The sequence below is a fragment of the Roseovarius bejariae genome (assembly GCF_009669325.1).
In the GTDB taxonomy this organism is placed as follows: Bacteria; Pseudomonadota; Alphaproteobacteria; order Rhodobacterales; family Rhodobacteraceae; genus Roseovarius; species Roseovarius bejariae.
Genome location: NZ_SZWE01000001.1, coordinates 1,617,501 through 1,674,053 on the forward strand (window position 1 = coordinate 1,617,501; position 56,553 = coordinate 1,674,053).

Here is a 56,553-nt window from a genome sequence, read left to right on the forward strand (position 1 = left end):
CCCCGCGCGGACGTGACGAAATCGGCCCCTGCGCAAAGTGCCCATGCCACATCCGAGGGATTCACCAGCTTGCCGCTGGCGACGATGCGGATGCGATCCTTGAGGTCATGGCGGTCGCGCAGGTCCACCATGCGCGGAAGGGCTTCGCGGATCGGCATCCCGACAAGGTCGATCAGGGGCATCGGTGCGGCCCCGGTGCCCCCTTCTCCTCCATCGATCGTGATGAAATCGGGTGCGCAGTCCGGCCCGCGTTCATTGATAAGCTCGAAGAACGCGGCCCAAGCATCCGATGAGCCGATGACCGTCTTGAAGCCGCAGGGCTTGCCGGTGACCTCGCGGATATGGGCCACCACGTCCAGAAGGTCGGCATAACTGTCGATCTCGCGATGCCGGTTGGGCGAGATGCTGTCCTGTCCTTCGGCGATACCCCGGATCGCGGCAATCTCGGCACTGACCTTTTCACCGGGCAGGATACCGCCCTTGCCGGGCTTGGCCCCTTGGGCGAGCTTCAGTTCGAACATCTTGACGTGCGGGTTTGCGCCCACCTCACGCAGCTTAGAGTCATCAAGATTGCCATTCTCATCGCGCACCCCGTATTTCGCGGTGCCGATCTGATAGACGATGTCGCAGCCGCCCTTGAGGTGGAAGGGCGACAGCCCCCCTTCCCCGGTATTCAGCCAGATGCCAGCCTTGGCAGCGCCCCGGCTGAGCGCCTCGACGGCGGGGCGGGAAATGGCGCCGTAACTCATGCCGGAAATATTGTAGATCGACTTGGCCCGGTAAGGCACGGCCGCCGTCGGCCCGATCTCCAGCGGTGCGGTTGCGGCGAATTGATCATCCAGCGGCGGAAAACAGGCATTGACGAAAATCGGGGTGCCGGCAATCGACAGGTTCCGGGTAGACCCGAAGGCCACCGTGTTCCCCTTACCCTTGCCCGCGTGGTAGACCCAATCGCGCTGTGCGCGATTGAAGGGCATTTCCTCGCGGTCCATTGCGAAGAAATACTGCCGGAAAAATTCGCCCAGTTTTGTGAAAAGCCCACGAAAGCGCCCGATGACAGGATAGTTACGGCGGATGGCGTCGCCGGTTTGGGTTTTGTCGAGGATGAACAGGATCAAGACCGCCAAGGCAACGAGGCCGAGGGCGATCACGAAAATCAGGGCGAGCAGTTCAAGGGCATTCACGGCATAGGTCATAGGGGAACTCTGGTGTTGATGTGCATCAAGGGCGGGTGCATCCTTGGGTCGTAGACTGCGCCTTTGAACAACCGGCGACAACCGAAAACCAGAGCTTAGGGAGAGGCTTTTGATGAAACATTGGATACTGGCCACCGCATTGGGGCTGGCCGCCCAAAGCGTCACGGCACAGGAGATGGTGACCTATACCACCGACCAGAGCTTTGGCGATGTGGCCTTCGGGCTGGAAAGTGCCATTCTGGACAAGGGGTTGGTCATTGATCACGTGAGCCATGTGGGCGAGATGCTGGAGCGGACACGGGCCGATGTGGGATCGGACGTGGTGCTGTTCACGCAGGCCGATACCTACAGCTTTTGTTCGGCGTCCCTGTCGCGGGAGGTGATGGAGGCGGACCCGATGAACATCGCCTTTTGCCCCTATGACATCTTCATCGCCGAGCGGGCGGATAATCCCGGCGAGGTGACTGTGGGATACCGGGCCTTCCCCGAGGGCGAGATGCAGAAGATCCAGGAACTTCTGGACGGCATCGCGCGGGCGGCCATCGGCATAGAGTGACGCCCCCCGTCTCACGCTGAGAGAAACGTACGACTTGTACGTTTTACCCCCGGTTTTCGTACGAAAATCGGGGGTTTCGTTTTGGCAATCGTACGAGTCGTACGAAAATCATTTCCCTGCGCCGGATCCACTCAGAACCCTGCGCGCGGCTGGCGACGAAATCTTCAAAAGATTTCGGAGCGATTTCTTTTCAAGAAATCGTCTTGGCACCCGGATCAGATCACGCGGCGGTGAGCGACAATCACAAGGGTTTGAGTGGAAATTCCAAAACCCGGTGGCTTAGGCCGCGCGCTGCATCGGTCAAGTGGCATCGGCGGAAAGCCCCGGTGAACCGGAACAGCACAAGCCGCGTAGATCGGACAATGCCAATGACGGCATTTACACGTCTGACAAAGAAGGAGACGATCTTATGTTTCGCCGTACCTATCTTGCTATGACTGCCGCCGCCGCGTTGATGGCGGGCCCTGCCCTTGCCGACGGGCATGGGAAAATGGACATCGTGGATACCGCCGTGGATGCGGGTAGCTTCGAAACCCTGGTGGCCGCCGTGCAAGCCGCCGGGCTGGTGGAGACCTTGAAGGGTGAAGGGCCCTTCACCGTGTTCGCCCCCACCGATGAAGCCTTTGCCGCGCTGCCGGATGGCACGGTCGAAGACCTGCTCAAGCCCGAGAACAAGGACAAGCTGACCTCGATCCTGACGTACCATGTGGTGCCGGGCAAGGTGATGTCGGGTGACCTGTCGAACAACATGATGGCCGCGACCGTCGAAGGCAGCGAAGTGACCATCATGACCGAAGGTGGCGTGACCGTGGATGGCGCGAATGTCGTGAGTGCCGACATCGAGGCCAGCAATGGTGTCATTCACGTCATCGACGGTGTGATCATGCCCAAGTAAGGCCACGCGCCTACATCACTCATGGGCAAGGATTGGCCCCGGCGGTTTGCCGGGGCCTTTTCGTTTGGAACGGTGCGCAAGGTGAAGAGCCGCGCCGTTCGATTCCCCTAATGCTGTGTCTCGCCTTTCTCGACGGTAAAGAAGAAATCTTCTTCCGGGTCGCGGGCCAGCACGTCGTCGGGCACGCATTCCGGCCCCGACAGGAAGACGTTGGACCCGAAGTGCGCGTGCATATGCGCCAGCTTGCGCATCCGGTCGCCGTTCAACTCGGCAAAGAAGTTCGAGTAGTTCTCGGTCGCGCGCAACTCATCGATCTTGGCGCGGTGCATTTTCACGCAATGGGCGTGCATCGCGGCGATCTCGGGGTCGGCCATGAATTTCGCGAGTTCCGCTTCGACCCGTGGAATCATCCGCTGCACCGAGGTGTCTTGCTCGGCGTTGTTGTTCATGCGGAACCAGTAGGCGAGGCCCTGATCGCGGTCGACGTGGTTCACCCGGCCCCGGTCACGCTTCACGAGGAAGCTTTCGGCGGAGCGCACGGCGTAATGATTGAGCTGTACGAGGTCATAGCCATAGGTCGTGACCGTCGAGCGCCAGCCGTTGCGATACATCGATTCCGGCAGCGGCACGCCGGACCCGTTGACCCAACAGATGTCATCCACCAGTTGCGGATTGAGGCCCTTGGGCCGGTGCACCCCCAGTTTCTTGAAGATGCCCGCGTTCTGGAACAGCGTCTTGAACCCCCATGCCTGATGCGGCTTGCGGGCGAATTCGGGGGCGCATCGGGTGAATTGCCGGATGATCAGGTCATCGTGGAAATCGGCAATGTCGGCATTGCCGAACAACCGCCATGTCATGGCGATCATGTTGGCATCGGGCACGGCCTTGAACAGGTCATCCAACGTGCCATCACCCACCTTGATGTTGATGAATTCATCCACGTCGATGCAGGTGGCCCATTTGGCATCTTTGATGATCGGCTCCTCCCCCGCCGCGGCCAGCGCCGCGTGCTGGGGTTTGAGGTTCATCTCGCGGAAGGGATTATCGCGGTGCTGAAGGTATCCCTTGGCCTGTAGCAGGTCGAACATATCGTCGGTGCCATCGGCGCAATCATTGGTGTAGATCAGGAAATCATCGAACCCGATGGCGCGGTGATAGGCCAGCCATTCAAGGATAAAGGGGCCTTCGTTTTTCATGGTGGTGACGATGGCGCGGCGGCCCCGGCCCTTTTGCACCTTTTTGGGCGAGACATCCGGCACGCGCACGGGTTTGTGGCCGAAGGTCTTTTTCGACAGCTCCAGCAGGCGGTCGTCTTCGATCAGCGCGGTTTTCGGCACGATGAGCGAGACCGCCTCGGCCGGGTGGCGCAGGTTCATGAAGCGGTAGAAGCGGCCCGGTGTTTTCAGGTCCGGGTCGGCGTTGCCGATACGGGTAAGGCGCCAGATGGCCTTTTCGGGGGCCTTGGCGGGGGCAATGCACCAGCGCGATTTCGGCTTGGCGGCGTCGAACTGTACGCAGATGTGATCGGCAAAGCGGATCGGGTCGTTGTTGCGCACGCGCCATGGGTAACAGGTTTGCCCCAGAAGCTGGATCACCCCGCCATTGGCGGCAACGGCGCGGTCGAAGACGCTGTCCTCGCCGTCATCGACGATCAGGTCGTGAACCTCGACATTGGCCACCGCGCGGGCCTCGCCCAGGAACCGATCGCGCATGATCTCGTAACAATGCAGCGCGCCGATGGGCGAGGACCATGGCGCGGGGGGTGGAATCTCCATGCGGTCCTTGCCGGGGGCGGCGGGGGCGCAGAAGGGGTGGCCCTCGGCGGGCAGGTCCTGTTTGCCCAAGGGGTGGTGAGACCGCAGGACGGTGACCTGCATGGGGCGATCCATGGCGGCGACGCCTTGGGTCAGGGCCGCGTCGAACTCGGGGCGCTCACCGGGGCGGGTCCGGTCGAGGATGACGGCGGCGTTCATGCCCTGATGTTCGGCGTTGAACGCCAGCCATTGCAGGATGGTGTCGGCGCCCTCGCCATTGGACAGGGCGGCGGCGGCATCGAGACCCTCGAAGGCGCGACATTCGGGGGCCGCGGGCGTCACCTCGACCCGGGCGCCGGCGAAGGAGAGGGCGAACGCCCCCTTGCGCGGCAATGACAGGCGCACCACCGGCGCCCCGCCGATGGTGAACAGCGAGAGGACCTCGGCCCGTTTCGGGAAACCCAGGTGCTTGGGATCGGTGCCGGGTTGGAAATAGAGGGTGGCCACCTGCCCGCCGTCGGCGTTATGCGCCACGGCCTCTAAAAGGGTGATGCCATTGGCCGTGGTCCCGGCCATTTCGCGAAAGTGTACCTGCCCTGCCATCTGCCCGGTCAGCCCTTGTTGCCCCGTGCCGCCGCCATGGTGCGCAGGTAACTGCGCAATGCCTCGGGGCTGGGTGGGGTGCTGTTTGTTGTCAGGCCCAATTGCCAGTGAAAGCGGGTTTCTTCAACATCCTGCATGATCTCGGCCAAGCGGCGTTGATGCGCGGCCACGGTGGCATCGTGGCAGGCGCGGACATCCGGCAGGGTCATCAGGTCTTCCAGCAAGGCGCGGGTGGCGGGAAGCATGGAGTCGATGCGCGGCTCCTCGACGGTGTTCCAGTTGCGTTCGACCCAATAGCCCACGTCGATGGGTTTTTTCATGTGATTGGGCAACCCGCGGTGGCGTTTGAGCATGAATTCGTCGCGTGACCGCAGGGAATAGTGGTTCAACTCGGCCAAGGGGGCGTGGGCCTTGGCGTGGTTGTAAAGCGTGATCATCTCGTCGTTTTGCACGAAGCCATCTGGCAGGCGTTCGCCCCACGCGCTGAGCCAGACCGCATCGCGGCGCGGTTTGCGGCGGGGGCGGTGGACGCCGAGTTTCTGAAATGCCTTGGGGCGCACCAGCGATTTGAAAAGATGCGCCATGGGGAATTGCAGATCGCGGGGGGCGGCGCGGCGGAAGCGATCGGGCGTGAGGGCGGGGTCATGGCCCGCCTGCCCATCCGAGCCGAACAACCGCCACGGGATGGCGACGGCATCGGCCTTGCCGCCCTGCCCTTGTACATGATCCATGAACCCCGAGAGGTCGGCGCAGCCGGGATCGAGTGACAGGAATTCATCGCAGTCGAACACCAGAACCCAATCAGCCCCGGTGACACGCGGATGTTCCCCCGCCAGCTTGAGGGCCTGCCATTGCACGGATTTGCGCCCCTGTGGCGCGAACGGCAGGTGCGTCACCCGGCCTGAGGCCTGCAAGGCATCCAAGAGAGCATCGCTGCCATCGGTGCAATCGTGGCTGAGCACGAGGATATGATCCACCCCCGCCGCCAGATGATGCGCCACCCATTCCACCACATAGGGGCCGTCATCGCGTAAACATGTGACACCCAGAACCGTCATACCCTGCTCGTTTTCGCCCTTTTTATGTGTGCCTGAATTATCACGACTTTCTTGATCTGACCATAAACACACAAGAACTGGTCAAAGTTCTGCCATTCCTAAGGTTTACTAAGGAAAAAGACCATGAAAGAGCAGGTTTATACGAGGAACAGGCCGATGAATGCCGCGACACAGGCACGTTTTGTACCGATACAACTGACTCAAGCCACAAAAACCCCACTTCGCAGATTGCGCCAAGTGGGTAAAAGCAGCCTATGGATCAAGGATGAAACCCAACAGATCAGTGGCGCGTTCAAATTTCGCGGATCAATGTCTTTTCTTTCGCGGCAGGCCGTGCCGACGGGTGTGGTAACCACCGCATCCACGGGCAACCACGCCACCGGGCTTTCGCTGGCAGCACGCGAGTTCGGCTATGAGGCGCGGATTTTTGTCCCCGAAGCCACACCTGAGGCCAAGCAATCACGCATCCGCGAGGCGGGCGGCAAGATCACCTTGGTCAAAGGCGATTATGAAATGGCCTTGGCGCAGGCCACTCAACTGGCAGGATCAGGCGCCGCGACTTTGGTGCCAAGCTATGACCACCCTGATATTGTGGCGGGCAACCGTGGGATTTTCTCGGAAATCCAAAGCACACTTCGGCAAGCACCCACACGCATCTATGCCCCGATCGGTGGCGGCGGGGTTATCTCGGGTGCCATTCTTGAGATGGCCGGAACCAATGCGCAGATCATCGGCGTCGAATTTGACGAATTTGCACGCACCCATGCCATCGTGAGCAAAAAGATTGGTGAGATCGCACCGCCTGCGCGCCCTGCGCCCGCTTCGGTTGAAGGGATCGCCATCCGGTCTCTGGGGGGGCACACCTCCAGCATCATCGGTGCGGCACAAAACCTGAAACTGGCGGCAGTGTCGGCCGAGCAGATGGCCAAGGCATGCCGTCTGATTTGGCAACAAATGGGCATCAAAGCCGAGCTGGGAGCCTGCGCCACGGTTGCGGCAGCCTTGGCGGATGGCGATCAGCCGGGTACAACTGTTTGTGTAGTCACAGGCGGCAACATCGGGGGCGACGTGTTCAATGCCATCCAAAACAACGACAATATCTAAGAGCAGTACAAGTAAACCCAAATCGACCCAAACAGCGGCCAAGACCACCATGGCCAAGGATGTGGTGACGACAACCGCCACGACGGTCACGGAGGAAGCATCGAACCCGGCGGGCTTCTATGCCTTTGACCGGGCCGAGGAACTGGGGCTGAATTTCTCAAAGACCTTTTCGCAGCAGTTCGTGATGCGCCGCGACCCGGATTTCGCACTGACCAACTTTCGCCGCGCGCGTCTGGGCGATTGGACCCTTCTGACAGGCAGCCGTATGCCCGTGGCGCAGGCGCATCTTGAGGATGCGGGCCTGCATGTGGCTTTCATGGGCAAGGGCGTGGATGCCGAGGGGGCCTTGATCGACCATCGGGTTCTGCAATCCAAGCTGGAGCGGCTGCGCGACCCTCAGGCCCTTGCCGATGATCTGAACGAGTGTGGCGGGCGGTTTGTTTTCATCATCACCGGCCCTGATTTTGAGCGGCTTTATATTGATCCCTCGGGGATCATGGGCGCGGTTTACAATCAAAAGGCGGGGTTTGTCGCGGCCACGGTGCATCTGGCCATTGATCGCCCTGTTGAGCCGACAACCGAGTACCCGGCGGCGCAGATCGCCTTGGACGGGTCAGGCGGGCGCTTTGCCTTTGGCTTTACCCCGGACCGCGATGTAAAGCGGGTACTGGCCAATCATTATCTTGACCTCAATGACTTTAGCCTGACCCGGCATTGGCCCCGGCCCGAGGATGATTTCACCTGCCCGATGCGCGAGGATGTGATCCGCGCACGGCTGTATGATGTGATCGCGCGGCACAAGGTGATCATGAATGCCCTGATCCGGGGGAACAGCCCAGCGATCCTGCCGATTACGGGGGGCGCGGATTCGAGGCTGCTTTTGGCCTTTGCCAAGGATGCCTTGGATGATGTGGACTTGTTTTTCACCCACAAGACCAATTTCAACACCGGGCGCGACATGGAACTGGCCGGACTATTGGCCAAGCGGGTCGGTGTGAAGCTGACCAAGTTCGACTTGATGGAAAACCCCGATCTGGTGCGGCCCCAACGAATGTGCCAGCGGATGCACCGGCAAGAGAAACTGGCCGAGGGGCTGTTTGACGACGGCCCCACGCCAGACCGCAAGAAGATTTCCGAGCGAATGATCCTGCCACCGGGTGGTGTTTTGCTGCGCGGGCATGTCACCGATATCTCCAAGGCCGTGCTGTGGCAGAAGATCGGCGTGCGCGAATTTGAGCGGAAGAACGGGGCGCATCACGATCCAGACGTGGGCCTTCGGCTGTTAAAAACGGGCGAGGATGCCTTCGAGAATCCTTGGTATCATGAGAAATACAACGCCTGGATGGACACTTTGCCCGACAACGCCCGCCGCCGGGCTGTGGATTTCATGGCGCTTGAGCAGTTCCGCTGTCATGGGTTGGGGGCGCAGTTTTATGCTTTCACGCATAATTTCTACATGGCGCCGGGCAGCGACCGCCGGATCATTCAGGCCCTTGTCAGCATTCCGCCGCATCTGCGGTCGGAGTATCACATCAACGACATGCTTCTTGAGCAATGCGCGCCGGAACTTCTGGATGTGCCGTATACCCGGCACCAGGACAATGACCTGCGCCAGACCCGGCGCAAGTTCAATAAGTTGCTTGCGCAGGGGCCCGAGGTGATGTGAACCTTGGGCTCAGGCCTTTGAGATGGCACCGATCAGGCCCTTCAACAGGCTGATTTGTTCCGGGGTGAAGGTTGTCTCGGGCCGGGTATCGGGGGTCGGTCCGGTCATGTCAAAAAGGCTGTCTTCATCGGGGAAAAAGGCGGCGCGCAGGGCCTCGTTTCCCTTGGCATAGTGGTTGAGCAAGGTCGTTCGCGTGGCATCCTCCACGAAGCTTTTGCGCGCGCCCGTGTCGGGAAGACCCTGCCGCTCCATCAAGCGATAGATCCGGGTGGTATTGAAGCGCCCCGTATCGGCAAGCATGTCCATCAGGGCAATGACATCGCGGTTGGGTGACGGATTAAGGCTTTGGGGTCGTTCACAGGTATCTTCGAGACCGGGATGCCCGATAGCTTGCATGAAATCGCTGACCAGATCACCGTTTGGAAAGCGCGGACGCTCGAACCGGCGCAGGTGAACGACGGCCTGCGGAAAAGCGGCGCGCCACATTTGCACGATCGCGGCATAATTCAGTTCACGGCTGGCAAGGCTTAGGATGAAGTCGCGCAGGCTTCCGCGGAAGCGCCCGGTTTTTCGGCGTTGCGAATAAAAGGAATCGACGAACAGATCCTGCCTTCGGAGGTACAGGACGATATGCACCTGCGCGTCATGCGCTGTGGCATGGGGCGCAAGGATTTCGGCGACCTTGACCGGGTCTTCAAGATAGAACTCTTCGCTCGACAGGATCAGATCAGTCAAAGCGGCCTGCCCTGCGCGCGCAAAGCAGGCGTCGGCAACCTTGACCGGGTCGTGTTTGTTGCGTCCACCGATGGCTGCGGCCAGACGGTTGGCCGAGGCCTGTTGCGGTCCGGGGGTGAGATAACCGAGGCCGGATTTCGACAGGGTTTTGCGATTGGCGAACAGCAAGTCCTGGATCGAGGATGACCCGGTTTTAGGCGATCCGATATGTAGCCAAAGGTTCATGATCACTCTGCCGCCAGAGCACAGGTTGCGGCGGCGGCCGCCACAAGGGTGTGGGCCTCATGTTCGGCTGTCGTTCGCTGCTCCGTGTCGCCGATATGATTGTCGTGACGGGCCGGATCGAAGGCAGCGAAGCCCGACACATTTCCATCGCCATAGCGGCGGAACAGTTCACGGTTTTCCTTGGCGTAAAGGTCAATGATCTGCTCTCGCATGTCTGGCGGCATGACATCGCGCGAGCGGAAATAATCCCCCTTATCCTGTTTCATGATCTCACGCAGAGTTGCCCGGCGGTGGACGTTGCCATCAAAGGGATAGTTGCGCACCGCTTCGACCACTTGCAGCGATGGGGTGCGGTTGGCCTCGTTGTAGCGGTTTTCAGGGCGGTCCTCGGTGGCAAGCCCGGCGAAGGCGCAAAAATCCTGCACCACGTCGCCGTCTTCCAATTGACTGCGGTCAAAGGCGCGAAAGTGAATGCGCACCTCGGGAAACCGCTTGGCGATCTGGTTGGCAAAGGCCAAATAGGAGGCCTTTTTTTGCTGCTTTGGATGGGCGCAGAAGGCTTGAAGCGAGCCATCGAAAAGTGCGTTCTTGGCTTTTTGTTTGGCCATGGCCTCAAGAAACAGATCCTGCCGCCGAGCATAACAGAGGATTTGCACGCGTTCGCGCATATCAGGCTTGAGCGCTGCGAGCACCTTGGACGTTCCGAATACGCCATAAGCGGTTTCGGTAGAGATAACGGCCGTCTCTCCACTTGATTGCTGCAACTCTTGGTTCAGCTTGCGCTGAATGAAGTCCTCTTTATCGGGCTGACGGAGGAGCCGCATCAGGTAATTGTGCGATGGGCCGCGCCGAAAGCTCTTGACGTAGTGGACCCCTTTTTCGGCCAATACGTCGCTCGTCTCGCTGAGGTATTGTTGCAGGCCGGTGGTTCCGGTTTTTGGTGTACCCAAGTGAAGAATGATACGATCAAACATGGCGTTCTACTTTCGGATCAGAGGTCTTTCAGCCCGAGGCGGACCTTGCGGTTATCATTACGGGCGAGGATGTATTCGCCCAGCCGTTTGGCGAGTTGGGTATGATCCTTGTCCACGGCGCGGGTGAACAGCTCGCGTTGGTAGCGCGGGAAGGTCTTGCGGGTGCGCAGCATCTGGTAATAGTCCTGCGAGGTGAGCGTGCCCGACAGCGCCCCGAGGATGATGGGCGAGAGAATTCCCATCTGGTTGAGCGACGAGCCGAGGCGGTGCCCCAGAAGCGGGGCGCGAAGGCGTTCGACGTTATCGTTCTCGAAACGGGCGACATGGCCGGAATCCAGCGGCTCGTAGGGATCGTAGAGGATATAGACCTTGTTGGCCGCGCCCGAGACCTGCGCCGCATCGCCGTAGGGGCCGGAAAAGTCGCGGTCCCATGCCACTTTGTAGCGGGTTTCCCAGGGCACGATGGATTTATCCAGCGTGCTTTGCGGGCTGATGGCCACCACGTCCGCACCGGGGGCGGCGGCGGAAAAGGCGCAGGCGGCATAACCGCCCATGGAGGCGCCGTAAAACACCACCCGTTTGAAGCGGTTGAAAAAGCCGCTGTCGCGCAACTCGTCGAATTGGTCGGAGACCCAGGGGTTGCGGTACCACGTCCAGCCCCCGGCCAGCACGCCCAGCATCGACCAGCCCTGTTCCTTGATGAAGGAATAGCCCCATGGCCGCCTGTCATCGCGTTTGTTCATGGTGATGTCGAGGTTGTCGAAGGTCACCACCAGCGTGTCATCGCTGCGCGGCATGAAAAGGAAGGAATGCCCCTCGGGACCGGGGCGGTAGAAGCCATCGTCACCGGCAAGGCGCGTGGCGATCTCATCCCATGCGGCATCGTCGCCGCCTTCGGGGGGCTTGGGCGTGACGACAACACGAATGACGGGTTTGCCGCCGTCCTCGCGCGTGGAAAGCTGTTCGTTGGTGCCGTAATCCTTGAGGAAGGGAAAGGCGCCCGAGCCTTTCTTGATGTCCATGAACACGCGGCTGTCGGAGTGCAGGCAGCGGTCGAAAATCCGGTTCAGGTGGCGGATGCGGTAGGCGCTGCCGAAGCCATCGAGATTGCACAGCACATCCACCGGGCGCAGGTCTTTTTCGCGACGGATGACGCGGATGCGGTTGGAGTCCACCCCGTTCTCTTGCAGGAAGGCGCAATAGTCGGCGATCCATGGCTGCGGGTCATTGCCGAACTGGCCGGAGGGATCGACGTCGATCAACTGGATGTCGCAATCGTGCTGGTGATGCAGCGAGAGAACGAAACTGCGCGCGGCGCCGGTGAGGTCGGCGACGGTGGCGACCTCCTCAAGGTCGAGGTGATCGACCAAGGCGCCATCGAAGGTGGCCACACCCCGGCCCTTGATCGGCGCGAGGGCGGGTTCGATACCGTGCTCTTTCACCAGTTTTTCGAGGTAGGAGCCTTTGGGCGCAAGACCGTGGTGCTGATTGCCAAGTTGCCTCTTGTTCGAGGCCCAGAGGTGCAGCGCGGTGGTGTCTTCGGTGATCAACCCCTCGGCAATCGCGGCACGGCGGAGGAATTTCGTCCGGTCGCGGAAGGTGATGGGATAGAAGGCATCCAGCGGCTGAACCTTATCCTCAAGCCCCAGTTCATGGACATAATGGGTGACCATCATCGGCCCCCAGACACCCCATGGCTGTTGGGTGATATGCACGGGCTTGCCCGCCTTGGCCTTCTTCACGAAGTCCTTCTGTTTTCCTTTTGGCAGGAAGGGCGCAATGGAATAGCGATCCGAGGTGAAATCCAGCATCTGCGCCAGAATCTCGCTGTCATGCGGCAGGCCGAGGATGGCGTTGTTGACCCGGTGTTCGCCGGGCAGTTCGTAGCCCATGACATAATCGCTGTCGTAGTCCATGGGCCGGTGGCAATAGACATCGGTATCAATCCAGATCATGCCGGGGCATTGGTGGATCATGTGCAGGCGGAACCAATCGGCGAACAGCGCGAAACTGTTCTTGTGCTCGTACTTGATGAAATCGTCGGTATCTATGATCTCGCGCCCGTCGCGGCGGATCACACCTTCGGGGACATTGGGGATGTCCTCATAGCTGAACAGGGTGATTTTCTGGCCCTTGTCGACAAAGGACTTCAGGCAAAGCTGTTCCAGCCAACTTAGCGGCCCACCGATCCAAAGGGTACCTACCTCACGCTCTCGCGCCATACTCGATCCTCAAAGCTTGCCACCCGCACCCGAAAGGGAACGTGCAACAGGTACTGCAAAGGACGATGGCCCCCTGACCTGAATGTCTCATGGATGCCTGCCCACGTCTTGCCCGTCGGGTTTGGTGACCCGTTTTTCATTACCGGCATACTGGCAAAGTCTTACCGTGCCGTCACCCTATATTGTGACGACACCGGCAAAGCGTGGGTTTCAGGACACGCGCGGTTAGCCCGCGCGGCTGCGCTCCAACTCACCGCGCAGCATTTCGGCCTCGTGGCGGGCCTCGCGCAGGCCGTCCATGGTGGCCGAAAGCTCGGCCTCGGTCTGCGAAATCTGGTTGGTCAGCTCGGCCTCGCGCTGTTGCAGGTAGGTGATGGCCTGATCGCGGGTTTCCTCGGCCTCGTGCAATTCCTGCGCCATTTTCTCAAGCTCTTCCACGTCCGAGCCCGACACGCGGATAAAGCGATGCACAAGCCAATTGGCGAACCACCCCATGCAGAAGGCCACGAACAGAACGATGGCCGTGGCGATAATAAATTCAGTTCTGTTCATCTTCGGTGCCTTCCTGATCCCCGTCTGCGCCAGCCTCGTCTATATTTTCAATAGGTTTCTCAAGGCTTTCAAGGGTTGTTTCCTGTGGCTCGATCGGCTCGGGGCGGATCAGCTTGAATTCGATCCGGCGGTTGGCCTCGCGGCCTTCCTCGGTGCCGTTATCGGCAATCGGGTCACTTTCGCCATAGCCCTTGGCGGTAAACGACGAGGTCAGGACCCGGCGCAGGCGCAATTCGTTAAGAACCGCACGTGCCCGCGATTGGCTGAGTTGCTGGTTCATGACCTCGCGGCCCTGACTATCGGTGTGACCTTGAATTTCCATGCGAATCTCGCCGCATTCCTTCAGGATCTCGGCGATCTCATCCATGATCGCCGCGCCGTTGGGGTCGATGTTGGCCGAGCCCGGCTCAAAGTTGATCTTGTTGTCGGCCTGCACCTCGGCGATGCGGGCCTCGCATTCGTCGGGGGTGGGGATACTGGCCACCGGATCGAGTTCTTCCTTGTAGGTCACGTCGATGGAAAACTGGTTCCGCTCGCCCAGTTTGTCCGACAGGAACCCGGAAATCATGGCGCTGGCGTCTTCCTGCCCGGTCTGGCCCGACACGGACAGTTCCTCGGGTTTCACGATCACGGCACCGTTCGAGAGGTACGATAGGGTTTCCAGCCCGGTCAGCACGCGCAGCGACCAATCCTTCGGCAGGTCTTCGGCCACGCGGGCCGTGCTGTGAACCGCATCCGAGGCAAACCGCGCCTTGGCGAAACTGTTGACGGTTTCGCGGGTCACGTCACTATCCACCCGGCCCCGGATCTGCACCAGGCCTTCGGGTGAGAGCGTCGCCACGAATTCCGGCGCTACCTGTGAATCGTCTTCGGGCTGGGGCAAAACGGCATGAAGGGCGAAAACCTCGGGCAGCGAGGTTTCAAGCTGCCCCACGACGTCGTCAAAGGCCGCCTGCGGTGTGCCTTCGGCAGCGACCAGCGAAATATCCGCATCCGAAAACGTCACGCTGCCCCCGCCCAGCTTGCCCAGTGCGGCGATGGATTGTTCGACCGCCCACGCCCATTTCGGCGAGGGCACGCCAAGGCCGATGGTGCAGGCCGCCTTGTCGGTCAGGCCGACCTCGCTTGCGGCGCGCAGGATACGGTCGCGTGCCTCTTCGGTATCGGCCGAACAGGCATCGAAGCGCGGCGTGCCGCCCTCAATCAGAAAGCGCAGGGTAAAGGGCGTGATGACAGGCCGGGGTGAGGAAATATCAAGCGCAAGGCGCACGTCATCCGGCACTTGGCGGGCCAGATCGGTTTCGATCCGGCGTTTGTCTTTTTCACTGTCGGCCATCGCGGTGATCATCACGCGCTCAGCATCCACCGAGATTTTGGCGCGGGGCAGTTGCGACAGGGAGCCAACGGCATAGTCCACCGCGTCCTGCCAAGTGTCGGGCTGCGGGTAATCGGCCAATTCCAGAAGGTCGATCACCTCGTCCTCGTCGGTCTGCTCGGCGATCTCGTCCACAAGGTCGCCGCGGTCGGTACTGGCGGGCACGAGGCCGATGAGGGAAATACCGCTGTCATTGCGAAGGATTTCGATCGAGAAACGGGGCGGCGCGATCTTGCTGCTGTCTTCGACGAGCATCTGGTCGATCACCCGCGCGGCATCCACGATCTTGCCCGCCGCCGTCAGCGCCTTGAAGCGCATGGCCTCATTCGGGGCCGTTCCGGCAAGAAAAACCTGAAGTCCGTTGGCGTCCACCTCGGCCCAGGTCAGGCTTTCGCGGTCCAATTCCTCCAACACGGCCGTGCGCGAGCCGTCCTCGATCGCTGTCACGGCGAATCGTGCGGCCAGCAAAGACAGGACAGCCGCGACGAAGAACACAGCAACAATGGAAAAAAGCGATGACAGGCGCATGAGTTAAAGGCCATTCGGTAAGTGGTTGGCCAGTATCTATGCCCTGTGCGGGGCAAGTGCAATCACAGCAAAAGCGCTACGGCGAAAAACGGCAAAGGCAACAAGCCTGCATCCCGGTTCGACCGGAAGAGGGCCAGCAGGCCATCGTTGTCGTCAAGATCGAGCCTGTGCATTTGCCAGAACATGTGCCAGCCCATGGCCCATGGCCCAAGAAGCCCCACCAGAAGCGCCGGGATGCTGCCCTTGATCGCGGCGAGGATCACCGCCATGGCCATCAGGGACACGGTGAGTATCAGGAACCCCGACAGCCATTTGGGTGTGGCATCGCCGAACAGGCGGGCGGTGGATTTCACGCCGATCAGCGCGTCATCCTCTTTGTCCTGGTGGGCATAGATCGTGTCGTAAAACAGGGTCCAAGCCATACCGGCCATGTAAAGCACCACCGCCGGCCACTCCAGCCGCCCGGTATGTGCCGTCCAGGCCAGTAATGCGCCCCAGTTGAAGGCCAGCCCCAGAAAGACCTGTGGCCACCACGTAAAGCGCTTGGCGAAAGGGTAAATCGCGACCGGCAGAAGCGACAGAACCCCAAGGCCGATGGCCGCGATGTTGAAGGTCAGCAGGATGCAGAAGGCCACCAGCGCCTGCGCCACAAGCCACGCCAGCGCGCCCTTGACCGTGACCCGCCCCGAAGGGATGGGCCGCGAGGCGGTGCGCGCGACGCTGCCGTCGATATGCCGGTCGGTGATGTCATTCCACGTGCAGCCCGCCCCGCGCATCAGGAAGGCCCCGATGCCGCAACCCGCGAAAATCCAAAGGTCGTGCCATGTGGCCCGGCCATCGTGCAGCATGGCCAGCAACAGGCCCCACCAGCAGGGCAACAAGAGGAGCCACGTGCCAATCGGCCGGTCCGCCCGCGACAGCCGCAGGTAGGGGCGCGTGGCTTCGGGCGCCAGCCTGTCCACCCAATTGCCGCGATAAGCGTCGGCGACTTGGCCCTTGTCCTCTGGCGTCTCGTTTGTGCCGGTCATATGGTGCCCCCATGGCGGATACGAAGATCAGGCTTTATGTAGAGCAGCCCTTGGGGGAAGGGCAAACCATTCCTCTGACCCGTGAACAGGCGCATTACCTGTTTGGGGTGATGCGGCGCGGGGTGGGCGATACCCTGGCGGTATTCAACGGGCGCGACGGCGAGTGGCGGGCCGAGGTGCGCGAGGCGGGCAAGCGCGGTGGCACACTGGACGCGGTGGAGCAGACCGCGCCACAGTGCGATCCGCCCGACCTGTGGCTGTTGTTCGCGCCGATCAAGAAAGCGCGCACCGATTTCATCGTCGAGAAAGCCACCGAGATGGGGGCCGCGCGGATCATGCCGGTGCAGACCGAGTTCACCAATTCCGAGCGCATCCGGCAGGACCGATTGCAGGCCCACGCCGTAGAGGCCGCCGAGCAATGCGGCGGAACCTTCGTGCCCGACGTCAGCGATTTGCAGAAGCTGGACCGGCTTTTGGCCGATTGGCCCGAGGACCGGCAATTGATGTTCTGCGACGAGGCACTGGCCGGGCCGGGCGAAACACTGGGGCAGGCCGGAGGCGGCAAATGGGCCATTCTCATCGGTCCCGAAGGCGGGTTTTCCGAGGCCGAACGCGCGCGACTGCACGCCCTGCCCTTTGCCCATGCGGTCAGCCTCGGGCCGCGAATCCTGCGGGCCGATACGGCGGCGGTGGCGGCGCTGACCGTCTGGCAGCAGGCGTTGGGGGACTGGGCATGAGCTTTGTCCGGCCCGAAGCGATGCAAAGCCTTGCCCGCTGGCGCGAGGCGCTGTTCGGGACCGGCGCCGTGGCCCTTGGCGCGTGGTGGATTCTTGGGATGGGGGGCCTGTTGTACTGGATCGGCTACGCGGTTGTCCTTGCGGGTCTGGCGCTGACCGCCGCGGGGATACAACGCGCAAGGTTTCGCGGGGCAAATGGTGGCGCAGGGGTGGTCCAAGTAGATGAAGGGCAGATTTCCTATTTCGGCCCCTTGACCGGTGGCGCCGTGGCGCGCAGCGAGATGAGCGCCCTGATGCTCGACCGGTCTGGCAAGCCCGCGCATTGGGTCTTGCGCCAACCCGGCCAGCCCGATCTGCATATCCCTATCAACGCCGAAGGGTCCGACGACCTCTTTGATGCCTTCGCCGCCCTGCCGGGCCTGCGCACCGAATACATGTTGTCGCAGATGTCCGCATCCGGTGATCAAGCCGTCGTTATCTGGCAAAAACGCACAGTGATGTTGCATTGACACCCCGGACGATTGGGGCCACTTCTGAACGTCATACCCGCGCGGCAAGGCAGGAGAGGTGCGCATGTCCATACCCCAATCCGGTGGCGACCCGATCGAACGGCACGAACAACTGGCCGAGTACCTCGAAAGCGGGTGCAAACCGCGCGAAGACTGGCGCATCGGCACCGAGCACGAGAAATTCGGCTATTGCAAGGATACGCTCAAGCCCATCCCCTATGAGGGTGAGCGCAGCGTTCTGGCCGTGCTGGAAGGGTTGCGCGATGGCCATGGCTGGGCCCCGCTGGAAGAAGGCGGCAAGCTGATTGGCTTGGAAAAGGACGGCGCGAACGTCAGCCTTGAACCGGGTGGGCAGTTGGAGCTTTCGGGCGCGCCTTTGGAAAACATCCACCAGACCTGTGACGAGGTGAACCAGCACCTTGCCGACGTCAAAGACATCGCCGACAAGGTCGGCGTGGGGTTCATCGGGCTGGGGGCCGCGCCGATCTGGACGCATGAGCAAATGCCGCAGATGCCCAAGGGGCGATACAAGCTGATGACCGATTACATGGATCGCGTCGGCACCATGGGCAAATCCATGATGTACCGGACCTGCACCGTGCAGGTGAACCTTGATTTCGGCTCCGAGGCGGACATGGTGCAAAAGCTGCGCGTGGCACTGGCCTTGCAACCCGTGGCCACGGCGCTGTTCGCCAATTCGCCGTTCTTCGAGGGCCAGCCCAACGGCCATAAGTCATGGCGGTCCCGCGTCTGGCGCGATCTGGATGCCGACCGCACGGGCATGTTGCCTTTCGTTTTCGACGAGGGGTTCGGGTTCGAGGCATGGGTGCAATACGCCCTCGATGTGCCGATGTATTTCGTCTATCGCGACGGGGTTTATCACGACGCCTTGGGGCAATCGTTCCGGGACTTCCTGAAGGGCGAATTGCCCGCCCTGCCCGGTGAGAAGCCGCTGATGTCGGATTGGGCCGATCACCTGACCACCATCTTCCCCGAGGCGCGGATCAAGAAATTCATCGAGATGCGCGGCGCCGATGGCGGCCCCTGGCGCAGGCTGTGCGCGCTGCCCGCCTTCTGGGTGGGGCTGATGTATGACCAAAGCGCGCTGGATGCGGCCTGGGATCTGGTCAAGGATTGGGATGCCCCCACCCGCGAGGCCCTGCGTGTGGCAGCGAGCGAAGACGCCTTGGACACGACGGTCAACGGCATGTCCATGCACGAGATCGCCCGCGAGGCCGTGGCGATTTCCGAGGCAGGCCTCAAGGCGCGAGCCCGGCCCGGGGCGGGCGGTTTGATCGGGGACGAGACCCATTTCCTGAATGCCCTGAAGGAAAGCATCGAGACCGGAAAGGTGCCTGCCGATGAATTGCTGGAGCATTACAACGGCGATTGGAACGGCGACCTGACCCGGATTTATGCGGAGTATTCGTATTAAGCGTGGCGCAACCGGGGGCCAGCCCCCGGCCCCCCGGGATATTTTTTAAAAGAAGAAAGAGGGGATCGGGCCTGTGCGGTGCGAAGAAATCCCGGCCCAAAAGCCGTGGTTTTTAGGTATGAGCCTCTGGCGGGTGCCGGTTCAAGGCCCGTTAGACAGGCGTCATTCACTTCTGACCGATCTTCGGTTCGGTTCCGTCGCGCAAACGGGCGATGTTTTCCCGGTGCCGCCAGAAGACCAGCAGGGTCAGGATGGCGCTTAGCAGGAAGATCGCTCCCGGCCCAATAAAGACCACCCAGAAGGTCGAAGTGGCCGCCGCGACGATGGCCGAGAGCGAGGAAATCCGCGTAATGACGGCTGTCACCAGCCATGCCAAACAGCACAGCGCCCCCACCGGAAAGGCCAGCGCCAGCATCAGGCCAAGGAAGGTGGCCACGCCCTTGCCGCCCTTGAAGCCCAGCCAGACAGGATAGCAATGCCCGACAAAGGCCATGAGCCCGGCCAGTTGCGCGGCATCCTCACCGGCCAGAAGCCGCGCCAGCAAGACCGCTACCGCCCCCTTGCCACCATCGAGGACCAGCGTCCCGAAGGCCGCCAGCTTATTGCCGGTGCGCAAGACGTTGGTCGCCCCGATGTTGCCCGAGCCGATCTCGCGCAGGTTGCCGAGGTTCATCAGCCTGGCCAGCACCATGCCGAAGGGGATCGACCCCATCACATAGCCGATCACCGCCCAGAGGATCAGGATGGTGGAAGTGGACTCGATCACTGGCATTTACGCGGCCTCGTAGACTTGGGCACCGGCAACATAGGTGGCCAGCACGCGGCCCTGCATCCGCTGGCCGTCAAAGGGGGTGTTCTTGGATTTTGACCGCAGGGTGCTGCGGTCCATGATAAAGGGCTTGTCCGGGTCGAAGAGCACCAGATCGGCGGGTGCGCCTTCGGCCAGTCGCCCGGAGGGCAGGCCAAGCCGTTTCGCCGGGTTCAATGCCATGGCACGGAACAGCGTCGGCAGGTCCAGGTCCCCCGCATGGTAAAGCCGCATCGCGGCGGGCAGCAGGGTTTCGAGGGCCACCGCACCGCTGGCCGCTTCCTCGAACGGCAGGCGTTTGCTTTCTTCGTCCTGCGGGGTGTGCATGGAGCTGAGCGTGTCGATCAACCCAGTGCGCAGGGCCTCGACCACGGCCTGCCGGTCGTCTTCCGAACGCAGGGGCGGCTTGACCTTGAAGAAGGTCCGGTAATCGGCCACGTCCAGTTCATTGAGCGTCAGGTGGTGAATGCTTGTGCCGGCGGTGATGTCCAGCCCGTTGCGCTTGGCGCGCTCCAAGGCGGGCAAGGCGCGGGCGGTGGTGATCTGATCGGCGTGATAGCGCGCGCCGGTCATTTCCAGCAGGGCGATGTCACGGTCGATGCCCATCCGCTCGGCCATGGGGGAAACCGCCGGTATCCCGCGCAGCGAGGCGAACTTGCCACTGGTCGCCGCCGCCCCCGCCGACAGGCCCGGCTCCTGCGGGTGGGCGATGACCAAGGCGCCCATGCCCCGCGCATAGGTCAGCGCCCGCTGGAACACCTTGGTGTTGGTGATCACGTTGTCGCAATCGGTGAAAGCCACGGCACCGGCATCCATGAGAAACCCGATTTCGGTCATCTCGCGGCCCTCGCGGCCCTTCGTCAGGGCCGCCATGGGGCGCACGTTCACCGGCCCGGCGGAGTTGGCGCGCCGCGCCACGAATTCCAGCGCTTCGGGATTGTCGATGGCGGGGGCGGTATCGGGGCGGGTGACCATGGTTGTGACACCCCCCGCCGCCGCCGCCAGCCCGGCGGAGCGATAGCTTTCCTTGTGCCGCTCGCCCGGTTCGCAGACCTTCACGCCGATATCGACGATGCCGGGGGCAAGGCACTTGCCGCCGCAATCCACTATTGCATCGGCATTGGGCGCCTCACCGGGGCCGGTCGCCGTGATTGCGCCGCCTTCGATCAAAAGCCAACCGGGCGCGTCGGTGCCTGCCTCGGGGTCGATCAACCGGGCATTGGTGAAAAGGGTCGTGGTCATGAGACGAGTCCTGCCATTTCGGGGTCAATTCCTCGAATACGGGGCGCAAATACTTTGTGAAAGGCAATCAAGTGTTCTGTCAGCCACTGATGCTCTTCTGCCCAGCTTTGCTTTTGATCAAGGGCAGCCGCGTTCCTTGTCACACAAATTCTCGCATCGCGCTTTTCATCCAATCTTTGCCAATCAAGGTCACGGCCCAATTCCTGTTCAATTTGGTCTTTCTGGTCGGCAAGCATATCGAAATTGCCTTTTGCCGCCGGTCCGGAAAGGTAAAGTTCGACTCGGATCCAATTCTCGCGTGTGTTCATGCTCATGTTCAAACTGAAATGAGTACGCCCAATGCTATGGCCCACCCAAGACGCAGCTTGTGGCTTCACCGGCCTTATTGGTCCTGACCCAGTTTCCAACAACCCTTCGACGGTTTCCCAATACTCGCGTTGCAACTGTCGTGTTGGAGAAAGTTCACCTTCAGCCACGGCCTTAGAAGCAGCAGTCGTACTGCGCGACCAGTCATTGGGTTTGCTAACCACATTGAACTTCGGCGCAGCCGGACTTTCTCCGATCCGCCACAACTCCACCTCAAGCGCAAAGAACCTCACCTCGGTATCGGTGATCTCGTTAAGCCAATCCATCGCTGCGCGGTGTTCGTCGGCAACGCGCGACGCAATCCAGACAATCGTCACGGCATCCAGACCCGCCGCGTAGGTCATCAACTGCCCTAGATGTGTGTGGTCGGTACGTTCAAGCTGGTTTTCCACCAGAACCCAGCGATCACTGAGCGTATCCTTGCAGAGAATATCCGCGCGGAACGGGCCGACGTTCTGTTCAACCGCCTCCAGTTCCAGATCAATCCCGAGCGTATCACTAAGCAAGGCAAGATTGTCCTCTCCAGCAAGCCATGGGGTGAAATCCTGCGCCTCGGTCTTCCAGATGTCGCGAAGTTCTACCTTCTCCAGTCGTCCAAGAACACTCATCCCGTCGCTCTCCCCATCTGGGCCTCGATCCGGGCCTTGGTGGAGGCCGGGTCGGATTGGAATTTAAGAAGGTGCTTGTCGCCACCTGTGGTGATGATCTGCACCGCCGACCCCAGCGTGCGGACCTTGTCGATCTCGCGCAGCATGGCCGCGCGGGTCTGCGGGCCAAGCACCCGTCGGTTGGTCAGGTCCCAGCGCACGTTCAGCTCGTCCGAGGCGACGTACCACGCGCGCAGGCCCACGGCGGCCAGACCGCCCACACCGCCCGTCCAGACATACGGGTTGCCGATGCCCCAGAGGATCACCATCCCCGCCCCCATGGCCACAACGGCCAGCCAGACATGCGCCCAGAGATAGGCCTGTTTGTCGGGGTGGAAGCTTTCGATCACGGTCTCCCCCTCCGCCAGCGGCGTCGTGGGCACCAGCGAATGGACCGTGCTTTCCATCATGACGCCACCCAGACCACCACGGCCACCAGCGCGAACAGCACCAGAAGCGCGATGCTGGCCACGCGGCCCGACATGGCCGCGTCACTGGGCGGAGCCTTGTCGCCCGTGGCGCCCTTGGCCCCTTCCGAGGGTAGCGGTTTGAAACTCACCGGCGCGCGGTCTTCGGTATAGGTGCCGATCCAGCGCAACGGCGATTTCGGCGTCAGGGTTCCGGCAAATCCACCAAAAGCACTGGAGACCACCACCAGAATCTTGCCACTGATCGCCTCAAGGCGGGCGCGGTCTTCCTCCACATCGGCCTCGGACACGCCCAGCCCGTCGATCATGTATTGCGGCAAGCCCACGCCTTCCAAATCGGCCACATCGAACAGCTCGATGAAATCGGAATCGAGATATGTGACGCCCAGCGCATCACGCAGGGGCCAAGGCGGATCATCGGTATCGGCGCCCCAGTCCGGTTCGGTCGACATCGCCGGGCCGTCCGCATCGGTATCCAGGGTGAACAACCGTACGATGCCGTGCTCATGCGCCTTGATCTCGAAGCGCTCGCTCATGCCAGAACCTCGCGCGGCTTGGCGCGCAGGTTACGCGCAAGAAGGTCCATCGCCGCCATGCGCACGGCCACGCCCATCTCCACCTGTTCCTGAATGACGCTGCGGTTGATGTCGTCGGCGATCTCGCCGTCGATTTCGACGCCGCGGTTCATCGGGCCGGGGTGCATGACGATGGCGTCTTCCTTGGCGAACCCCAGCTTCTCGGCATCCAGACCATAGCGGAAGTAATATTCGCGTTCCGACGGGATAAACCCACCATCCATGCGCTCTTTCTGAAGGCGCAGCATCATCACCACGTCGACATCGCGCAGGCCCTCTTCCATATCGTCATACACTTCGACGCCGAAATCGGCGATCCCCGAAGGCATCAGGGTGGGCGGCCCGATCAGGCGGATGCGGTTTTCCATCTTGCCCAGCAAAAGGATGTTCGACCGCGCCACGCGGCTGTGCGCGATGTCCCCACAGATCGCGATATTCAGGCGATGCAGCCGCCCCTTGGCTCGCCGAATGGTCAGCGCATCCAGAAGCGCCTGCGTGGGATGTTCGTGTCGCCCGTCGCCCGCGTTCAGAACCGCGCAATTCACCTTTTGCGACAGGAGGTCGACCGCGCCCGAATGCGGGTGCCGCACCACCAGCAGATCGGGGTGCATGGCATTGAGGGTCATGGCCGTGTCAATCAGGGTTTCGCCCTTCTTGATGCTGCTGGCCTGCATCGCCATGTTCATCACATCCGCGCCCAGACGCTTGCCCGCGATCTCGAAACTGGCCTGCGTGCGGGTGGAGTTTTCAAAGAACATGTTGATCTGTGTGAGACCCGCCAAGGCATCGGAATGCTTCACGTCGCGGCGGTTCAGATCGACGTATTGATCGGCCAAATCCAGAATGGTGGTGATCTCGGGGGGGCTGAGGGGTTCGATCCCCAGAAGATGGGACTGTGAAAAGGTCATCCGCCGCTCCGTTCCGTGATCCTTCCCGCTTATAGGAAGGGTGGCGGCGCGGGGCAAGCAGCGCGTCAGCCTTGGCTGACCTCTGACTGATGGCGCAGGCCCTTCATCCCCCAAATCACCACCCCTGCGACCACGCCCCAGAAGGCGCCGCTTATGCCGAGCAACGTCATGCCACTGGCGGTAATCAGGAAGGTCAGCGCCGGGGCCTCCATTTGCTTGGCATGGGTGAACGCCCCCGAAAGCGCGCCCACGAGCGCCGGAATCAGGGCAAGGCCGGCCACCCCGGTGATCAACTCCGCCGGAGCGACACTCGCCAAGGCGGTGACCGGGGCCGCGACGAAGGCCAGGATCACGTAAGCCACCCCGGAAACGATGGCCGCCCAATAGCGATGCGCCGGATCGCGGCCCGCATCCTCACCCGCCATCATCGCGGCGGTGATCGCAGACATGTTGACCGGCACTGCCCCAAAGGGCGCAATCAACAGGCTGGCCAGCCCGGTGTTGCGGATCATCGGTTGCCGCTCCACCGTGTACCCGTTGAGTTCCAGCACCGCGAAACCGGGAATGTTCTGCCCCGCCATGGTCACAAGGTAAAGCGGCAGGGCGATCGAGACCGCGCCTTGCAGGCTGAAGATCGGGGCAAAGGGCACTACATCGGGGTGCCATTGCCCTTCCAGTGAAAGCCCCCCCGAGGGCAGGTCGACACCCGAGAACAAGACCGCGACGAAGGCCAGCATCGCCAGCGGCATCGCCGCCAGCTTGTGCCACATCAGCCCCGCCAGCCACGCCACCAACACCGGCAGGAACAAAAGCGGGATCGCGCCAAGTGCCTGCGCCGGGGCAAGGCAGAGGTTGAACAAGACCCCCGCCAAGAGCGCATTGGCCACAGGTTTGGGGATTGCCGCCACCAGACGACCCAGCGCGGGAACGAACCCGGTAAAGACGATCAAACCCGCACAGACAATCATCGCGCCCACGGCCTCGGCGAAGCCCCCCGGCAAGGCGGCAGTCGAGGCGAGAAAGGCCGCGCCGGGCGTGGACCACGCGACAGCCGCCGGGATACGGGTCACCGCCGGAAGCCAGATGCTGCACACCCCCATGCCAAGCGTGGCAAAGAACAACCCCGTTGCGGCCTGTGCCTCGCTTGCGCCCATGCTTCTCAGACCCGCCAAGACGATGGCGAATGAGGCTGTGTAGCCGACGAAGGCGGCAAGCGCGCCCATGTAGACGGCCGAGGGTCTGATCTCTTTGAACATGCGCGCGCTGTCCTGTGTTGGTCCTGCGGGATCAAAACATCCGATTTCGCGGCAGGCTACAAGGCGAAAGGACCGGCATAGCTTCACCGACGCGATACCGACAAAATACCGACGTTTCACAGACAGCTGTTTTCGGCAGGACGAGGTAGCTCTTTTCCCTCCCCGCTCCGGGGGCTACCTTATGCGTGATATGGAATCGGCTTTGGACTTTCACACGGCAAAGGCGCTGCTGGATTGGCAGATCGAACTCGGCGCGACCGAGGCGATTTGTGATGCCCCGGTGAACCGCTACGAGGTGCCGGAAAAACAGGCCAAGCCCACCCCCGCAGCGCCCCCTGCCCCGGTGCCCGAGGAAAAAGTGGATGCCGTTTCCGAGGCCAAGGCGGCGGCAAAATCCTGCAATGATCTCAATGCCTTGAAATCAGCCATGGCGGCGTTTGAGCATTGCGATTTGAAACGCGGCGCACGCAATCTGGTGTTTGCGGATGGCAACCCGCAGGCCCGTGTCATGATCATCGGTGAGGCCCCGGGCCGCGACGAAGACCGCGAGGGGCGGCCCTTCGTGGGCCGTGCCGGGCACTTGCTGGACCGGATGTTGGCGGCCATTGATCTGGGGCGCGATGCGCAAGGCACTGAAAACGCTGCATATATCACCAACGTCCTGCCGTGGCGCCCACCCCAGAATCGCGACCCCAAACCCGAAGAAATCGCCATGCTGCTGCCCTTCCTGCAACGGCACGTGGAGTTGGTTGACCCGCAAGTGATTGTTTTGATGGGCAATATTAGTTGTCAGGCGGGGCTTGGCCGACGCGGCATCACCCGGTTGCGCGGCAACTGGGCCGAGGCTTATGGCCGCCCGGCCCTGCCGATGTTCCACCCCGCCTACCTTCTGCGCAACCCGCATGCCAAGCGCGAGGCATGGGCCGACCTGTTGGAACTGAAGGCGAGGCTTGGGGCAAACCAATGAAAATACTGGCGTTTTCCGATCTGCATCATTCCGCGTCCCGCGCCGAAGCACTGGTTGAGGCCGCGCAAGAGGCCGACCTTGTGATCGGCGCCGGGGATTTCTGCAATGCCCGCCGGGGCCTGCCGGATGCCATGGCCCTGCTGGAGGGGATCACTACGCCGATGGTGGTGGTTCCGGGCAATGCCGAAAGTGCGGCGGAGCTGAAGGCCGCCGCGCGGGACGGCATGCATGTGCTGCACGGCGAAGGACTCGAGATTGCCGGTGTGCGCCTCTTTGGGCTGGGGTATGGCGTGCCGCTCACGCCCTTTGGCGCGTGGTCTTGCGACCTGACGGAGGATCAGGCCGAGGACCTTCTAAATCACTGTGAAAGCGCGGATATCCTGATCACCCATTCGCCGCCCAAGGGCGTTGCGGATGTAACCTCGCAGGGGATCTCGGTGGGCTCCACGGCCATCCGCGCCGCTATCAAGCGCCTGCAACCGCAACTGGCCCTGTGTGGCCATATCCATGACAGTTGGGGCCAGACCGGCCAGATCGGGGCGACCCATGTGGTCAACCTTGGCCCAACGCCCAACTGGTTCGACATCGACGTATAAAGGGACACAACAGGCATGAGCCGAATCGACGAGAGCAAAGACTTCATCCCCGTGCGTATCGCCGTTCTGACGGTCAGCGACAGCCGCGATATTTCCGAGGATCGCTCGGGCGAGGTTCTGGTGAGCCGGATCGAAGAGGCGGGACACACCCTTGCCGACCGGATGATCGTGCGCGACGAACGCGACCAGATCGCCGACCAGCTGCGGGAATGGATCGCCTCGGATCAGGTGGATGTGGTGATCTCCACCGGCGGTACGGGCCTGACCGGGCGGGATGTCACGGTCGAGGCGCATCGTGATGTTTATGAAAAGGAGATCGACGCCTTCGGGACGGTCTTTACCATGGTCTCGTTGCAGAAGATCGGCACGAGCGCGGTGCAATCGCGTGCCACGGGTGGCGTGGCCGGGGGCACGTACCTGTTCGCCCTGCCCGGAAGCCCGGGGGCCTGCAAGGATGCATGGGACGAAATCCTCAAGTGGCAGCTGGATTACCGGCACCGCCCCTGCAACTTTGTTGAGATCATGCCCCGTCTGGACGAACACCAGCGACGGAAATAGCGCGCTGCGGCGTATTACCTGCTGCGCTTGGCTTTTCATGCCGGGCCCTTACATTGAACGGGTGGCCGAATTGGCCCTGTAAAGGACACGTTGCGCATGCGGTTTCTGCGTCACAGCCTGACCGGCTTGTTTCTGCTTTCGCTTACGGTGGCCCTGCTGATTTATGCGGGCCAATTGATTTTCAGTGCCGTGCAGGAACGCATGGGAAGCGAACCGACGGTTCCCGAACGGCGCGAACGTGTCTTTGCCGTCAATCTCGTGCGCGCCGAGGCCCGCACGATCACGCCGGTTCTGACCGCCTATGGCGAGGTGCAAAGCCTGCGCACGCTGGAAATCCGCGCCAAGACCAGCGGCACGTTGACCCAACTCTCGGAGGATTTCGAGGAAGGTGGCGTTGTTGAGAAAGGCCAGCTTCTTGTACAGGTCGATCCTTCGGATGCGCAATCGGCCCTGAACCTTGCGGAAAGCGACCTGATGGATGCACAGGCCGAGGTGCGCGATGCCGAGCGGGCGCTCGGGATTGCCCGGGATGAGCTTGAGGCCGCGCGCGAACAGGCCGCGTTGCGTGAGCGCGCCTATCAACGGCAGCTTGATTTGGAAGACCGCGGGGTTGGCACAGCCGCAGCCGTAGAGACAGCCGAATTATCGGCATCGCAGGCCCGGCAGGCCGAACTGGCCAGCCGCCAGGCCCTTGCCAATGCCGAGGCGCGGGTCGATCAGGCCCGCACCCGTTTGTCCCGGTCAAAAATCGCCCGGGACGATGCGAAACGGCGATTGGATGATACGACCATCCGGGCGGAGTTTGGCGGGACGCTGGATACCGTCAATGCGGTGGCCGGTGGCGTCGTATCACAGAACGAGCGTTTGGCGAACCTGATCGACACCGGCGCGCTTGAGGTCGCCTTTCGGGTTTCGACCGCGCAATATGTGCGGCTTCTGGATGACGCGGGAAAATTGCTGACGGCGCCGGTGTCGGTCAGCCTTGCGACGCAGGGTCTGGATTTACAGGCCACGGGCCGCATCACCCGCGACAGTGGCGCCGTGGAAGAGGGACAGACCGGGCGCATGATCTTTGCCACGCTGGATAAGCCCGGCGGTTTGAAGCCCGGAGATTTCGTCACCGTCAAGGTCGAGGAGCCGCCGCTTGCCGATGCCATACGTTTGCCTGCCACGGCCCTTGGACCAGAGGGTGACGTTCTGGTCCTGGGCAACGAGGAGCGGCTTGAGGCACTACCTGTCACGCTATTGCGGCGGCAAGGCGATGACGTGCTTGTCCGGTCTGATGCCCTGACGGGGCGCGAAGTGGTGGCGCAGCGGTCCCCCCTTCTTGGGGCGGGAATCAAGGTGCGGCCGCTGCGTGAGCAGTCCGAGGCGGATACAAGCGAGTTGATGGACCTCAGCGATGACCGCCGTGCCCGGCTCATCGAGTTCGTGCGCGGCGACAGCGAATTGCCCGCCGAGGAAAAGTCCCGCCTTCTGGCACAGCTGGAGCAGGCACAAGTACCAGCGGGAACGGTTGTGCGGCTTGAAACCCGCATGGGGGGCTAGGCCATGGCGCGTCAGATTCCGGCCCGTGCCGGTGGGATATTATCCTATTTCGCGCGCCACCGGACGGTGGCCAACCTTTTACTGGTGGTTCTGGTGGTTCTGGGGCTTGCCGCCGCGCCCAAGATGCGAGCGCAGTTCTTTCCAGATGTGATCATCGATAGCGTCAGTGTTTCGGTCGTCTGGGACGGGGCGAGCGCGGAGGACGTGGACGCCGCCATCGTGCAGGTGCTGGAACCCGTGCTTCTGGCCGTGGAGGGCGTGGAAAGCAGCAGCGCCACAAGCCGCGAGGACCGTGCCAGCATCCAACTTGAGTTCGAGCCGGGCTGGGACATGGGCCGCGCCGCCGACGAGGTTCAGGCGGCTATCGATACAATAACCACCCTGCCCGAAGAGGCCGAAGAACCACAGGTGCGCCGGGGCGCATGGCGCGACCGGGTGACCGATATCGTGATCACCGGCCCCGTGGCGACCGACCAATTAGGCCTTTATGCCGATGAATTGGTCACCCGCCTGTTCGACGCGGGTGTGACGCGTACAACGGTACGCGGCGTCGCCGCCCCGCAGACCATCGTCGAGGTGCCTTCGGTCAACCTGATGTCCTATGACATCACCATGGCCGAGATCGCCGATGTGATCGCGGGCGAGGTGGACGCCGACCCGGCGGGCGATGTGACGGGGGCCAATACCCGCGTGCGTACCGGGGTCGAGAAACGCAGCCCCGAACAGATCAACGCGATTGTCTTGCGCTCGAACCCGGATGGATCGGCCTTGACCATCGGGGATGTGGCCACGGTCCGGGTCGAGGGGATCACGCGCAACCTGAGCTATTTCGTGGGTGACAATCCGGCGATGTCAGTCCGGGTGGATCGCTCGGCGCGCGGCGATGCCATCGCTATTCAGGCGCAGGTGGCCGAGGTCGCCGAGAGCATGGAACGCAGCCTACCCGAGGGGGTGAGCATCGAATTGATCCGCACCCGATCCGAGGCGATCTCGGGGCGGCTGGATACGCTTTTGGACAATGGGATCACCGGGCTGGCGCTTGTGGTGGCGCTTTTGTTCATGTTCCTCAATGCGCGCACGGCCTTCTGGGTGGCGGCCGGTATTCCCGTGGCGATGCTGGCGGCGATTGCCCTGATGTATATCGGCGGGCTGACGATCAACATGGTCTCGCTTTTTGCGCTGATCATCACGTTAGGCATCGTGGTGGATGACGCCATCGTTGTGGGTGAACATGCCGACGCGCGGTATCGCAAATATGGCGAGGCGCCCGTGGTGGCCTCGGAACGCGCGGCACATCGCATGGCGCTGCCCGTCTTTTCCGCCACACTGACCACACTCATCGCCTTCTTCGGGCTGACGGCCATTGGCGGGCGGTTTGGCGATATGATCATCGACATTCCCTTTACCGTGATCGCGGTGCTGACGGCCTCGTTGGTCGAATGTTTCCTGATCCTGCCCAAGCATATGGCGCATTCGCTGTCCCATGCGCATAAACGCCATTGGTACGATGCGCCAAGCCGCGTGGTGAACCGCGGTTTTGTCTGGTTGCGCGAAAGCCTGTTCCGGCCTGTCATGGGCTGGGTGATCCGGCTGCGTTACCCTGTGATGGCGGCGGTGATCGCGGTTTTGGCCTCGCAAGTGGCGCTTCTGGTTCAGGGAGAGGTGCAATGGCGGTTCTTCAACGCGCCCGAACGCGGCAGCGTGACCGGGAATTTCGCCATGGCGCCCGGGGCGACGCGCGACGATTCACTTGCCATGATGCGCGAATTGCAGCGCGCGACCGAAGGCTTGGGCGCCGAGTACGAGGAACGGTACGGGCGCAATCCGCTGGATTACGTCATGGCGCAGGTCGGTGGAAACACCGGCTATGGCCTTGCCGGGGCGGACACGAAAGAGCCCGACCAACTGGGCGGGATCGCGATCGAACTGATCGATGCCGATCTGCGCCCCTATTCCAGCTTTGCCTTCGTCGGTGAATTGCAGGACCGGGTGCGACAGCATCCGCTGGCTGAAACTGTCAGCTTTCGAGGCTGGCGTTCCGGCCCCGGGGGCGATTCGCTTGATGTGGAATTCTATGGTGCGACCGCCGAGACCCTGAAGGCCGCATCGGAGGCCCTCAAAGAGGCACTGTTGCGCTATCCCGAGGTCTCGGCGGTGCAGGACAACCTTGCCTACGACAAGCAGGAACTGATCCTTGAACTGACCCCGCAGGGGCAGGCGCTTGGCTTTACCATTGACGGGCTGGGGCAGGTGATGCGCCATCGCCTGAACGGGATCGAGGCCGCGACCTATCCGTCGGGGCCGCGCAGTGCCGAAATCCGGGTGGAACTGCCCGAGGATGAACTGACCGCCGATTTCCTTGAGCGCACCCAGCTTCGCACACCGCAGGGGACCTATGTTCCGCTGGCCGATCTGGTAAGCGTCGAGGACCGCACCGGGTTTTCCACCGTGCGGCGCGAAAACGGCATCCGCCTGATCAATGTCACGGGCGATATTTCCGAGGATGACCCCGCCCGCGCCGCAGAAATAAGCGAGGCGCTCGAAACCGAGATCCTGCCACGTATCGCGGGCGAGCATCAGGTGGAGTGGCGGCTTGCGGGCCTGAGCGAGCAGGAAAGTGAATTCCTTGCCGATGCGCGGCTTGGCCTGATCCTGACGCTGACGGGGATTTACCTTGTGCTGGCCTGGGTTTTCTCAAGCTGGACGAGGCCCGTGGTGGTGATGGCGATCATTCCCTTCGGTCTGGTCGGTACGATCTATGGGCATAACGCGTGGGACGTGCCGCTAAGCATGTTCACGGTGGTGGGGCTACTGGGGATGACTGGGATCATCATCAATGATTCCATCGTTCTGGTCACCACGATTGACGAACACGCCCGCGAACGCGGCTTGGTTCCGGCGATCATCGAAGGAGCGGTTGACCGTCTGCGCCCCGTGTTCCTGACCACGGCAACGACGGTTCTGGGCCTGACGCCGCTGCTGTTCGAGCGCTCGCAACAGGCGCAGTTCCTCAAACCCACGGTGATCACGCTGGTCTATGGGCTCGGATTCGGGGTGGTGCTGGTGCTGTTGGTGGTTCCCGCCCTGATCGCCATGCAGCAGGACATCGCCCGCCAGACACAGGCCCTTCGGCGAATGCTACACGCGCCGGTGCCAGCGGTGCGAAACACGATTGCAGTCGGGGCTGTCGGGCTGATCACGTGGTTGGGCGCGACGATGGGGATGACGGTTTTTACCGGCAATTTGCCCGCCGTTCTGGTTGAGGCCCTGCCGATGCTGAACACCCTGCCTGCAATGCCCGCAGCCTTGGGCTTGTTCACGATCGGCGCGGTTTTGATGGTTCTGGCGCTATATGCGGGCCTTGCCCTGACGGGACGCCGCCGGTCACACTAGCGCGCCGGGCAGCCCTTGATATCAACGGCCTGCCCCCCGCCAATCACGGTGATGCGAATGCCGTCGCGATTGAGGGCAAAGCTGTTTCCGTTGACATGGTACAGTTCGGTCTCGGCCACGAGGCGCACCCCCTGTCGTTCGGTTCTGGCCTGCGCCACCCAGATTTGCGGATTGTCGGTTTCGATCACGGCGACCTCGTCCGAACCACGGCGGTCAATGGCAATCTCTGCGCGCAACTGTAGGCCATCCTTGATGGGCGACACCGCACAGGTCACGCGCCCGACGCCGGCCTCCTGGGCCGTGTAGGGCCGCGCGGCAAGGGCCGCCACGATACTCGGGTCACGCTTGCGTATGTCCTGCGTCAATTCCTGCGAGATGCGCAGGGTCACCGGCAGGCAGACATCCTTGCACAGGCCAAGCTCCACCGTGCCATCCAGCGTGATCGCCTGCCCCTTGCGCTTTGGCATCACGTGCAGAGGCAGGACCAGCCTATCGGCATAGCCAATGGTCCGCACCCCGTTCTGCGAGATCGTACGCGGGGTTGGCCATGTGATCGAGACACCGGAGAGGTTCTGCGAGCCGCGCCAATCAAAGCGCGGCGGTATGCCCGCATCCCCCGGCGCCCGCCAATATGTTTTCCAGCCCTGTTTCATATCAAGCTGCAAGGCCGCAACGTGCCGTCCATCCGCGCCGCGCCATCCGCTCAGGATGCGCGCATCGACCAACTCGGTGGCAGGGTTGGCATTGACCGGCAGCGCGAAGGCACCGGCAAAGGCAAGGCACAGGGCGAAAAGCTGTCTCATCATGCCTTTCAAATGGGGGATTTGCATTGAAATGCCAACTCACTTTCCAGCGAGAAGTCGCGAGCGCATGGCACAGGATGCTTGCACTGTGTCCATGCTGCCCCCATTCTTTATTCATGGACCAAGCAAACAGGGCTTCGCGTGACTGACCAGATCGACCTGACCGGCAAACTTTTGATCGCCATGCCCGGCATGGGGGATCCGCGATTCGCCCATGCGGTGATTTACATATGCGCCCATTCGGACGACGGCGCCATGGGACTGATGATCAACAAGCCCACGGATGACCTTCGCCTGCGCGACCTGCTTGAACAGCTTTCGATCAAGGCCACGCCCGACACCCGGGATATCCGGGTGCATTTCGGCGGGCCGGTTGAGCATGGGCGCGGGTTCGTCCTGCATGACTATGGGTATCACTCGTCGATCTCCACGCTGGACGTGAACGAGGATTTCGCCATGACGGCGACGCTGGATATTCTTGAGGACCTGGCCGAAGGGCGCGGGCCGGGCAAGGCGCTGATGGCGCTTGGCTATGCTGGTTGGGGACCGGGGCAGGTCGAAGCCGAGATCGCCGAAAACGGCTGGCTGATCTGCGAGGCCGATCACGGGTTGGTCTTTCAGACGACAGATGCCGAGAAATGGGAAGCCTCGCTCAAGAAACTTGGAATCAGCGCGCTTGCCCTGTCGGCGGATGCCGGGCACGCCTGATTGGCGTTGGCGCCGAAAACTTGCATTTCAAGGATTGTGGTAGCGGAGGAGGGACTTGAACCCCCGACACGCGGATTATGATTCCGCTGCTCTAACCACCTGAGCTACTCCGCCAGACCGTGGCGGTAGGTATGACAGGGGGCGCGTCAGGTCAAGGCCCAAAATTGCGGTTTTCCCAAGCTTCTCAGCTGCGGGGTAAAAGCGGCTCGATGGCACCGGTAATCGATTTCGAGAGTGGACGGGTGACCGAGCCCCATAGCCCCGCCACACCGCCATCCGGACCAATCAGCACCTTGTTGAAGTTCCAACCGGGGGTGAAGCCTTCTGCCTCGGCCAACCATTGGTAGAAAGGATGCGCCTTTGCCCCGCGGACATGGGTGATTGTCGTCATCGGTAACGTCAGATCGAAATTCACCTCGCAGAAATCGGCGACCTCCTCATCGCTGGCAAGCTCTTGCTTGAAGTCCTGCGACGGCACCGCCAGCACCACAAGGCCCCGGTCGCGATACTGATCGTAAAGCGCCTGCAAGCCATCGTATTGCTTGGTAAAGCCACAGCGCGATGCGGTATTGACGACAAGAACGGGTTGGCCCGCCCAATCCGAGAATGACAGCGTTCCCCCGTCAATGGAGTCGAACTGCCAATCCTTGTTGGCCGCGAAGGCAGGCATCGTCGAAAGACCCGCCCAAAGGCTGGCCTGACCAAGAAAAAGACGGCGGGAAAAGTTCATCAATTCATGCTCCGGTGGGTCGTCGTTCAGGTTTATATCTAGGTCGCCTTTTCCGGGGGTCCAATGCCACTTGTGTCTTGCTGCACGCTCAAGCATCCTTTGCCCCATGACAGCGACAGATACCGACACCCAACTCAACGATTTACGCGGCATTCTCGGGCCGGAGTACGTGAAGACAGGGGCCGATGCCGCCCCATGGTCACACGATTGGCCGGGGCACGCCCATTGGACGCCGCTTGCCGTGGTGCGCCCTGCCAACACCCGGGAGGTGGCAAAGGTGGTGCAATGGGCCAACCGGACGGGCACCGCAATCGTGCCGGTTTCGGGCAACACCGGACTTGTCGAAGGCAGCACCGCCGAGGGCGCGGTGATGGTCTCGCTTGATCGGATGTCGGCCATTCGCGAGGTGCGCCCCGAGGCCCGCGTGGCGATTGTCGAGGCCGGGGCGATCCTGTCGAACATCCATGCGGCGGCGGATGCCCATGACCTGATTTTCCCGCTGACCTTCGGCGCGCGGGGCTCGGCCATGATCGGCGGGGCGCTGTCCACGAACGCCGGCGGCTCGAACGTGGTGCGCTATGGCAATACCCGCCATCTGTGCCTTGGGGTCGAGGCTGTTCTGCCTACGGGCGAAATCATTGATTTGATGAGCGAATTGCACAAGGACAACTCGGGCTACGACCTGCGGGATCTGCTGATCGGGGCGGAAGGGACCCTTGGGATCATCACCGCCGCCGTGCTGAAGCTGCATCCCAAGCCAATGGCCTATGCCACGGCCATGGTCGCGGCCCCCTCGCTGAACGATGCGCTGACTCTGCTGAACACCCTGCAACGGGAAACCGGCGGCGCGGTCGAAGCCTTCGAGTTCATGCCGCGCATCTTCATGGAGGCCTATCTGGAGCGTTATCCCGAGGCCCGCGCGCCCTTTGACCAGATGCACGAGGTCAACATCCTCGTCGAGGTGGGCGCGCTGTCGCCGCGCGACGCCACGCCCGGTGACGACGGGCGCGTGCCGGTCACGGGGCACCTTGAAGACGTGCTTGGGCGCCTGTTCGAAGAGGGGGCGATTCTGGATGCCGCCGTGGCCCAGTCGGACACCCAGAGACAGGAAATGTGGGCCCGGCGCGAGACCTCGGCCGAGGTGGCACGCCTGCGCCAGCCCCTGATCGACAATGACATCGCCGTACCGCTTGACCAGATCCAGACCCTGCTTGAGCAGATCGTCCGGAAATCACAGGCGATCGACCCGGACTTGATCCCGATGTGCGTGGCCCACCTGGGGGATGGAAACCTGCATTTCGCGGGCTGGCCCAGCACGGATGACCCGGACACCCTCAAGCAGATCAAGGAAATGGTCGATGACACGGCGATTGCCCTTGGCGGCAGCTTCTCGGCCGAACATGGCGTGGGCCTGACAAAGAAACCCGCCATGGCCCGGCACAAGAACCCCGTCGCCCTTCAGGCCATGCGCGCCATCAAACAGGCGCTTGACCCAAAGGGCATCATGAACCCCGGGAAGGTCCTGCCGGAGGGTTAATCGCGCCAGTCGAAGAAACCGGGGCCGGCCTGTTCCAGAAGCTTCATCGCCATCTCGCGGCCAAGATCGGCCCCATCCTCGATGGGCGCGGTCTGATCGTCGCTGAGCGCCTCTGACCCATCCGGGCGCAGCACCTCGCCACGCAGGCGCAGGGTGCCGCCATCCAGCTCCGCCAACCCGGCAATCGGGGTTTCACAGGACCCGTCAAGCGCGGCCAGAAAGGCGCGCTCGGCGGCAAGGCGTTGGCCCGTGACCTCGTCATGAATGGCGGTGAGCATGTCGGCGGTGCGGGTATCGTCACTCCGCCGCTCGATCCCGATGGCGCCCTGCGCCACGGCGGGCAGCATGACCTCGGGGGCGATCGCAGCGGTGGCCACGTCGGCCCGGTCCAGACGGTTGAGGCCAGCCATGGCAAGGAAGGTACAAGCGGCGACGCCATCGTCCAGTTTCTTCAACCTTGTCTGGACGTTACCGCGAAACTCCACCACTTCCAGATGCGGGTATTTCACCAGAACCTGCGCCTTGCGCCGCAAGGACGAGGTGCCCACCTTCGCCCCCTCGTCCAACTCGGCCAGCGAGGTCACATGCGGCGAGACAAAGGCATCGCGCACATCCTCGCGCGGCAGGTAGGTATCCAGAACCAGCCCCTCGGGCTGCAAGACCGGCATGTCTTTCATCGAGTGAATCGCGATGTCGATCTCACCGCCGAGCATCGCCTCCTCGATCTCGCGGGTGAAAAGACCCTTGCCTCCGATCTCTTTCAAGGGGCGGTCGATCACCCGGTCGCCCGTCGTTTTTATAACAACGATTTCAAAGGCGTCCTGTGGAAGGTCAAAGGCGGCGGACAGCCGGTCACGGGTCTCATGGGCCTGCGCAAGCGCCAGCGGAGAACCACGGGTGCCCAGCTTCATCGGGGTGTCGGGGGTTGGCAAATCGCGTGTCATGCCACGGGTCTAGCCCTGTCCCTTGCCCCTGACAAGCGGCGGGTGCTTGACATTGTGTCGCCATGGGGTGACCACCCTCGCAAACGGAGGAAAGACATGGCCGCGCAAAAGACGATCCTGAGGGCCCTTGCGGGCGAAACACTGGAGACACCGCCGATCTGGATGATGCGGCAGGCAGGCCGCTACCTGCCGGAATACCGCGCCACCCGCGCCGAGGCGGGCGATTTCCTTTCCTTGTGCTATAACAGTGACTTGGCCACCGAAGTCACCCTGCAACCGATCCGCCGCTACGGCTTTGACGCGGCGATCCTTTTTGCCGACATCTTGCTGGTGCCACAGGCGCTTGGCGCGGATTTGTGGTTTGTCACCGGCGAAGGCCCGCGTCTTTCGACCATCACCAACGAGGCCGGGTTCAAGGCCCTGAAACCGGCCGCCGATATCCACGAAACCCTAAACCCCATCTACCAGACCGTGCGTAACCTTGCCGCAGCGCTGCCAAAGGAAACCACCCTCATCGGATTCGCCGGCGCGCCCTGGACCGTGGCGACCTATATGATCGCCGGACAAGGCACGCCCGACCAAGGCCCGGCCCATGCGCTGAAGGCTGAAAACAAAGAGCTTTTCGAGGCACTGCTGAACCGCCTGACCGAGGCCACCATCGAATACCTCTCGGCCCAGATCGAGGCAGGCGCGGAATGCGTCAAACTCTTCGATAGCTGGGCCGGATCGCTGAAAGGTGAAGATTTCGACAACTACGCGACCGCCCCGGCGAAACGCATCATTTCCGAACTCAAGGCCCGCCACGGCGACATCCCGGTCATCGCCTTCCCACGGCAAGCCGGGGATAAGTACATAGGATTCCACGAAAAAACCGGGGCGGACTGTGTCGCACTGGACGATTCGGTCAGCCCCGAATGGGGGGCCGCCAATGTGCAAACCGCGGGCTGCGTTCAAGGGAATCTGGCGTCAAAACATATGGTTACAGGCGGCGACGATCTTGTACGCGAAACCAGGCACATCGTGGACGCCTTCAAGAACGGGCCGCATATCTTCAATCTCGGCCACGGCATCACCCCCGACGCCGACCCCGATAACGTGCAACTGATGATCGATACGGTGCGCGGCGGGTAATTTCGTACGAGTCGTACGCTGAAGGGGCCATTTTCGTACGAAAATCGGCCCCTTTTTCAGAATAAATCGTACGAGTCGTACGAAACTGGCCAATCGAACGGTGCGGATGGCCAATGTTAACCTTTTCGCGCAACCCTGCCTCGACACGACAAAAGGCAGAGTCATGTTCATCGAAGTTCTCAGCAATGAATTCCGCACCAGGTTCCGGGCCTACCTCGACCACCACCTCACCACCGGGGATCGTATCCTCGTCACCCGCCACGGCGAACCCGTGGGCGCATGGGTGAGCCATCGGGATTTCGAACGCCTGGAAGACGCCGACAACAGCCGCGAGGAATTCCTTGAACAACAGCACCAACAACGGATGCGCGATTACCGCATGTTGCGCGACGATCAGATGTAGCCGGGGGCGCTGCCCCCGCCGCCCTGCGGGCGACTCCCCCGGAGTATTTATGGAAAGATGAAATGCGCAGGACCAGTTTTCATCTTTCCCCAAATACTCCCGCCGGAGGCCCCCGAGGAAGAGGCCGGAGGCCGATGACGAGATATCAAGCGCGCGCGAAGCGCGCTCAATAAGGAAACCCCCGCGCGGGGTGGCGCGGGGGTTTGAGGGTTAGTGGACCACGGCGTCTTGTGGCGGGTCCTGCTTGGTGGTGCCGACGCGATCGCCAATGATCAGGCCCTCACCCCCGGCGGTAACAGGCACGGTAGAGCCGTCGAGGATATCCCCGGCCAACAGCGATTCGGCCAGCGGGTCTTGCAGGGCTTTCTGAATCACCCGCTTCAGCGGCCTTGCGCCATAGACCGGGTCGTATCCTTCATCGGCCAGCCATTTGCGCGCGGCATCGTCCAGCTCCAGCGTGATCTTGCGGCTGGCCAGACGTTTGAGCAGCCGGGCCATCTGGATATCGACGATGCCGTCCATCTGGTCGCGGGTCAGGCGGTCGAAGACCACGATCTCGTCCAGCCGGTTGAGGAACTCGGGCCGGAAGTGCGAGCGCACGGCATCCATCACGTCGCGCTTGGCATCCGAGGCGTCCGAGCCTTCGGGCAGTTGGCTGAGCGCCTGTGAGCCGAGGTTCGACGTCAGGATGATCAGCGTCTGCTTGAAGTCCACGGTGCGGCCTTGCCCATCGGTCAGCACGCCATCGTCGAGCACTTGCAGCAGCACGTTGAAGACCTCGGGGTGGGCTTTTTCCACCTCGTCGAAGAGCACCACCTGATAGGGGCGGCGGCGCACGGCCTCTGTCAGGACCCCGCCTTCGTCATAGCCGACGTAGCCCGGGGGCGCCCCGATCAGGCGCGCGACCGAGTGTTTCTCCATGAATTCCGACATGTCGATGCGGACCATCGCGCTGTCGTCGTCGAAGAGGAATTCGGCCACGGCCTTGGTCAGTTCGGTTTTCCCGACGCCTGTCGGCCCGAGGAAGAGGAAGGAGCCCAGCGGGCGGTTCTCGTCATTGAGGCCCGCGCGCGCCCGGCGCACGGCATTGGCCACGGCCTTGACGGCCGAATCCTGTCCGATCACCCGGCGGTGCAGGTTGTCTTCCATGCCAAGTAGTTTCTCGCGTTCGCCTTCCAGCATCTTGGCGGTGGGGATACCTGTCCAGCGTTCCACCACGCTTGCGATCTGTTCGGGGCGCACGGCCTCTTCGACCATGACGTCGCTGTCCTCGGCCTCTTCGGCCTCGGCCAGTTGCTTTTCAAGCTGCGGGATCACGCCATAGGACAGCTCCCCCGCCTTGGCGAGGTCGCCGGCGCGCTTGGCGTTTTCAAGGTCGATGCGGGCACGATCCAGTTGTTCCTTGATGTCGCGGGCGGAGGCGAGCTTATCGCGCTCGGCCTGCCATTGCGCGGTCATCTGGGCGGATTTGTCCTGCAGGTCGGCCAGTTCCTTTTCCAGCTTGTCCAGACGGTCCTTGGAGGCGGCATCGTCTTCCTTGCGCAGGGCCTCGGCCTCGATCTGCTTTTGCAGGATGTCGCGGTCAAGCGCGTCGAGTTCCTCGGGTTTGCTGTCCACCTCCATGCGCAGGCGCGAGGCGGCCTCATCCACAAGGTCGATGGCCTTGTCGGGCAGGAAGCGGTCGGTGATGTAGCGATGCGAGAGTTGCGCCGCTGTCACCAGCGCCGAGTCCGAGATGCGCACGCCGTGGTGCAGCTCGTATTTCTCCTTGATGCCGCGCAGGATCGAGATGGTGTCTTCGACGGTGGGTTCCTCGACCATCAGCGGTTGGAAGCGACGGGCGAGGGCCGCGTCTTTTTCCACGTGTTTGCGGTATTCATTCAGCGTGGTGGCGCCGATGCAGTGCAGCTCCCCCCGCGCCAGCGCCGGTTTGATGAGGTTGGCGGCATCCATGGCGCCGTCGGTTTTACCTGCCCCGACGAGGGTGTGCATTTCGTCGATGAAGAGGATGATTTCACCGGCCGCGGCGGTCACCTCGTTCAGCACGGATTTGAGGCGTTCTTCGAATTCACCGCGGTATTTCGCCCCGGCAATCAGCGCGCCCATGTCGAGGGCCAGCAGTTTCTTGTTGTGCAGGGATTCCGGCACGTCGCCATTGACGATGCGCAGGGCGAGGCCCTCGGCAATCGCGGTTTTACCGACGCCGGGCTCGCCGATGAGAACGGGGTTGTTCTTGGTCCGGCGCGACAAGACCTGCATGGCGCGGCGAATTTCGTCGTCGCGGCCGATGATCGGGTCGATCTTGCCTTCTTCGGCGGCCTTCGTGAGGTCGTGGGCGTATTTTTCCAGCGCTTCATAGGTATCCTCGGCCGAGGCGCTATCGGCGGTGCGGCCCTTGCGGATGTCGTTGATCGCCTCGTTGAGGGTTTGCGCCGATACGCCGCCTTGGTCCAGCGCGTCCTTGGCCGGGGATTTGACCACCGCCAGCGCGGTCAGGATGCGTTCCACCGGCACGAAGCTATCGCCGGCCTTGTCGGCCAGTTTCTGCGCCTCGGAGAGGACCTTGCCGGTTTGCTGATCCATGTAGGTTTGGCCCGCATCGCCGGTGACCTGCGGGATTTTGCCCAGCGCCAGGTCAAGCACCTGGGTCACGCGGTCGGGCTTGCCGCCAGCGCGTTTGATCAGGTTGCTGGCCAGACCTTCGGGATCGTCCAGCAGCGCCTTGAGCAGGTGTTCGGGGGCGAGTTTTTGATGGCTTTCGCGCATCGCGATGGTCTGGGCGGCCTGGATGAAACCGCGCGACCGTTCCGTGAACTTTTCGAAGTCCATGGCAATTCTCCTTTTCACAAGCGTTCCCCCGGATTGCCCACCCAATATTAGGCATGGGACGGTCGGGGACCTCGGGTAATGACATGGGTAACAGGCGCGTGATCTTCAAGACGCCTCCGGCCAAATCCCGCCATCCGCAGGGTTTTGCAAAAACATTTTCGTGATTCCCCCTAAAAGCCACCCTGCGCACCCCCATCTGTCCACATAGTTATCCACAGGCCTGCGAGGACAGACCATGACCGATGTATCAGTGACCCTGAGCCGTGTGCGCTATGCCCCCGAGGTACCTGGCTTTTCGGCGCTTGCTCATGTGACCGAGGCGGGGGTGGCATACCGGTATCCGGTGCAGATGGCCGCGCCTTTGACGGCAGAGTTCGATACCATCGCCCGCGCCCTGACGCGGCGGGGGCTTTCGGCGCATCGGAACGTATCTGGCGCGGGCCTGCGCATGGTCGAGCGTGAACAGGGCGCCGGTGCATCCGGCCCGGCCATGCCATCGCCCGGACTTGCGGCCTGAGTGCTGAAGGTGGGGAAAGCGGGGTGATAATTCACCTCGATTTAACCATTGTGGGGCATCTATACCCGGTCCAGTTTTTCTTGGTTTTGTGTTTCTGGGCGAGGTGCCATGCATATTGTTGATGTCAAATTCGCGGCGATGACGGACTGCCCTGAGACCGGACGGCGGACGGCAAAGGTCATGCTGTTGACCAATGAAGGCGGGCTGAGCCTTGCCGCCTCGACCGAGCAGGCGGAAAATTCCGACAGGCACGCGATCATTGAGGGCCTGATGCAGGACGCCATGCGCCAGATCAGGGCCTTTCCGGAGGTGAGAACCGGCCAGACGACCGTAACCGTCGCCGAAGATGCGCTTGACCGCGCGGCGCAAGAGGGTTGACGCAGGGCGGGCCGCCCGCGACAAGGGCCGCGAGTGACCCGCATTTGAAAAGGCCCGCAGCCCATGTCCGATGACCGTTTGATCGTTGCCCTCGATGTGCCCAACGCCCTAGAGGGCCTGCAACTGGCCGAGCAATTGGGCGACTCTGTCGGGTTTTACAAGATCGGGCTGGGGATGCTGACCGGCGGGGGCCTGGCCCTGGCCAATGAGCTGAAGCAGGACCATGGCAAGCGCATTTTCCTTGATATGAAGCTGTTCGATATCGGCGCAACGATCGAGGCGGCGGTGCGCGGCTTGGCGCAGTTCGATCTGGATTTCCTGACGGTGCATGGCGATCCGCATGTGGTGCGCGCGGCGCGCGAAGGGGCGGCGGGCAGCCAGACCAAGATCTTGGCGGTGACGATCCTGACCTCTTTGGACCGGGCAGATCTGGATGCGGGTCTTATCAAGCCGGGCGATATTCCCGATCTGGTGACGGAACGCGCGGGCCGGGCCTTTGAGGCCGGGGCCGATGGGGTAATCGCCAGCCCGCAGGAGGCGGCGATGATCCGCGCCCTGCCCGAGGCGGCGGGCCGGCTGATCGTGACCCCGGGCGTACGCCCCGCGGGCGCCGCTTTAGGCGACCAGAAACGGGTGGCCACCCCGGCGCAGGCCTTGGCCGACGGGGCCGACCATATCGTGGTGGGCCGCCCCGTCTGGGCCGCACCCGACCCGGCCAAGGCGGCGCGGGATATTCTGGGCGAGATCGCAGGGTAAGCTGCTTCGGCAGGGTTTTGACGCCACGGTTGCCGGGGGCGGTTACGAAATCTTGAAAAGATTTCGATCCGTTTTCTTTTCAAGAAAACGGCCCTCTCAACCTTCCTCGGTCACCACGGTCGAACTGCGCTCCAGGGTCCGGTGTACCGGGCATTTATCCGCAATCTCCATCAACCTTGCGCGTTGATCGTCACTCAGGTCGCCTTCCAGTCGCACAACGCGGGTGAAAGTGTCGGCCTTGGCGTCCGAGCGGCTGTCGGCGTCTTGCGCGTGGACCTTGTCGTGGTTCACATCGACGCTGACGTGGTGCAGGGGCCAGCCCTTGCGCCGGGCGTACATGCGGATGGTCATCGAGGTGCAGGCCCCCAGCCCCGCCGACAAGAATCCATAGGGCGACATGCCGCGATCGGTGCCGCCGTAGGCCTCGGGCTCATCGGCCAGAACGTGGTGGTCGGGCCCCGCGTTGACGTCTTGGAGGAAGCCCTTGGGGTCGGCCTCGGAGACCCGCACGATACCTTCGGGCGCGCCGGGGGGCGGCGCGGGCGGTGTAAGGTCGAGGTAGCGGGACGCCCAAGCGGCGATCACCCCGGCGGTGTATTCGGCGTCGGAGGCGTTCGAGATCAGGTGGTCGGTCTCGTCCAGCGTGACGAAGCTTTTGGGATGCTTTGCGGCGGTGAAAATCTCGGCCGCGTTCTCGATCCCGACGATCTCATCCCGTGGGGCGTGCAGGATCAGCAATGCACGGTGCAGATGCGCGATATCGTCTTTCAGGGTCTCGGCCCGCACGCTTTCGACGAAATCCTGACCGATGGTGACGGGTCGCCCGCCAAGGCAAACTTCGGCCCGGCCTTCGGCTTCGATCCGGTCGAGGGCCGCATCGAAGTTGTGGGTGACATGCTCCGGGTCCGACGGCGCACCGATGGTGACGATGGCCTTGGCGCTGTCGATCTGTTTGGCGGCGGCCAAAACGGCGGCCCCGCCCAGAGAGTGCCCGATCAGCAGGCTGGGGGCCATATCGCGGTTGGCGAGGGCCTTGGCGGCAAGGTGCAGGTCCTCGATATTCGAGGTGAAGGAGGTATTGGCGAACTCTCCTTCGCTGTGGCCCAGCCCGGTGAAATCGAAGCGCAACACCGCGATCCCCGCACCCGCAAGCCGCGCCGCGATGCGGCGCACGGCGGGGATGTCCTTGGAGCAGGTGAAGCAATGCGCGAAAAGCGCCGTGGCAAGGTGCGGCCCCTCGGGCAGATCCAGCCGCGCGGCAAGGGTATGGCCGGAATGGCCGGTGAAGGTGAAGCGTTCGGTTGGCATGGGCCTGTTCCTGTGTCGGTGGTTGGCCCAAGGGTATGGGCTTGGCCCGGTTGGCGCCAGTGATGTGACGATGGCGTCACGGCATGGTGATCTTCCGGGATCGCGTTGAAACCACCGAAAACTTGAGGGGAATTGGCGATAGTTTCCGCGCCGGGGTGCAGGGTTTGTTAACGGTACAAGCCGCATCCTGCGGGATGTGGAGATTGGAGGGGCCATGCATATACGCCTCAGAACGAAAAGGGACGTGACGCTGTTCGCACTGGTCATCACGGCCTTGGCGGTGCTGGGAAGTCTGGGGTTGCGCGCCTTGCTGCAACCCGGCGATGTGTTTGAGCGTACAGTCCTGTCCGGCTCGGCGGTGGCGGCCATGCTGGCGGCTCCGATCGCCTATTATATCGGGTTGCAGATGCTGGATGCCCATCGCCTGACGCAGGCCTTGGAACATGCGGTCAATCACGACAGCCTGACCGGGGCCTCGACCCGGGCCAGTTTCAAGGCACAGGTGGCGCAGCTTCCGCCCGGACCAAAGGCGGTGTTGCTGGTGGATATCGACCACTTCAAGGCGGTAAATGACAGGTTCGGCCATCAGGCGGGCGATACGGCGCTGTGCCAGTTTGCCATGCGCCTCAGGCGGAACTGCCGCGAGGATGACCTGATTGCCCGCTTTGGCGGAGAGGAATTCGTCGTGCTTTTGCACGATGTCGAACTGGATGCGGCGCGGGCGGCGGCAGAACGCCTTTGTGCCAAGTTGCGCGAGGCACCGATCAACTTGAACGGGCAGGCGCACCGTTTGACGGCCAGTTTCGGCGTGGCGGTTCTGACCGATACGGCACGTTTGGACGAGGCCCTTGTGCGGGCGGATACGGCGCTGTACCGGGCCAAGAACGACGGGCGTGACAGGGTCTGCGTGGCCGAAAGCGAGACATCGCCCTATCGCGCGGTGTCTTGATGTGTCAGACTGCGCCCGGACCGCCGCTCACCCCATAAGCTCCGGGTCAAACGGGTATTTCGTCAGGTTCTCGAAACCGTCCTCGGTGATCAGAACCTGATCTTCCAGCTTGATCGAGAAATCGCCGCCCTCTTCGCCCACCAAAGCCTCGACACAGAGGGTCATGCCCGGTTCAAGCTCATAGTCAAACGCCCCTTCGACCATATGGTCGGGGTAGGCCACGAGGGGCCATTCATCGCAGAGCCCCACGCCGTGCATAAGACAGCCGTATTTGAGGCGTTGGTACTTGGTGTCGAGAACGTGGGTGTTGCGGCTGAGGTCCTGGAGGTTCACGCCAGGCTTGAGCATTTGCATGTTGGTCTGGATGTGTTCGACCGCGTGCTGCATGGCATAGATCATGTCGGGGCGCGGTTTGCGGTCACCGATCCACCATGTGCGCGAGATGTCCACGCAGATGCCGTAACTGCCGACGAGGTCGGTATCGAAGGCGATGATCTCGTTGTTCCGGGTGATGCGCCCGCCGCATTCCTGAAACCAAGGGTTGGTGCGCGGCCCGGAGGTGAGCAGGCGGGTTTCGATCCATTCGCCACCCCGGCGGATGTTCTCGGCATGCAGCACGGCCCAGATGTCATCCTCGGAAGTCTGGCCAAGCGGCACGTTTTCGCGGGCGAATACCTCCATCTCGTGTACGGCCACTTCGCAGGCATGCGAGGCACAGCGCATGGCGAGGATTTCATCGGGGCCTTTGACGGAGCGGGATTTTTCGGTGACTTCCTCACCTTCCATGATCTCCAACCCCTGCGCCTCAAGCGCGCGCAGCCCGTGCAGCATGATCTTGTCCACCGCGAGGCGCTTGTTGCCCGGCGCGTGCTCTTCCAGAAGCACGCGAATTTCATTCGAGAGCGCATCGGCGGCCACGTCCACCTTGTCGCCGCGGTCGAAATAAAAGAGGTCCGCGCCCGAGCGCGCCTCGCGCACCAGCGGGTTGAATTCGGACAGGAAGGGCGAGTTTTTGTAATCCCAGATCACCATGTAGCCATCGGCGCAGAGCAGGACCGCGCGGAACGGGTTATGAGTGTTCCAAAGCTGCATGTTGGTGCTGTCGGTGGCGTAACGGATGTTCAATGGGTCGAACATCAGCAGCCCCGCATAATCGCGATCCACGATATGCCGGGTCAGACGGTCCCAGCGATACCGACGCATTGCCTGCAAATCGGGCAGTTGCAGGCCCGCCGCCGCCCATTCCGCATAGGCCAGTTGCGTTGGCCCGATTTCCACGCGGTCGGCATCGTTGGGGGTGTTGTCGCCCAGCGTCGCCCCCCGTGTCGGATCGATCTTTCGCCGGTCACGATGATGGGTGTTCATCGGCTTTCCTCCTTTTGGAAAGGCTGCACCGGGTCTTTTGGCATGGCTTGCCGGAATGCGACCCTTTCGAACGCCGCTTTTCGACTGTCACCGAAGTTTCGACAAACCGTCACATCGTTTTTGGGAAGCGCCTGTTTGGTGCGCCAACACACCAACAAGAGGGATGATTCCATGCGTTTCGTAACGACAAGTGTTCTGGCGCTTTCGGTTTTCGCCGGGGCGGCCACAGCCGAACAACTTACCTATGGGCCGCGGCCTGCCTACCTGATTGACCGGATGGCAGATGGCGCGTTGAAAGAGACCCTTTCGGCCTGCCTGGGCCAGACGCCCAAACGGTCAACGTTTTCCATCGGCCACCGGGGCGCGCCGCTGATGTTCCCGGAACACACCGAGGAATCGAACCGTGCGGCGGCACGGATGGGGGCGGGCATTCTGGAATGCGACGTGACCTTCACCAAGGATCACGAGCTGGTCTGCCGCCATGCACAGAACGACCTGCACACCACCACCGACATTCTGGCCAGCGATCTGGCCGACACCTGTGTTACGCCGTTCACCCCCGCCTCGGGCGATGCGGCGGCCAAGGCCGAGTGCCGCACATCGGAAGTCACGCTGGCCGAGTTCAAGACCCTGACCGGCAAAATGGACGCCGCCGACAAAAGCGCCACGACGGTCGAAGGCTACATGGACGGCACCCCCAAGTATCGGACCGATCTTTACTCGGTGCAGGACGGCACCCTGATGACCCACGCCGAGTCGATCGAACTGTTCCGCGATCTGGGCGCGAAGTTCACCCCGGAACTGAAAAGCCCCTCGGTCGAGATGCCGCATGAAGGCTTCAGCCAGGAAGATTATGCCCAGAAGATGATCGATGAATACAAGGCGGCAGGCGTGCCCGCCTCGGATGTCTGGGCGCAGTCGTTCAACCTTGAGGATGTGCTGTACTGGATCGAGAACGAACCGGAGTTCGGTAAACAGGCGGTTTACCTTGTCGAATGGCATGACGGTTTTGACGAGCAGGACCCCGAAACATGGCAAGAGGATTTTGCCGCGCTCAAGGCGCAAGGCGTGAATTTCCTTGCCCCATCGCTCAATATGCTGGTGACGCCAAAGGGTGGCGATTACGCCGCATCGGCCTATGCCAAGGCCGCGCGCGAGGCCGGTCTGACCCTGATCGCATGGACGCTGGAACGGTCGGGGCCGCTAACCAATGGCGGGGGCTGGTATTTCCAGTCCGTGACGGATGTGACCGACAGCGACGCCGATTACTTCAACGTCCTGCACGCCCTGCATGACGAGGCAGGCGTTGCCGGCGTGTTCAGCGACTGGCCCGCGACGGTGACCTACTACGCCAACTGCATGGGGATCGAGTGACCCCACGGCCCAAGGCTGGCCCCCGGTGTCTCCGGGGGTCAGCGTGATTGTTCGTGCTGGAACCGTTGCAGCGCGATAGCTTCGTTGCGGTCTGCCTTTTGCTGATCGGCAAGGGATTTTTCCACGTAATCCAGATGCGCGATCACGGCGGCGCGGGCGGCCTCGCCATCGCGGGCCTGAAGCGCGGCATTGATCGCCCGGTGCTGATCCAGAAGCGCGCCGCGCGTGGTGCGTTGCTTGAACATGACCTGACGGTTGTAGAACACGCCCTCCTGCAATAGCTGGAACATGGAGCGCATCATGTGCAGCATGACAACGTTATGGCTGGCCTCAATGATCGACATGTGAAACTCGGCATCGAGTTGTGCCTCGGCTTTGGCGCTGCGCTTGGTATGGGCGTTTTCCATCTTGTCGAACACCGCCTGCACCACTTGCAGGTCAGTATCCGAGGCAAGGCGCGCGGCCCGTTCGGCGGCCAGCCCTTCAAGGTCGCGGCGAAAGGCGATGTAATCGAATACCGCCTCGTCGTGGTCGGCGAAAAGCCGGATCAGGGCGGGGGAAAAGGCACTACCCAGAACATCGGCCACGAAGATACCCGCGCCTGCGCGGCTGGTCAGCAGGCCCTTGTCCTGCAATTCCGCCACCGCCTCGCGCAGGGAGGGGCGCGACACGCCCAGTTTCTCGGCCAGTTCCCGTTCGGAGGGCAGACGCTCACCCGGGCGCAGGATGCCCCGGAGGATCAGCTTTTCGATCTGGCGGGTGACGGCCGTCGAGAGTTTCTCGGGCGTGACTTTTTGAAATGGCATGTGCGCGGTCCTGAAAACAGTGGCCGGATGATAGGGGCAAGGGCGTGTTCGGGCAAGTTACCCGGTTTGACGCCATTTTCCTGTCTGCTCGGGCAGGAAGGCCTCGACCGCCGCGGTGGCGATGACAAGGGTTTCGCCGGTGTCGGGGTTGGTCACGTCTTGCCCGCCCGTGACCGCCGTCACCTTGGCCTGCCCGCGTGGCAGGGTTTTGGCCAGCGCCGCGCAATCCAGCGCCTCGGGCTCTTGGACGCCGATGGTGACCTGCACCTCCATCTGGGCGTGGTTCATGCCGATGGCCGAAAAGATCGGCAGGGTGGAGTGGCGGATCGCATCCTGAATCGCGCGGGTGGCGGCCTTTTGGTAATCCATCCCGTGCAGGTCGTTGCCCATGCCCATTTCGATGATCACGCGGCGACGGGTCATTGCAGGCGCTCCATGTCGAAGGCCACCGAGATCGCGGCATTGGCGATGACGGTGGGGTTGCCCTCACCCTCGGGGCGGGGGATGTCGAGGCCGCCGTGGGTGGCGGTGACGGTCACTTGTCCATAGGGGAAAACCTCGGCCACGGCGTTACAATCCACGGCCTCGGGGTTTTGTACGGCCACTTCGACGTCGATCTGCATGGCGGATTTATCGAAGCCGAACAGTTCGGCCATGTTGATGGAATTGTGCCAAAGGGCATCTTGAACGGCGCGCTTTGCCGCTTGGGTGTAATCGCGGCGGCGCAGCGATGTCCCCATGCCGAATTCGGTCAGGACGCGGTGTTTGGACATGTTTGATCTTCCTGCTCTGGGTGGGCGCAGTTTGCCGGGTTACGCGCCGGGGTTCAATGCGGGATGAGCAGGGCGATCCCACCCACGATAATCAGGCTGAGCGCCCAGACCACATCGAGGTTGAACCAGCTTTTCTTGAGGAAGGTGAGGCCCAGCCAATAGTAGACACCCATCGCCAGCGCCCCGCCCGCGACCGCCATGGCAAGGGTGTGCAGCAGGGCCACCATCAAGGCACGGGTTGTATCCGTCGCCATGAGGGCGGCGGCGGCGCTGTGGCCTGCGCTTTGGTCAATGGTGGCGCAGATCCCAAGATAGATCGGCACCAGCATCAGCCCCGCGCCATGGGCCATGGCGGCAAGGAAGGACCAAAGCGCCAGCCGTGAGGGCGGCACCCGGGCCAGAAACCTTGGGTGGCGGCGGTTGATCAGCAGGTAGAGGCCCAGCCCGATCACCAGACAGGCCGCACCGATGCGCAATTCGCGTTGCCATTCGACCAGCGTCACCATTAGAGAGAAGGGCAAAAGCACAACCACCATGGCCAGCATATGCCCCGCCGCCAGCGCCAGAAGCGCGCGATAAAGCGCCCCTGCCCGGCTTTCCATCAACGCGGCCGACACCGCCATGGGCCAGCCCATGCCGGGGTTGATCCCGTGGTAAATGCCCGATGCGGCCACGGCCCACCAAAGGGCCGCCGTGCTGGAAATCTCACCTGTCATTCGTGATGTGCCTGCCCGCCCCGGGAAAACCCGGGGCCTCATGGTTGGCCGCGAGGTCCCGGGACACGCCCGGGACGCCGTTCAGCATGGTTCAGACCGAGGGGTAGCAGAAGCTATCGGTGGAACAATCGCCCCCCTCAAGCCGGATCTGGTGCGCGCGGTAGCCCTTGGGGAAATTCACGTAGAAATCCTTGTCCAATGTCAGGCCGCCGTTTTCACCGACATGCGCCATGACCATCTGCCCGCCTTCGTCGTCGGGATAGAATTGATCGTCCCACGTGGAATAGAGCGAGTTGGTCCAGTAAACCCGTTTGCCATCGCGGCTGATCTCCACCATCTGCGGGCCAAAGGCGAAATCCTGACCGTTGGGGTGTTTGGTGTCGGCCACGATGCCGCCCAGTTCGACCTTGCCGGCCAGTGTCGGGTTCATCGGGTCGGTGACATCGTATTGATGCATCTCGCCGGTGCCCCAGCAGGCGACATAGAGGTATTTGTCATCGAGGCTAAGGTCGATATCGGTGACCAGCGGCGGCACCGCCTCGAACCCCTTGAGAAGCTCGGGCAGATCATCGGCAGCGGCCGGTTGCGGCGGGATGGTGACGGTTTTCTTGGCCTCGAATGTGCCGTCATCCTTGCGCCACCATGTCCAGATCGAACCTTCGAGGTTGGTGGTATCCACCACCACGCCGCAAAAGCCGTAATCCTTGGCCGGATCGTGGGCGGGCCGGATTTCCAACGCCATCTGGTGGTTTTCACCAAGGTCGATGGTTTGCACGTTCTTGCGCGCGCGCAGGTCCCAGAAGTGTATCGAGTGGCCGTATTTGTTGGCAAGCAGATCCTCGGGGACGATGCCGTTTTCGAACTGAGGCGGCAGGCCCCATTCGGAACTGACCATGTAATTGCGCGGCAGGTTCCACCAGAAATCATAGTGCTTGTCCTGTGCGCCACGGTCCATTTCGTAGCGGCCAAGGATTTCGAAGGTTTCGCAATCCATGATGAAGATGCCCGGCGGGCCATCCATGCCATCCTCACCACCGCCGCCAAGGGTGGAGACATAGATGCCTTCAGGGCCGCAATGGATTGTATGCGGGCGGGAATAGCCGGTTTTCTCGAACAGTTCTTCGGGTTCGATGACCTTGTGAATCTTCGCCTTGAGCGGCTCTTTGACGTCGATGATATATATCCGGCTGGAACGTATGCCGGGGATGATCAGGTAGCGGCGCTCCAGAAAGGCATGGCCCGTCAGCGGGCTAAGGGCCGAGGAACAGGCGTTCCAACCGAAATGGTGAAATTCGTCGCCCTTGTTGGGCATGATCACCTGATGAAGGATGTCGCCATAGGTTTTCGACTTGGGGTCGACATCGACCACGGCCACCCCATCGGGTTGGCTTCCATCGGGGCTGAGCATCAATGTGAAGGCCAGGGTTTCGGCGGGGGCCTCCATGGCCATTTTCGGGGTCGCGTGAAAGGTGGGGTCCGGTCTTAGATTCATGTGAAAGTCCTCCCTGAGCGGGTGCCCTTTTTTGAAATACGGGCGGCACCCTGCGGCAAAGCGTCTCACAGAATCAAATGTCTGACAAATAAAATTTCATCCATAGGATGTGTCCCGCAAGAAACGTGCGTTCCTGCGGGACGGCGCAGTCCGGGAAATTCTTTTAGAATTCCACTCCGATCTGAGCCTTAATTCCGGAGCGGAACGGGTGCTTCACCAGTTCCATCTCGGTCACCAGGTCGGCAATTTCGATCAGGTCGTCCTTGGCGTTGCGGCCAGTCAGGACAACATGGGTCATGTGCGGTTTTTCCTCGGCGAGGAATTGCACCACCTCGTCGATATCAAGGTAATCATAACGCAGGGCGATGTTGATCTCGTCCAGCAGGACCATCTTGTTGGACTCGTCGCGGATCAACGCCTTGGCTTTCTCCCATGCGGCTTGGGCCATTTCGGTATCCCGTTCACGATCCTGCGTTTCCCAGGTAAAGCCCTCGCCCATGGTGTGGAACGCGCAGGTGTCGGAAAACTTCGACAGGATCATGTCGCGTTCGCCCGTGCTCATCCCGCCTTTGATGAACTGCACCACGGCGCATTGCATGTCGTGCGCGATGCAGCGGAAGATCATCCCGAAGGCGGCACTGGATTTCCCCTTGCCCTTGCCGGTGTGGACGATGATCAGGCCCTTTTCATCGGTCTTGGTGGCCATGATCTTGTCTCGGGCGGCCTTTTTCTTGGCCATTTTCATCGCGTGGCGGTCGGGATCGTCAGTCATGCGCGCGCTTTCCTTTCACTGGAACAGGCCCAAGACATAAGGCGCAATCAGGGCGGTTAGCAAGGCATTGAGGCCCATGCCGATGCCCGCGAATGCGCCTGCGGTTTCATTGACCTGAAAGGCACGGGCGGTGCCGATGCCATGGGCGGCCACGCCCACGGAAAATCCGCGCGCGCGCCAATCGGTGATGCGCAGGGTATTCATCAGCGGCGTGACGACCACCGCACCTATAATGCCGGTGATAATCACCAGCGCGGCAGTCAGCGTGGGCAGGCCGCCCAGTTGCTCGGCGATACCAATGGCCACGGGGGCGGTGGTGGATTTGGGCGCAAGCGAGGCCAGCGTCGCGCCCTCGACGCCCAGCGCCTGCGCGATCCAGAGCGCCGAGGCAACGGCGGTGACCGACCCCACGACCAAGGCCCCCGCCATGGGCAGGAGGGTGCGGCGGACGTGGTGCAGGTTGGTATACAGCGGCCCGGCAAGGGCCACGGTGGCCGGGCCCAGCATGAAATGCACGAACTGTGCGCCCTCGAAATAGGTGGCATATGGCGTCGCCGTGGCCCAGAGCACGGTCCCGAGAATGGCCATGGCGACCAGCACCGGGTTGACCAGCGGGTTACGCCCGGACACCCGGAACAGGGCATCACCGATCAGGTAAGCGATCAGCGTGGCGGTCAGCCACAAAAGCGGCCCTTCGCGCAGGTAAGACCAGATGTCGGGCAACTCGGTCATTTTTCCGCCTCCTGACTGCCGGTCAGACGGCCAAGCACCACGAAGGTCAGCGCGCCCGCGATGAGGGCCAGCAGGGTACTCCCGACAAGCGCGGCCATGAGGGCAAGGCCCGTGTCGCCCAAAACCTCGGCATGACTAATGACGCCGACACCGGCAGGCACGAATAGCAGCGACAGATGTGCAAGAATGCCCTGCGACGTGGGCAGGATGCGCTCGGCCAGCGGTTTGCTGGCCATGAACCCCGCCAGCAAAAGGGACATGCCGATCACCGGTCCGGGGATCGGCAGCGCCAACAGGCGGGCCAGAACTTCGCCCAGAAGCTGGGCGGCGAGAATCAAAGCGATGTTGAGGATCATGGGCTTGGCCTTTCGCATCATGCTTGGGGCCAGCATATGCCGTAGGCCGCGAATGAAAAGGCCGCGCCGGTGTGGCGCGGCCTACCCGCGTCAGGCGCGAGCCGTCGCTTGCGGTGCCGCGGGCCGTCCGAAGTGGCGCCGATTGAGGTGCAGCATCAGCCAGATCATTGTGACCTGCGAGGCGATGGCGATGCCGGTCAGCCCCCAGTAGGCAACACCGAACTTGTCGATCACACCGGCCCCCACCAGCCCCTTGTTGATGAAGAAATGCATCATCACGGCAAAGGCCACGCCGGGGCAGATCAGGGCATAGGACCCGGGCGAAGTTTTCTCACCCATCACGAACTCGGCCATGTACCCTTGGCGTTTCAGCACCAGCAGGCCAAGCAGCAGGAACAACACCTCGATGGTCAGCAGGCGGGCAAGGAACACCAGCGTTTCACCGGGCGTGCCGTGCGCGTCAAAGGCCACGTGCAGCCCGTGGTTCTGCCGCATGAAAAGGATGCCCAGCACGGTAACGATGGGGACGACGACCATCAGGGTCGGCGCGGCCTCTTTCGCGGTGCCGTGGTGGAGCATCGAATTGAACCCGGTGATCGCGGCAACCAGCGTGTAGATGATCGCGGTGATCCCGAAGAAGGTGGACAGCACAAGGCTGATGCCCACGGTGACGGTATTGGTGCTCATGGCCGCGGGCGCGGCAAGGCCCACGCCCACCATGGAAATCGCGAAGGCGGGCAGCAGTTGCGCGAAAGAGTTATGCGCGGTGACATCGAAAACGCCCCCCGCGGTCAGAACCCGGCCAAGGAAATGCCCGATCAGGCGGAAGGCCCAGATGCCAAGCGCGAAAAAGGCCAGAAGGGCCATGGGAAAGAGATACTCAACGATCCCCCAAAGTCCCGGCACGAAGATCAGCCCGACGATGAAACCCACGTTGATCGTCATGGCCCCGGCCAGAGGCGCGGCCAGCAGGGTGGTTTCACCATTGGTTTGGCGCAAATCGCTATAGCCTTGGGTCTTCATGAAGCGGCGCAGCGCGGTGATGTTCCAGATCAGGGACTTGATGTTGAGGAACGCCATCACGGCAATGCCCGCCCATGCCACGACGATGGCCGCCTGCAACGCGGGGCTTCCGCCGCTGAAGGCGGCAAGAACGTCCTCGAACACCGGGACGGGGCGGCCCGGGTGCGGCACCCAGAACAGCAGGTACATGAAAAAGGTCACGACCAACCCCCCGGCCCCGAGCGAGGCAAGGAAGTAAAGCGGTGAATAACTGTCGGCGGGGCGTTGACCTGTAGCCATGGCAGGCTCCTTTCACATTCCGATTTGAGAATATATTACATTCTGAATTCGGAATGTGTATGAGGCGGAGTGTCGCTGTTCGGCCTGTGCGCCGGAGCTTGCCCTGCGCCCCGGCCGCTCACTCCGTCACGAACTCCTCGCGCCGGTAGCCTTGTACGTATAGCAGCGCCGTCAGATCCCCGTGGTTCACCCGGACATCGCATTGCGCGGCGACACTGGGCTTGGCATGCAGCGCCACGCCCGTTCCCGCCCGGCCCAACATGCCAAGGTCATTGGCCCCATCGCCCACGGCGATGACATCGGACTCGGAAATACCAAGCCGCGCCGTGACCTCCTCCAGCGCGGCCACCTTGGCCTCGCGGCCAAGGATCGGGCGCGCAACATCGCCGGTCAGAGCGCCATCCTGAACCAACAGCGTATTGGCGCGGTTCTCGTGGAAGCCCAGATCGGCGGCCACCTTGGCGGTGAAGGCGGTGAACCCGCCCGAGACCAGAACGCAATGCCCCGACTGCGCGCGCATGGTGGCCAGAAGGGTCTTGCCACCGGGTATGTACGTGATCCGCTCGGCCAGAACCTGATCGATCACGCCCGCATCCAACCCTTTGAGCAGCGCGACACGTTCCAAAAGCGCGCCTTCGAAATCCAACTCGCCGTTCATCGCCCGTGCCGTGATCTCTTTCACATGCGCGCCGACGCCCGCCATATCGGCCAGTTCATCAATGCATTCCTGCTGGATCATGGTGCTGTCCATGTCGGCCAACAACATTCGCTTGCGTCGCCCTTCCTCGGGCTGGACCACCAGATCGACGCCCTGCCCCTGCAACTCGTCCCAAACCTTCCACAGGTTGCCGGGCGTTTCCTCTACGGCGAATTCAGCCGCCTCACCACGGGACAGCCAAAGCGCCTCGGCCCCACCCCATGCGTTACGCAGGTTTTCGACAAGAACGGTTTCAAGCCCGCCCGGCGGCGCGATCAAGGTGACAATATGCATGAAGACCTCAGTGTTGCGATGCACTGGCGGCATAGCGCAGGTGTCACAAAGGTTCCAGTGGGCGGCACAAGCGCCGCGCTGGCATCAAACGGTGGTGATCCTGAACTCCGTGCCCCAAGGGTCGACAAGGGTACCCGAGCCGAGCGCGCCCGATTCGGCCAAAAGCTCGACACTGGCCAACCCTGCGGCCCCGTCCGAGCGTGGGCCAGCCCCTTTTGACTGCCATTCGTTGGCGGCAAGATGGTGGTGATACCCGCCCGACCCGAACCAGCGCGCGGCAGGCACCTCGAAGGTTTGGGTCATACCGATCTGGCCGCGAATGAACTCGGCCGCCTGTGCCACGTCACCGACACGCAAGTGGACATGCCCGATGACCGTATCCTCGGGCGCGCCATTCCAGCGGTCTGCATCGCGCCGAAGGGCCTGCAAATCCAAGG

Annotated in this window: 54 protein-coding genes and 1 tRNA gene (2 of these 55 running past the window's edge); 21 read left to right on the forward strand and 34 right to left on the reverse strand. The window is 62.2% G+C overall.

Annotated elements, in window-relative coordinates; translation table 11 throughout:
• Positions 1–1,196: the 5' portion of an FMN-binding glutamate synthase family protein gene (locus FDP25_RS07760; RefSeq protein WP_154150488.1), read on the reverse strand. 298 nt of this gene lie to the left of the window's left edge; 1,196 of the gene's 1,494 nt are visible here — the first part of the coding sequence; it begins with the start codon at positions 1,194–1,196; its stop codon lies off the left edge, out of view.
• 112 nt (positions 1,197–1,308) lie between these two features.
• Here FDP25_RS07760 and FDP25_RS07765 point away from each other — a divergent pair, with 112 nt between their 5' ends.
• On the forward strand, positions 1,309–1,752 hold the full coding sequence (locus FDP25_RS07765; protein ID WP_154150490.1) for a DUF302 domain-containing protein: 444 nt from the start codon (positions 1,309–1,311) through the stop codon (positions 1,750–1,752).
• A 409-nt stretch (positions 1,753–2,161) separates the two neighbouring features.
• Entirely contained in the window at positions 2,162–2,647 is a 486-nt protein-coding gene (locus FDP25_RS07770) for a fasciclin domain-containing protein (protein ID WP_154150492.1), read from the forward strand.
• Positions 2,648–2,754: 107 nt separating this feature from the next.
• On the opposite strand, the gene FDP25_RS07775 is transcribed toward FDP25_RS07770, so the two are convergent.
• Both FDP25_RS07775 and FDP25_RS07780 read right to left on the reverse strand, forming a co-directional pair.
• Positions 2,755–5,004 (reverse strand): glycosyltransferase family 2 protein, encoded by a 2,250-nt coding sequence (locus FDP25_RS07775; protein WP_154150494.1) that lies wholly within the window; start codon positions 5,002–5,004, stop codon positions 2,755–2,757.
• 8 nt (positions 5,005–5,012) lie between these two features.
• Positions 5,013–6,062 carry a glycosyltransferase family 2 protein gene (locus FDP25_RS07780; RefSeq protein WP_154150496.1) on the reverse strand — a complete coding sequence of 350 codons (1,050 nt, stop codon included), beginning with the start codon at positions 6,060–6,062 and terminating at the stop codon, positions 5,013–5,015.
• A gap of 156 nt (positions 6,063–6,218) precedes the next feature.
• Here FDP25_RS07780 and FDP25_RS07785 point away from each other — a divergent pair, with 156 nt between their 5' ends.
• Positions 6,219–7,166, forward strand: coding sequence for a pyridoxal-phosphate dependent enzyme (locus FDP25_RS07785; RefSeq protein WP_246175892.1), 948 nt, complete (start codon positions 6,219–6,221; stop codon positions 7,164–7,166).
• 49 nt (positions 7,167–7,215) lie between these two features.
• Entirely contained in the window at positions 7,216–8,832 is a 1,617-nt protein-coding gene (locus FDP25_RS07790; RefSeq protein ID WP_154150500.1) for a hypothetical protein, read from the forward strand.
• A 9-nt stretch (positions 8,833–8,841) separates the two neighbouring features.
• Here the strand turns inward: FDP25_RS07790 and FDP25_RS07795 are convergent, their stop codons facing one another.
• From FDP25_RS07795 to ubiA, 6 genes are all read right to left on the reverse strand, one after another.
• On the reverse strand, positions 8,842–9,792 hold the full coding sequence (locus tag FDP25_RS07795) for a hypothetical protein (RefSeq protein ID WP_154150502.1): 951 nt from the start codon (positions 9,790–9,792) through the stop codon (positions 8,842–8,844).
• A gap of 2 nt (positions 9,793–9,794) precedes the next feature.
• Positions 9,795–10,766, reverse strand: coding sequence for a hypothetical protein (locus FDP25_RS07800; RefSeq protein WP_154150504.1), 972 nt, complete (start codon positions 10,764–10,766; stop codon positions 9,795–9,797).
• A gap of 17 nt (positions 10,767–10,783) precedes the next feature.
• A complete protein-coding gene (locus FDP25_RS07805; RefSeq protein WP_154150506.1) occupies positions 10,784–12,988 on the reverse strand; it encodes a hypothetical protein in 2,205 nt (734 codons plus the stop codon).
• A 225-nt stretch (positions 12,989–13,213) separates the two neighbouring features.
• Positions 13,214–13,540 (reverse strand): hypothetical protein, encoded by a 327-nt coding sequence (locus FDP25_RS07810; protein ID WP_154150508.1) that lies wholly within the window; start codon positions 13,538–13,540, stop codon positions 13,214–13,216.
• Positions 13,527–15,443, reverse strand: coding sequence for an OmpA family protein (locus FDP25_RS07815; RefSeq protein WP_154150510.1), 1,917 nt, complete (start codon positions 15,441–15,443; stop codon positions 13,527–13,529). The genes FDP25_RS07810 and FDP25_RS07815 overlap by 14 nt, the downstream gene beginning before the upstream one ends.
• A gap of 62 nt (positions 15,444–15,505) precedes the next feature.
• Positions 15,506–16,471: a 4-hydroxybenzoate octaprenyltransferase gene (gene ubiA / locus FDP25_RS07820; protein ID WP_154150513.1), complete on the reverse strand. Its 966-nt coding sequence runs from the start codon at positions 16,469–16,471 to the stop codon at positions 15,506–15,508.
• Between the two features lie 11 nt (positions 16,472–16,482).
• Between ubiA and FDP25_RS07825 the strand changes: the two genes are divergently transcribed.
• The 3 genes from FDP25_RS07825 (at position 16,483) to FDP25_RS07835 (ending at position 19,152) form a co-directional block, all read left to right on the forward strand.
• Positions 16,483–17,208, forward strand: coding sequence for a 16S rRNA (uracil(1498)-N(3))-methyltransferase (locus FDP25_RS07825; RefSeq protein WP_154150514.1), 726 nt, complete (start codon positions 16,483–16,485; stop codon positions 17,206–17,208).
• Positions 17,205–17,717: a hypothetical protein gene (locus FDP25_RS07830; RefSeq protein ID WP_154150516.1), complete on the forward strand. Its 513-nt coding sequence runs from the start codon at positions 17,205–17,207 to the stop codon at positions 17,715–17,717. The genes FDP25_RS07825 and FDP25_RS07830 overlap by 4 nt, the downstream gene beginning before the upstream one ends.
• A gap of 64 nt (positions 17,718–17,781) precedes the next feature.
• Positions 17,782–19,152, forward strand: coding sequence for a glutamate--cysteine ligase (locus tag FDP25_RS07835; RefSeq protein ID WP_154150517.1), 1,371 nt, complete (start codon positions 17,782–17,784; stop codon positions 19,150–19,152).
• A gap of 166 nt (positions 19,153–19,318) precedes the next feature.
• Here FDP25_RS07835 and plsY read toward each other — a convergent pair whose 3' ends face one another.
• From plsY to FDP25_RS07870, 7 genes are all read right to left on the reverse strand, one after another.
• Positions 19,319–19,924, reverse strand: a complete 606-nt coding sequence (plsY, locus tag FDP25_RS07840; protein WP_154150519.1) for a glycerol-3-phosphate 1-O-acyltransferase PlsY — start codon at positions 19,922–19,924, stop codon at positions 19,319–19,321.
• Entirely contained in the window at positions 19,925–21,202 is a 1,278-nt protein-coding gene (gene pyrC / locus FDP25_RS07845; protein WP_154150521.1) for a dihydroorotase, read from the reverse strand.
• Positions 21,199–22,176 (reverse strand): DUF4268 domain-containing protein, encoded by a 978-nt coding sequence (locus FDP25_RS07850; RefSeq protein ID WP_154150523.1) that lies wholly within the window; start codon positions 22,174–22,176, stop codon positions 21,199–21,201. Before FDP25_RS07850 ends, pyrC begins: the two co-directional genes overlap by 4 nt.
• Entirely contained in the window at positions 22,173–22,625 is a 453-nt protein-coding gene (locus FDP25_RS07855) for a hypothetical protein (RefSeq protein ID WP_154150525.1), read from the reverse strand. The genes FDP25_RS07850 and FDP25_RS07855 overlap by 4 nt, the downstream gene beginning before the upstream one ends.
• On the reverse strand, positions 22,622–23,179 hold the full coding sequence (locus tag FDP25_RS07860) for a hypothetical protein (protein WP_154150527.1): 558 nt from the start codon (positions 23,177–23,179) through the stop codon (positions 22,622–22,624). The genes FDP25_RS07855 and FDP25_RS07860 overlap by 4 nt, the downstream gene beginning before the upstream one ends.
• The gene (locus FDP25_RS07865) at positions 23,176–24,126 is read right to left on the reverse strand and encodes an aspartate carbamoyltransferase catalytic subunit (protein ID WP_154150529.1); all 951 of its coding nucleotides are present in this window, start codon (positions 24,124–24,126) and stop codon (positions 23,176–23,178) included. Before FDP25_RS07865 ends, FDP25_RS07860 begins: the two co-directional genes overlap by 4 nt.
• A gap of 65 nt (positions 24,127–24,191) precedes the next feature.
• Positions 24,192–25,382 (reverse strand): benzoate/H(+) symporter BenE family transporter, encoded by a 1,191-nt coding sequence (locus tag FDP25_RS07870; RefSeq protein WP_154150532.1) that lies wholly within the window; start codon positions 25,380–25,382, stop codon positions 24,192–24,194.
• Between the two features lie 190 nt (positions 25,383–25,572).
• Between FDP25_RS07870 and FDP25_RS07875 the strand changes: the two genes are divergently transcribed.
• From FDP25_RS07875 to FDP25_RS07895, 5 genes are all read left to right on the forward strand, one after another.
• Positions 25,573–26,349, forward strand: a complete 777-nt coding sequence (locus FDP25_RS07875; protein ID WP_154153255.1) for a uracil-DNA glycosylase — start codon at positions 25,573–25,575, stop codon at positions 26,347–26,349.
• Positions 26,346–26,945 (forward strand): metallophosphoesterase family protein, encoded by a 600-nt coding sequence (locus FDP25_RS07880; protein ID WP_154150534.1) that lies wholly within the window; start codon positions 26,346–26,348, stop codon positions 26,943–26,945. The genes FDP25_RS07875 and FDP25_RS07880 overlap by 4 nt, the downstream gene beginning before the upstream one ends.
• A gap of 15 nt (positions 26,946–26,960) precedes the next feature.
• The gene (gene moaB / locus FDP25_RS07885; RefSeq protein WP_154150536.1) at positions 26,961–27,503 is read left to right on the forward strand and encodes a molybdenum cofactor biosynthesis protein B; all 543 of its coding nucleotides are present in this window, start codon (positions 26,961–26,963) and stop codon (positions 27,501–27,503) included.
• Between the two features lie 96 nt (positions 27,504–27,599).
• Positions 27,600–29,051: an efflux RND transporter periplasmic adaptor subunit gene (locus FDP25_RS07890; protein ID WP_154150538.1), complete on the forward strand. Its 1,452-nt coding sequence runs from the start codon at positions 27,600–27,602 to the stop codon at positions 29,049–29,051.
• A gap of 3 nt (positions 29,052–29,054) precedes the next feature.
• Positions 29,055–32,444, forward strand: coding sequence for an efflux RND transporter permease subunit (locus tag FDP25_RS07895; protein WP_154150540.1), 3,390 nt, complete (start codon positions 29,055–29,057; stop codon positions 32,442–32,444).
• Here FDP25_RS07895 and FDP25_RS07900 read toward each other — a convergent pair.
• Positions 32,441–33,247: a protein-disulfide reductase DsbD domain-containing protein gene (locus FDP25_RS07900; protein WP_246175790.1), complete on the reverse strand. Its 807-nt coding sequence runs from the start codon at positions 33,245–33,247 to the stop codon at positions 32,441–32,443. The genes FDP25_RS07895 and FDP25_RS07900 overlap by 4 nt on opposite strands.
• A gap of 141 nt (positions 33,248–33,388) precedes the next feature.
• On the opposite strand from FDP25_RS07900, the gene FDP25_RS07905 reads away from it, so the two are divergent.
• Positions 33,389–33,955: a YqgE/AlgH family protein gene (locus FDP25_RS07905; RefSeq protein WP_343031990.1), complete on the forward strand. Its 567-nt coding sequence runs from the start codon at positions 33,389–33,391 to the stop codon at positions 33,953–33,955.
• Between the two features lie 37 nt (positions 33,956–33,992).
• Here the strand turns inward: FDP25_RS07905 and FDP25_RS07910 are convergent.
• Positions 33,993–34,069, reverse strand: a tRNA-Met gene (locus tag FDP25_RS07910).
• Between the two features lie 70 nt (positions 34,070–34,139).
• Positions 34,140–34,625, reverse strand: coding sequence for a glutathione peroxidase (locus FDP25_RS07915; protein ID WP_246175893.1), 486 nt, complete (start codon positions 34,623–34,625; stop codon positions 34,140–34,142).
• 166 nt (positions 34,626–34,791) lie between these two features.
• Between FDP25_RS07915 and FDP25_RS07920 the strand changes: the two genes are divergently transcribed.
• Positions 34,792–36,222, forward strand: coding sequence for an FAD-binding oxidoreductase (locus tag FDP25_RS07920; protein ID WP_154150544.1), 1,431 nt, complete (start codon positions 34,792–34,794; stop codon positions 36,220–36,222).
• Here FDP25_RS07920 and hemC read toward each other — a convergent pair.
• Positions 36,219–37,166: a hydroxymethylbilane synthase gene (gene hemC / locus FDP25_RS07925; protein WP_154150546.1), complete on the reverse strand. Its 948-nt coding sequence runs from the start codon at positions 37,164–37,166 to the stop codon at positions 36,219–36,221. The two genes, FDP25_RS07920 and hemC, sit on opposite strands and share 4 nt — an antisense overlap.
• Positions 37,167–37,262: 96 nt before the next feature.
• On the opposite strand from hemC, the gene hemE reads away from it, so the two are divergent.
• Positions 37,263–38,297, forward strand: a complete 1,035-nt coding sequence (hemE, locus tag FDP25_RS07930; protein WP_154150548.1) for a uroporphyrinogen decarboxylase — start codon at positions 37,263–37,265, stop codon at positions 38,295–38,297.
• Between the two features lie 163 nt (positions 38,298–38,460).
• Positions 38,461–38,700, forward strand: a complete 240-nt coding sequence (locus FDP25_RS07935; protein ID WP_172982769.1) for a type II toxin-antitoxin system Phd/YefM family antitoxin — start codon at positions 38,461–38,463, stop codon at positions 38,698–38,700.
• A gap of 210 nt (positions 38,701–38,910) precedes the next feature.
• Here the strand turns inward: FDP25_RS07935 and clpB are convergent, their stop codons facing one another.
• Positions 38,911–41,529 carry an ATP-dependent chaperone ClpB gene (gene clpB / locus FDP25_RS07940; RefSeq protein ID WP_154150551.1) on the reverse strand — a complete coding sequence of 873 codons (2,619 nt, stop codon included), beginning with the start codon at positions 41,527–41,529 and terminating at the stop codon, positions 38,911–38,913.
• Positions 41,530–41,764: 235 nt separating this feature from the next.
• On the opposite strand from clpB, the gene FDP25_RS07945 reads away from it, so the two are divergent.
• From FDP25_RS07945 to pyrF, 3 genes are all read left to right on the forward strand, one after another.
• Positions 41,765–42,046 carry a hypothetical protein gene (locus FDP25_RS07945; protein ID WP_154150553.1) on the forward strand — a complete coding sequence of 94 codons (282 nt, stop codon included), beginning with the start codon at positions 41,765–41,767 and terminating at the stop codon, positions 42,044–42,046.
• A gap of 108 nt (positions 42,047–42,154) precedes the next feature.
• Positions 42,155–42,424, forward strand: a complete 270-nt coding sequence (locus FDP25_RS07950) for a hypothetical protein (RefSeq protein ID WP_154150555.1) — start codon at positions 42,155–42,157, stop codon at positions 42,422–42,424.
• Positions 42,425–42,487: 63 nt separating this feature from the next.
• Entirely contained in the window at positions 42,488–43,180 is a 693-nt protein-coding gene (gene pyrF / locus FDP25_RS07955; protein ID WP_154150557.1) for an orotidine-5'-phosphate decarboxylase, read from the forward strand.
• A 96-nt stretch (positions 43,181–43,276) separates the two neighbouring features.
• On the opposite strand, the gene FDP25_RS07960 is transcribed toward pyrF, so the two are convergent.
• The gene (locus FDP25_RS07960) at positions 43,277–44,488 is read right to left on the reverse strand and encodes a bifunctional alpha/beta hydrolase/OsmC family protein (protein WP_154150559.1); all 1,212 of its coding nucleotides are present in this window, start codon (positions 44,486–44,488) and stop codon (positions 43,277–43,279) included.
• Positions 44,489–44,732: 244 nt separating this feature from the next.
• Here FDP25_RS07960 and FDP25_RS07965 point away from each other — a divergent pair, with 244 nt between their 5' ends.
• Positions 44,733–45,437: a diguanylate cyclase gene (locus tag FDP25_RS07965; protein ID WP_172982770.1), complete on the forward strand. Its 705-nt coding sequence runs from the start codon at positions 44,733–44,735 to the stop codon at positions 45,435–45,437.
• Positions 45,438–45,464: 27 nt separating this feature from the next.
• On the opposite strand, the gene dddP is transcribed toward FDP25_RS07965, so the two are convergent.
• On the reverse strand, positions 45,465–46,802 hold the full coding sequence (dddP, locus tag FDP25_RS07970) for a dimethylsulfonioproprionate lyase DddP (RefSeq protein ID WP_154150563.1): 1,338 nt from the start codon (positions 46,800–46,802) through the stop codon (positions 45,465–45,467).
• A 171-nt stretch (positions 46,803–46,973) separates the two neighbouring features.
• Here dddP and FDP25_RS07975 point away from each other — a divergent pair, with 171 nt between their 5' ends.
• Positions 46,974–48,176 carry a glycerophosphodiester phosphodiesterase family protein gene (locus FDP25_RS07975; protein WP_154150565.1) on the forward strand — a complete coding sequence of 401 codons (1,203 nt, stop codon included), beginning with the start codon at positions 46,974–46,976 and terminating at the stop codon, positions 48,174–48,176.
• Positions 48,177–48,214: 38 nt separating this feature from the next.
• Here the strand turns inward: FDP25_RS07975 and FDP25_RS07980 are convergent, their stop codons facing one another.
• The 11 genes from FDP25_RS07980 to FDP25_RS08030 form a co-directional block, all read right to left on the reverse strand.
• Positions 48,215–48,982, reverse strand: coding sequence for an FCD domain-containing protein (locus FDP25_RS07980; RefSeq protein WP_154150567.1), 768 nt, complete (start codon positions 48,980–48,982; stop codon positions 48,215–48,217).
• Positions 48,983–49,039: 57 nt separating this feature from the next.
• On the reverse strand, positions 49,040–49,405 hold the full coding sequence (locus FDP25_RS07985; RefSeq protein WP_154150569.1) for a Lin0512 family protein: 366 nt from the start codon (positions 49,403–49,405) through the stop codon (positions 49,040–49,042).
• Positions 49,402–49,755, reverse strand: a complete 354-nt coding sequence (locus tag FDP25_RS07990; RefSeq protein WP_154150571.1) for a Lin0512 family protein — start codon at positions 49,753–49,755, stop codon at positions 49,402–49,404. The genes FDP25_RS07985 and FDP25_RS07990 overlap by 4 nt, the downstream gene beginning before the upstream one ends.
• A gap of 53 nt (positions 49,756–49,808) precedes the next feature.
• Complete coding sequence (locus tag FDP25_RS07995) at positions 49,809–50,471, reverse strand: hypothetical protein (protein ID WP_154150573.1); 663 nt, start codon at positions 50,469–50,471, stop codon at positions 49,809–49,811.
• Between the two features lie 91 nt (positions 50,472–50,562).
• Positions 50,563–51,963, reverse strand: a complete 1,401-nt coding sequence (locus FDP25_RS08000; protein WP_154150575.1) for a selenium-binding protein SBP56-related protein — start codon at positions 51,961–51,963, stop codon at positions 50,563–50,565.
• Between the two features lie 163 nt (positions 51,964–52,126).
• Positions 52,127–52,735 carry a cob(I)yrinic acid a,c-diamide adenosyltransferase gene (cobO, locus tag FDP25_RS08005; RefSeq protein ID WP_154150577.1) on the reverse strand — a complete coding sequence of 203 codons (609 nt, stop codon included), beginning with the start codon at positions 52,733–52,735 and terminating at the stop codon, positions 52,127–52,129.
• A 15-nt stretch (positions 52,736–52,750) separates the two neighbouring features.
• Positions 52,751–53,467 carry an LrgB family protein gene (locus FDP25_RS08010; RefSeq protein WP_154150579.1) on the reverse strand — a complete coding sequence of 239 codons (717 nt, stop codon included), beginning with the start codon at positions 53,465–53,467 and terminating at the stop codon, positions 52,751–52,753.
• Positions 53,464–53,823, reverse strand: a complete 360-nt coding sequence (locus FDP25_RS08015) for a CidA/LrgA family protein (protein WP_154150581.1) — start codon at positions 53,821–53,823, stop codon at positions 53,464–53,466. The genes FDP25_RS08010 and FDP25_RS08015 overlap by 4 nt, the downstream gene beginning before the upstream one ends.
• A 90-nt stretch (positions 53,824–53,913) precedes the next feature.
• Complete coding sequence (locus FDP25_RS08020) at positions 53,914–55,125, reverse strand: TsoY family (seleno)protein (protein ID WP_154150583.1); 1,212 nt, start codon at positions 55,123–55,125, stop codon at positions 53,914–53,916.
• 118 nt (positions 55,126–55,243) lie between these two features.
• The gene (serB, locus tag FDP25_RS08025) at positions 55,244–56,116 is read right to left on the reverse strand and encodes a phosphoserine phosphatase SerB (protein WP_154150585.1); all 873 of its coding nucleotides are present in this window, start codon (positions 56,114–56,116) and stop codon (positions 55,244–55,246) included.
• A gap of 84 nt (positions 56,117–56,200) precedes the next feature.
• Positions 56,201–56,553: the final stretch of a VOC family protein gene (locus FDP25_RS08030; protein WP_154150587.1), read on the reverse strand. It continues 427 nt past the right edge of the window; 353 of the gene's 780 nt are visible here — the last part of the coding sequence; its start codon lies off the right edge, out of view — the gene reads right to left on this strand; the stop codon is at positions 56,201–56,203.

Coding starts and splice junctions, on each gene's coding strand:
- moaB (WP_154150536.1), top strand. CDS start 26,961: ATGAGCCGAATCGACGAGAGCAAAGACTTCATCCCCGTGCGTATCGCC.
- FDP25_RS07790 (WP_154150500.1), top strand. CDS start 7,216: ATGGCCAAGGATGTGGTGACGACAACCGCCACGACGGTCACGGAGGAA.
- FDP25_RS07895 (WP_154150540.1), top strand. CDS start 29,055: ATGGCGCGTCAGATTCCGGCCCGTGCCGGTGGGATATTATCCTATTTC.
- FDP25_RS07980 (WP_154150567.1), bottom strand. CDS start 48,982: ATGCCATTTCAAAAAGTCACGCCCGAGAAACTCTCGACGGCCGTCACC.
- ubiA (WP_154150513.1), bottom strand. CDS start 16,471: ATGACCGGCACAAACGAGACGCCAGAGGACAAGGGCCAAGTCGCCGAC.
- FDP25_RS07880 (WP_154150534.1), top strand. CDS start 26,346: ATGAAAATACTGGCGTTTTCCGATCTGCATCATTCCGCGTCCCGCGCC.
- FDP25_RS07865 (WP_154150529.1), bottom strand. CDS start 24,126: ATGACCTTTTCACAGTCCCATCTTCTGGGGATCGAACCCCTCAGCCCC.
- FDP25_RS07780 (WP_154150496.1), bottom strand. CDS start 6,062: ATGACGGTTCTGGGTGTCACATGTTTACGCGATGACGGCCCCTATGTG.
- FDP25_RS07900 (WP_246175790.1), bottom strand. CDS start 33,247: ATGAGACAGCTTTTCGCCCTGTGCCTTGCCTTTGCCGGTGCCTTCGCG.
- FDP25_RS07915 (WP_246175893.1), bottom strand. CDS start 34,625: ATGCCTGCCTTCGCGGCCAACAAGGATTGGCAGTTCGACTCCATTGAC.
- FDP25_RS08015 (WP_154150581.1), bottom strand. CDS start 53,823: ATGATCCTCAACATCGCTTTGATTCTCGCCGCCCAGCTTCTGGGCGAA.
- FDP25_RS07990 (WP_154150571.1), bottom strand. CDS start 49,755: ATGTCCAAACACCGCGTCCTGACCGAATTCGGCATGGGGACATCGCTG.
- FDP25_RS07920 (WP_154150544.1), top strand. CDS start 34,792: ATGACAGCGACAGATACCGACACCCAACTCAACGATTTACGCGGCATT.
- serB (WP_154150585.1), bottom strand. CDS start 56,116: ATGCATATTGTCACCTTGATCGCGCCGCCGGGCGGGCTTGAAACCGTT.
- pyrF (WP_154150557.1), top strand. CDS start 42,488: ATGTCCGATGACCGTTTGATCGTTGCCCTCGATGTGCCCAACGCCCTA.
- FDP25_RS07805 (WP_154150506.1), bottom strand. CDS start 12,988: ATGGCGCGAGAGCGTGAGGTAGGTACCCTTTGGATCGGTGGGCCGCTA.
- plsY (WP_154150519.1), bottom strand. CDS start 19,924: ATGCCAGTGATCGAGTCCACTTCCACCATCCTGATCCTCTGGGCGGTG.
- FDP25_RS07815 (WP_154150510.1), bottom strand. CDS start 15,443: ATGCGCCTGTCATCGCTTTTTTCCATTGTTGCTGTGTTCTTCGTCGCG.
- FDP25_RS07890 (WP_154150538.1), top strand. CDS start 27,600: ATGCGGTTTCTGCGTCACAGCCTGACCGGCTTGTTTCTGCTTTCGCTT.
- FDP25_RS07855 (WP_154150525.1), bottom strand. CDS start 22,625: ATGATGGAAAGCACGGTCCATTCGCTGGTGCCCACGACGCCGCTGGCG.
- dddP (WP_154150563.1), bottom strand. CDS start 46,802: ATGAACACCCATCATCGTGACCGGCGAAAGATCGATCCGACACGGGGG.
- FDP25_RS08010 (WP_154150579.1), bottom strand. CDS start 53,467: ATGACCGAGTTGCCCGACATCTGGTCTTACCTGCGCGAAGGGCCGCTT.
- cobO (WP_154150577.1), bottom strand. CDS start 52,735: ATGACTGACGATCCCGACCGCCACGCGATGAAAATGGCCAAGAAAAAG.
- FDP25_RS07795 (WP_154150502.1), bottom strand. CDS start 9,792: ATGAACCTTTGGCTACATATCGGATCGCCTAAAACCGGGTCATCCTCG.
- FDP25_RS07950 (WP_154150555.1), top strand. CDS start 42,155: ATGCATATTGTTGATGTCAAATTCGCGGCGATGACGGACTGCCCTGAG.
- FDP25_RS07810 (WP_154150508.1), bottom strand. CDS start 13,540: ATGAACAGAACTGAATTTATTATCGCCACGGCCATCGTTCTGTTCGTG.
- FDP25_RS07860 (WP_154150527.1), bottom strand. CDS start 23,179: ATGAGCGAGCGCTTCGAGATCAAGGCGCATGAGCACGGCATCGTACGG.
- FDP25_RS07935 (WP_172982769.1), top strand. CDS start 38,461: ATGTTCATCGAAGTTCTCAGCAATGAATTCCGCACCAGGTTCCGGGCC.
- FDP25_RS07960 (WP_154150559.1), bottom strand. CDS start 44,488: ATGCCAACCGAACGCTTCACCTTCACCGGCCATTCCGGCCATACCCTT.
- clpB (WP_154150551.1), bottom strand. CDS start 41,529: ATGGACTTCGAAAAGTTCACGGAACGGTCGCGCGGTTTCATCCAGGCC.
- FDP25_RS07830 (WP_154150516.1), top strand. CDS start 17,205: ATGAGCTTTGTCCGGCCCGAAGCGATGCAAAGCCTTGCCCGCTGGCGC.
- FDP25_RS07770 (WP_154150492.1), top strand. CDS start 2,162: ATGTTTCGCCGTACCTATCTTGCTATGACTGCCGCCGCCGCGTTGATG.
- FDP25_RS07775 (WP_154150494.1), bottom strand. CDS start 5,004: ATGGCAGGGCAGGTACACTTTCGCGAAATGGCCGGGACCACGGCCAAT.
- FDP25_RS07850 (WP_154150523.1), bottom strand. CDS start 22,176: ATGAGTGTTCTTGGACGACTGGAGAAGGTAGAACTTCGCGACATCTGG.
- hemC (WP_154150546.1), bottom strand. CDS start 37,166: ATGACACGCGATTTGCCAACCCCCGACACCCCGATGAAGCTGGGCACC.
- FDP25_RS07825 (WP_154150514.1), top strand. CDS start 16,483: ATGGCGGATACGAAGATCAGGCTTTATGTAGAGCAGCCCTTGGGGGAA.
- FDP25_RS07975 (WP_154150565.1), top strand. CDS start 46,974: ATGCGTTTCGTAACGACAAGTGTTCTGGCGCTTTCGGTTTTCGCCGGG.
- FDP25_RS07985 (WP_154150569.1), bottom strand. CDS start 49,405: ATGACCCGTCGCCGCGTGATCATCGAAATGGGCATGGGCAACGACCTG.
- FDP25_RS07765 (WP_154150490.1), top strand. CDS start 1,309: ATGAAACATTGGATACTGGCCACCGCATTGGGGCTGGCCGCCCAAAGC.
- FDP25_RS07785 (WP_246175892.1), top strand. CDS start 6,219: ATGAATGCCGCGACACAGGCACGTTTTGTACCGATACAACTGACTCAA.
- FDP25_RS07995 (WP_154150573.1), bottom strand. CDS start 50,471: ATGACAGGTGAGATTTCCAGCACGGCGGCCCTTTGGTGGGCCGTGGCC.
- FDP25_RS07800 (WP_154150504.1), bottom strand. CDS start 10,766: ATGTTTGATCGTATCATTCTTCACTTGGGTACACCAAAAACCGGAACC.
- FDP25_RS08020 (WP_154150583.1), bottom strand. CDS start 55,125: ATGGCTACAGGTCAACGCCCCGCCGACAGTTATTCACCGCTTTACTTC.
- pyrC (WP_154150521.1), bottom strand. CDS start 21,202: ATGACCACGACCCTTTTCACCAATGCCCGGTTGATCGACCCCGAGGCA.
- FDP25_RS07835 (WP_154150517.1), top strand. CDS start 17,782: ATGTCCATACCCCAATCCGGTGGCGACCCGATCGAACGGCACGAACAA.
- FDP25_RS07945 (WP_154150553.1), top strand. CDS start 41,765: ATGACCGATGTATCAGTGACCCTGAGCCGTGTGCGCTATGCCCCCGAG.
- FDP25_RS07870 (WP_154150532.1), bottom strand. CDS start 25,382: ATGTTCAAAGAGATCAGACCCTCGGCCGTCTACATGGGCGCGCTTGCC.
- hemE (WP_154150548.1), top strand. CDS start 37,263: ATGGCCGCGCAAAAGACGATCCTGAGGGCCCTTGCGGGCGAAACACTG.
- FDP25_RS08000 (WP_154150575.1), bottom strand. CDS start 51,963: ATGAATCTAAGACCGGACCCCACCTTTCACGCGACCCCGAAAATGGCC.
- FDP25_RS07875 (WP_154153255.1), top strand. CDS start 25,573: ATGGAATCGGCTTTGGACTTTCACACGGCAAAGGCGCTGCTGGATTGG.